The organism is Labrys neptuniae, assembly GCF_040797145.1.
Taxonomy (GTDB): domain Bacteria; phylum Pseudomonadota; class Alphaproteobacteria; order Rhizobiales; family Labraceae; genus Labrys; species Labrys neptuniae.
The window spans coordinates 55,452-111,409 of sequence record NZ_JBFNQD010000007.1 but is presented as its reverse complement, the minus strand read 5'-3'; the positions used below and the strand labels follow the sequence as shown (position 1 = coordinate 111,409).

Below are 55,958 nucleotides of genomic sequence, written 5' to 3'. Positions count from 1 at the left end.
TCGCCGGCGCCGATTGCGGCAAGTTCTATGAGGCCCCGCCCCAGGAGGACGATGCCAATGGCCGCAGCTGGCTCATCCGCAGCCAGCATTGCGTGGTCGCCTATAGCGAAGCGCGGGATGGCGCCTGTTTCTCCCGCGCTGCGCAGCCCGACGAATATGTGTTGCTCTTGCCCGATGCCGCCGTCAGCGCCGAGGTCGAGACCGCCGATGGCAAGACGCGTGTGCCAGGCTATTCGATTGCCTTCGTTCCGCCCGGCCCGAGCACGATCCGGATCGTGGGATCGGGGCCGGTCGTGCGCCTGTTCACCACCAGGGCCGGGGATCTCGTGGCCCGCTGCGCGAACGCGGCATCCTATGACACGCCGCATCCCAATGTGGCGCCCTTCCAGCCCTGGCCGGAGGCGGCGGGCGGATCGCGGCTTCATGTCTATTCGCTCGACGTGCCGGACGAACCGGGGCGGTTCGGGCGCATCTGGCGCGGCTCGACCATGATGGTCAACGTCCTGCCGGTGCAGCACGGGCCGCGCGACGTCACCAAGCTCTCGCCGCATCATCACGACGATTTCGAACAGATCTCCCTCGCGCTGGAGGGAGCCTTCACCCACCATCTGCGCTGGCCCTGGACCACGGATCTCAACGCCTGGCGCGACGACCAGCACGAATATTGCGAAGCGCCCTCGGTGATGGTGATCCCGCCGCCGGCGATCCATACCTCCCGCGGCATGCTCGCCGGGGTGAATCAGCTCGTCGACATCTTCTGCCCGCCGCGCCGGGATTTTTCGCTGAAGCCCGGCTGGGTGCTGAACGCCGCCGATTATCCGATGCCGGCCGAGGGTGCCGGGACCCCGTCCTGACGCACCGATCGCGCAGTAGAGCAGGCAGGACGAAGGAGGCAGTACCATGGACGCACTGACCATTGATACCGGATCGGCCGGGGATACCAAGCGCATCGACGCGCTGCTCAAGGGGGCGATCGATCCCCATGTCCATAGCGGGCCTTCGATCGCGCCGCGCGGGCTCGACCATCTGGAACTGGCCCGCCAGATGTCGGAGGCGGGCTTTGCGGCGGTGGTCACCAAGGACCACGACTATGCCGGCGTTGCGACGGCGGCCCTGATTTCCCAGCATCATCCGGAACTCACCACCAAGGTCTTTTCCGGCATCGTGCTCAACAATGTGGTGGGAGGCATCAATCCCTACGCCGTCGAGCATACCGCGGCGATGGGCGGCAAGATCGTCTGGATGCCGACACTGGCCGCCGAGAACCATCTCGAATGGGAAAAGACCTCCTCCTGGTCGCATCCGGCGTCGACCCAGAAGATGCGGCCGGCCCGGGCGGTCCCGGTCCTCGATGCCAACAGGCAGGTGCTCGACGACGTCAAGGAAGTCCTGGACGTCATTGCCCGCAGCGGCATGGCGCTTGCCAGCGGCCACCTCCATGTCAGCGAGACCTGGATCCTGTTCGAGGAAGCGCGGCGCCGCGGCGTCGAGCGCCTGATCTTCACCCATCCGGAGGACATCGTCGGCGCGAGCCTGGACGATGTGAAGGAGATCGCCGCCATGGGCGCCTATGTGGAGCACTCGCTCTGCATGTTCCTGGAAGGATCGAAGTTCAAGACCCGCTCGGCGGAGGATCTGCGCCAGCAGATCGAAGCGGCCGGCGTCGACCGCACCATCCTGTGTTCGGATCTCGGGCAGGTCGGCGTGTTCAGCCCGCTGGAAGGATTCCGGCGCGGCGTGCGCCTGTGCCTGGAACTCGGCTATTCCGACGAGGCGATCCGCCGGATGGTCTCGACCAACACGGCGCATGTGCTCGGGCTGGAGCAACTCGTTTCCCAGGCGGCCTGAGCCTACGCCTGACGCAAGTTTGAGTTTCGCAATGAGTTTCGGCGGCATTTTCGGGCCGCCGAGTGCAGACGCATATCCGATGCTCACGCAGCGCCGGTTCAAGGCCTATCGACATAACCGGCCCCATTGCTCGCTTCTGCCAGGACGGTCGGACGCGCAGCCTCCAACATAAGGCCGGAAGCAGGGAGGAATGCATGTTCGCCTGGTTCACCAGTCTCGATCGTACCGAGCGCAAGACGCTCTATGCCTGTTTCGGCGGCTGGGCCGTCGATGCGCTCGACACCCAGCTCTACAGTTTTCTCATCCCGACCCTGATCGCGGTATGGGGCATGACGAATGCCGAGGCCGGCTTTCTTGGAACCTCGGCCCTGATCTCCTCCGCCATCGGCGGCTGGGCGGCCGGTATCCTGAGCGACCGCATCGGGCGCGTGCGCGTCATGAAGCTCGCCATCCTCTGGTTTTCGTTTTTCACCGTGCTGAGTGGCTTCTGCAACTCCTTCGAGCAGCTGCTTGCCGCCCGCATCCTGTCGGGCATTGGCTTCGGCGGCGAATGGGCTGCCGGCTCGGTGCTGATGGGCGAGATCATCCGTTCCGAATATCGCGGCAAGGCCGTCGGCACCGTGCAGAGCGCCTATGCCATCGGCTACGCCATTGCGGCGATCCTCTCCTCCATCCTGTTCGCGACCCTGCCTGATACCCAGGCCTGGCGCTGGATGTTCTGGCTCGGGGCAGCGCCGGCCATTCTGGTCCTGCTCGCCCTGCGCGGCGTGCCCGAGCCGGCCGTCTTCCTGGCGGCCCGGGAGAAGAGAGTGAAGGCCGGGGAAGCACCCGCCAGCCCATTGATGATCTTCCACCGGCGCTATCTGCGCACCACCTGCCTGACCTCACTCCTGGCCTTCGGCGTGCAGGCGGGCGGCTTTTCCATGGTGATCTGGCTGCCGACCTTCCTGAAGACGGTGCGGGAAATCTCCACCGTGGGTGTGGGCTATCACATGTTCGTCCTCACCGTGGGCTCCTTCGTCGGCTATATCGTCGCCGCCTATCTGTGCGATGCCATCGGCCGCCGCCGCAACTTCCTGCTCTTTGCCCTGCTGAACTGGATCTTCATTCCGGCCTTCCTCTATCTGCCGGGTGGCGGGGTGGTGATGTTCGCGCTCGATTTCGTGCTGGGCTTTGCGGCTCTTGGCATCTACAGCGCTCTCGGGCCCTATTTCACCGAATTATTCCCGAACGCCATCCGGGGCAACGGCCAGGGCTTTGCCTATAATTTCGGCCGGGCCGCCGGCGCCTTCTTTCCCACGGTCATCGGCCTGATGACGGCAGGCGGCCATCTCCTGCTGCGCGACGCCATGGCCGTCACGGCCGTCAGCGCCTATTTCTTCGTGCTCCTCGCCATCGCCCTGCTGCCGGAAACGCGGGGCCGTGAACTCGCCGAGGAGGTCGAGAAGGAAAATGCCGGGCAAGGTGCGTTGCGCCTGGCGCAACCGGTTCCCGGGAACGGCTCGTAACGGGGGGCGGGCAAATCGGCTCGGGGGTATCTTGGGCGGGGCACCTTGGAATGACTCTTGATTGGGGCTACCAAGGCGCGAGGAAAATCACCGCCCATGCCCGCCGCTTCGATCGACGCCCCCATCCGCCCCGTTCCCGTCAGCCACCGCATCGTCATCGGCATCGCCGCGCCGATGACGTTGGCCCATCTGTCCACCCCGCTGCTCGGGCTGGTCGACACCGCCGTGATCGGCCAGATCGGCAGTGAGGCCCTGCTCGGGGCGGTGGCGCTCAATGCCCTCCTGTTCGATTTCCTGTTCTGGGGCTTCGGCTTCCTGCGCATGGGTACCGCCGGCCTGACGGCGCAGGCCGTCGGCGCCGACGACAGGCTGGAGCAGCGGGCGGTGTTCCTGCGAGCGCTGGTGATGGCGGGCGTGCTCGGCCTCGCCATGGTGGCACTGCAGCGCGCGATTGCGGCGGTCGCCTTCCCGCTCCTCGGCGCCTCGCCCGAGGTGACCCATGCGGCGGAGGTCTATTTCGCCATCCGCATCTGGTCCGCTCCCTTCGCCTTCGCCAATTATGCCGTGCTCGGCTGGCTGATCGGCCTGGGACGGACCACCACCGGCCTGTTGCTGCAGATCGGCATCAACGTCGTCAACATCCTGCTCTGCATCCTGTTCACGCTGGGAATGGGCTGGGGCGTCGCCGGTACCGCCTGGGCCACCACATTGGCGGAAACCACCGGCGTCGTCGCCGGCCTGGCCGTAGTGATTGCCCATTTCGGCGGGAATCTGGGCGTGCCGCGGTCCCTCGTCTTCGACAGGGCCAAATTCGTGCGCATGATCGCGATCAACCGCGACATCATGCTGCGCACTTTCGCCTTGCTGGCAGCCTTCGTCTTCTTCGGGCGCCAGGGTGCACTGGCTGGCGACGTGACGCTGGCCGCCAATGCCATCCTCAACAATTTCTTCCTGGTCGGGGGCTATTTCCTCGATGGCATCGCCACTGCGGCCGAGCAGCTCAGCGGGCGCTCGATCGGCGCCAACAATCGGCCGTCCTTCGAAAAAGCGGTGCGCTATTCGGTGATCTGGAGCCTGGGACTGGCGATCGGCATGTCCGCCGTGCTGTTTGCGGCGGGCGGGGCCTTCATCGATTTCATGACCACCAGCACCTCGGTTCGCGAGCTGGCCCGGCAGTTCCTGCCCTATGCCGCCGTCACGCCCATCGCAGGCGCGCTCGCCTTTACCTTCGACGGCGTCTATGTCGGCGCCACCTGGAATGCAGCCATGCGCAACCTGATGGCGGTGGCGCTCGCCTGCTATTTCGGGCTGTGGTGGTTGCTGCAGCCTCTCGGCAATCACGGCCTGTGGCTCGCCTTGATCGGCTTCCTGGTGGCGCGTGGCGCCGGGCAGGGACTGGCCTATTTCCGCCTGTTGCCGGGCTCCTTTTCAGGCATCCAGACCAAGGCCGCCTGAGCGGGCTGCTCCGGATTGCGGCATTGCGATACCTTCGTTGCCTGAAATTTTCGCTTGGCCTCGCCGGCAAAATTAGTTGTAATCGTCCACTATATCGAGGGCGGGGTGCTGATGTCCCGCCGGTGATTGGGAAGGACGGTCACGATGCTGGTCTCCGACGCCGAGCCGAAAACCCCGAGCGCCACCATCCTGTCGGTCGACAAGCTCACCGTCAGCCTGCCGCGCAACATGGAACGGCCCTACGCCGTCGAGAACATCTCCTTCGAGCTCAAGGCCGGCGAGATCCTCTGCATCATCGGTGAATCCGGCTCGGGCAAATCCGTCACCGCCAACACGATCATGGGGCTGTTGTCGTCATCGCTGACGGTGACGGGCGGGCGCATCCTGTTCAAGGGCATGGATCTGCTGGCGACCCGGGAAGAACGGCTGCGCGACCTGCGCGGCCGGGCCGTCTCGATCATCTTCCAGGATCCGCTTTCCGCCCTCAATCCGCTGATGACCATCGGTGACCAGATCGCCGAGGCGATGGAGGCGCATGGCGTGGGCACGCCCGCCACGCGGCAGCAAAAGGTCGTCGAACTGCTCGGCGAGGTCGGGCTGCCCAATCCGGCGACCATCCGCCATCAATATCCCTTCCGCCTCTCGGGCGGCCAGCGCCAGCGCGTGATGATCGCCATCGCTCTCGCCCTCGATCCGGACGTGCTGATCGCCGACGAGCCGACCACGGCGCTCGATGTTACCACCCAGGCCCAGATCCTCGAACTCATCCGCAAGATCCAGCGCCGCAAGGGCATGAGCGTGATGTTCATCACCCATGATTTCGGCGTGGTGGCCGAGATTGCCGACCGGGTCGTGGTGATGGAAAAGGGCCGGCTGGTGGAGCAGGGCACGGCGGCCCAGGTCCTGCGCGAGCCACAGCATCCCTATACCAGGACGCTGATCGCGGCCGTGCCACGCATGGCGGCCGATGATGCCGCGCCTGCCGCTCTGCCCCCTGTCATCCTGGAGGCGGAGAGGATCAGCAAGACCTACCAGGGCCAGGGGCGTTTCTTCGCCAAGGGCACGCCGGTACGCGCCGTCGACGATGTGAGTTTCTCGATCCGGCAGGGCTGCACGCTGGGGCTCGTGGGGGAATCGGGCTCGGGCAAGTCGTCGCTGGGCCGGGTGCTAATGAAGCTGATGGGCAGCGATGGCGGCCGCATCCTGTTCGAGGGGCGGGATATCGCGCCCTTGCGTGAGGACGAGTTCCGGCCGCTGCGCCCGCGCATCCAGATGATCTTCCAGGATCCCTACGCCTCGCTCAATCCCCGCCATACCATCGGCCGCATCCTCACCGTCGGCCCCATCGCTCAGGGCATGACCGCCGGCAAGGCCAAGGAGAAGGCGGTCGGCCTGCTCGCTCGCGTCGGCCTCGATGCCGGCGCCTATGACCGCTTTCCCCACGAATTCTCCGGCGGCCAGCGCCAGCGCATCGGCATTGCCCGCGCGCTGATGTTCGATCCCGTCCTGCTGATCGCCGATGAGGCGGTCTCTGCGCTCGATGTCTCGATCCAGGCCCAGATCCTGCAATTGCTGGCGCGCATTCAGAAAGAGATGCATCTGGCCATGATCTTCATCACCCATGATCTGCGCGTTGCCAGCCAGATCTGCGACGAGGTCGCGGTGATGTTCAAGGGCCGGATCGTCGAATCCGGGCCGCCGGCGCAGGTCTTCCGCAGACCGCAGAACGACTACACCAAGCGTCTGGTGGCGGCCATTCCGGGCAGCGAGTGGGAGCCGGCCGCATGAAGGTAAAACGGGCCAAGCCGCCGACGTTGCCCGCGCATATCGATCTCGATGTGCTCGAGGATACGCTCAGCTTCTACATCCGGGTGATCAGCCTGGCGGTGTCGCGAGACCTCGACGAATGGCTCGATGGCCTCGAAGTGGCCAAGGGCACCGGCAAGGTCACCACGCTGCTGCTGGTCGACAGCCATCCCGGCATCCGCCCCTCGGTGATCGCCCATCTGGTGATGAAGGACCGTTCCGCCATGGGGCGGCTGGTCGACCACATGATCGAGCAGGGGCTGCTCACCCGCAAAATCTCGTCCGACGACAGCCGGGCCCACGAACTTTACATCACGCCGGCCGGCGCCGAGCTGGCCGCCAAGGTGCGTGTATTGGCGACGGAGCAGTCGAAACGCTTCTTCGACTTCATCCCCGAGCATGAGCAGAGACAGGTCATGGACATCCTGAAACGGGCCTATTGCCGTTTCGTGGGCATGCCGCCTCAGAACAGTGCCGACAAGGAAGGACAGGTGGCATGAGCGAGCAGAGGGTGGCCCTGATCTCGGGCGCCAATCGGGGCATCGGCCAGGCGGTGGCGGCCGAGCTCGCCAGCCGGGGATGGCGGCTTTCGCTGGGCATGCGGCGGCCGGAGCAGCCCGCCTGGGCGGATCCGGAACGCGTGCATCTGCAGGCCTATGACGCCGCCGATCCCCAGGCGGAGGCGGACTGGACCGAGGCGACCCTGCGGCGTTTCGGGCGCATCGATGCAATCGTCGCCAATGCCGGCATCATGATCCCCAAGAACGTCATCGAGGCCGAGGACGAGGATCTCGATGCCATGCTGGCCGTGAACGTCAAGGCGCCGCGGCGCCTGGCCAAGGCGGCCTGGCAGGCCTTGTCCGAGAGCGGGAGTGGGCGGGTGATCGTCATCGCCTCGCTGTCGGGCAAGCGGGTCAAATCCTCGCGGGCCGGGCTCTATTCCATCTCGAAATATGCGGCCGTCGCCCTGGCGCACGGCATCCGTCACGAAGGCTTCGAGCGCGGCATCCGCGCCACCGCGATCTGTCCCGGCTTCGTCGCCACCGACATGGCTCTGAGCCTGACCGACCGCTCGGCCGAGAAGATGACCTCGCCGCATGATCTCGCCCGCATCATCGCCATGCTGATCGACCTGCCCAACGAAGCCAGCGTCGCCGAATTCACCATCAACTGCCAGCTCGAAGAGTCCTACTGACATGCCCGGCCCCACTGTCATTCCCGTCCAAGGCGACGCGGCGCTGCCCGCCAAGGTCGATGTCGTCGTCATCGGCGGCGGCATCATCGGCACCTCCACGGCGCTCGAACTGGCCGAGCGGGGCCTCAAGGTCGCGCTTTGCGAGAAGGGCGGCATCGGCCAGGAACAGTCGAGCCGCAATTGGGGCTGGGTACGCATCTCGCGGCGCGACCCGCGTGAAGTGCCCCTGATGGCCGAAGCGCTGAGGATCTGGAAGACGCTCGACCAGCGCGTCGAAGGCGACACCGGCTATACCCGTGCCGGCATCATGTTCACCTGTGAGAACGACAAGGAATATGCCGACCACGAGCGCTGGAACCGCAATCTCGACGGCTACCAGCTCGACTCCCGCATGATCTCGGGCACCGAATACAAGCGGATGTTTCCCGGCACCACCATGGACATCAAGGGGGCGCTGTTCACCGCCGAGGACGGCCGCGCCGAGCCGCAGCGCGCCGCTCCCCTGATCGCGGAGGCGGCCCGGCGCAAGGGCGCCGCCATCCTGACCGAATGCGCCGTGCGCGGCGTGGAGACGTCGGGCGGAGCGATCAGCGGCGTCGTCACCGAACGCGGGCCGATCGCCTGCAGTGCCGTCGTCCTGGCCGGAGGAGCCTGGTCGAGCCTGTTCTCCGGCCGCTTCGGCATTCGCCTGCCGCAGTTGAAGGTGAAGAATTCCGTCCTGCGCACCAAGCCGCTGGAAGGCGGGCCGGGACCGGCAATCTGGTCCAACGGCTTTGCCGTGCGCAAGCGCGCGGATGGCGGGTATACCATCGCGTCCGGGCATGAGAACGTCGTCGACATCGTGCCCAACAGCTTCCGCTTCTTCTTCGATTTCCTGCCGGCCCTGCGCAAGGAATGGCGTTCGCTCAATCTGAGGATGGGTGGCCGCTTCTTCGAGGAAGCCCGCGTGCCGAAGCAATGGGCGATGGACGAGGTCAGCCCCTTCGAACGCTGCCGGGTGCTCGATCCCGAGCCGGCGAAGGAATTGACCGATGTCGCCCTGGCCAATCTCACCAAGGCCTTCCCGGTCTTCGCCAAGGCAGAGATTGCGCAGCGCTGGGCCGGCTATATCGACGTCACGCCGGATGCCGTGCCGGTGATCTCGCCGGTCGAAGCCATACCCGGCTTCCACATCGCTACCGGCTTCTCCGGCCACGGCTTCGGCATCGGCCCGGCGGCCGGCAAGCTGATGGCCGATCTCGTCACCGGACGGCCGCCCTTGGTCGACCCGGCCAATTTCCGTTTCTCCCGCTTCTCGGACGGATCGAAGATCGAGCTGATCAGCGGGTTCTAAGCCTGCCGGCCCGGGAGATCTCGGGCCGGCAACCGACTGCAACAACCATAAAAATAAAGCCACTCTCCAGAGGAACTCATCATGTCGAAACAAGAGCGAAACCAGTTTCCCCATCCCAATCGCCGGCAGGCCCTCGGCCTCATGGCGGCGACCGGCGCCTCGGCGCTGCTGATGCCGGCCCTGCTCGGGCGGGAGGAGGCCCTGGCGGCCGGCAAGGACAAGCCGTCGGGCCAGATGGTCATCAGCTTCTCGCAGGAACCGACCGTCTTCAATCCCCATCTGCTCCATATCGAGGTGGACGAGGGCATCCATTACAGCGTGTTCAATCCGCTGTTCGACGTCGATCCGGACGGTAAGTTCACGCCATCCCTCGCCGTCGAGGTGCCGACCGTGGAGAATGGCGGCATTTCCGCCGACGGCCTCAATTGGAAGGTCAAGCTGCGCGATGGCGTGAAGTGGCATGACGGCAAGCCCTTCACGGCCGAGGACGTCAAGTTCACGCTGGAACTGATGGTCGACCCCAATTTCCGCAGCTGGCGGCGCACCGGCCACGAGCATGTGCGCGACATCAAGGTAGTGTCGCCCACCGAGATCACCTGGCGCATGGACAAGCCCTTCGCGCCCTATCCCTCGATCCTGGCCTCCACCTTCATCGTGCCCAAGCACATCCTCGGCGAGGCTGCCGATAAGAACACGGCGCCTTTCAACAATGCGCCCGTCGGCACCGGGCCCTTCAAGTGGAGCAAGCGCGTCGCCGGCGACTATATCGAGCTTGCCGCCAACGAGGATTATTTCGGAGAAGGCCCCTATCTGGAGCGCATCGTCTACAAATACATCCCCGACATGACGGTGATGTACACCCAGTTCAAGACCGGGGACGTCGATGTCCTGGGCCTGCAATGGATCACGGCTGACCATTACGAGGAAGCCAAGACGCTCGAGGGCAAGGTCGTGGATGTCGTGCCGAATGCGACCATCGAGTCGGTCGGATTCAATATGGAACGTCCGCAGTTCAAGGACCCGGCCGTCCGCAAGGCGCTCTATCACGCGCTGGACAAGAAGACGATCATCGAGGCGCTCTATTACGGCCTGCCTGCCCCGACCGAATCCTACATGCCGCAGCAGTCCTTCTACTACAATCCGGACCTTCCCAAGCAGGACTACGATCCCGAGAAGGCCAAGAAGGTGCTCGACGAGGCTGGCTGGGTGCCCGGCGCCGACGGAATCCGCGCCAAGGACGGTGTGCGCCTGTCCTTCAGCAATTCGACCACGGCCGGCAACCATCTGCGTGAGCAGGTGCAGCAATTCATGCAGCAATCCTTCAAGGACATCGGGGTGGAGATGACGATCTCCAACCTGCCGCCGGCCGTGATGTGGGGCGACTACTGGATGTTGTCGAAGTTCGACAGCGTTGTCGTCGGCATCAACTTCATCACCGGGCCGGATCCCGATACCTCGGACTATTTCATGTCGACTTCGAGCGGGGCGAAGGGCGGCAACGGCCAGAACACCTGGCAATATGCCAATCCCGAAGTGGACAAACTCCTGAAGGAGGCTGGCAACCTTTTCGTGCCGGAGGAGCGCCGCAAGCTCTACTTCAAGATCCAGGAGATCATGCGGACCGACCTGCCCTTCCTGCCGATCTATCAATACGCCACCGTGCGTGGGCGCAAGAAGGGTGTGGAGGGCTTCCTGCCCAACATCAACAACCGCATCGACAGCTGGAACGTCAACACCTGGCGCTGGGCCAAATAGGCCTGCTGCCCCGGGGCAATTGCTTGGAGTAGACGAGCTCCGTCCTACCCTCCTCCTCCTGGGAAGGGGAGTAGGCCGGGGTCTCAACCCGAAGCGATTGCATTGGCCCGCCACCCTGCTGACAGCCGGCCCATAAGGCCGGCCGAGTGGAGACGATCCCATGCTGCGCTATCTCGCTGGCCGGTTGTGGCAGAGCCTCATCCTGCTGCTGCTGGTCTCGGTCATCGGTTTTGCTGTGCTCAATCTGGCGCCCGGCGGCCCGCTTTCGCAATACACGCTCACGCCGGGCATGACCAAGGAGGCGCTCGATCGCATCACCGAGCAGATGGGCCTGAACCGTCCGCTGCCGATCCAGTATCTCGACTGGTTCTGGCGTCTGGTGCAAGGCGATTGGGGCCGGTCCTATCGCGACGGCCAGCCGGTGCTCGCCATCATCGGCGGGCATCTCTTCGCCACGCTGCTGCTGATGGGCTTTTCAACCCTGATTTCCATCATCCTCGGCACCTGGATCGGCGTGATGGGTGCTACGCGTCGCTATTCGCTGTTCGATACGCTGGCGACGGTGGGGGCGATGGTGGCGCTCTCCATTCCCACCTTCTGGTTCGGCCTGGTGGCGATCTACCTTTTCTCGCTGAAGCTGAAATGGCTGCCGGCGGGCAACATGTTCACGGTGGGCGACGGCAGCTTCGCCGACTATGCCATCCATCTCATCATGCCCAGCATCGTGCTGGCGCTGGTGAATGTGGCGGTCTGGAGCCGCTACATGCGCACGGCCACGCTCGACGTGATCAACCAGGATTTCGTGCGCACGGCCAAGGCCAAGGGGCTGAAGCCGCGCCGCGTGCTGGTCAAGCACGTGATCGGCAATGCCCTGCTGCCGATGATCACCCTGGCCGGCCTGCAGATACCCACCATCCTGAGCGGAGCGCTGGTGACGGAAACCGTCTTCACCTGGCCGGGCATGGGCCGGCTGTTCCTCGATAGCCTGGGCTACAGCGACTATCCGGTGATCATGGGGCTTTTGATGTTCTCGGCGATCCTGGTGCTCATCGGCAATCTGATCGCCGACCTGCTGGTCGCCTTCGTCGATCCCCGCATCCGGCTCGGTTAGGGAGAAAAGCAATGGCCTCAGCAACTCTTTCCCCCGCATCGCCTTCGCCGAAGCCGCGCTGGTGGCGCAGTCGCACGGTGCGGCGCTTCTGCCGGCATCGGCTCGCCATGGTCGGCCTGGCAATGATCATCCTCCTGACGCTTGCCTGCATCCTCGGCCCGCGCCTGCTGCCCTATGACGAGCTCTTCATCGATCTGAGGGCCCGCTTCGCGCCGCCCTTCACCGGCTACCACATCTTCGGCACCGATCCGCTCGGCCGCGACCTCGCCGCCCGCCTGTTCATGGCGGGGCGCATCTCGCTGCTGGTGGGCTTCTTCGCCATGTTGCTCAGCACGGCGCTCGGCACGGTGATCGGCGTCACCGCCGGCTATTATGGCGGCTGGGCCGGCTCAGCCCTGATGCGCTTCGTCGACGCCTTCCTGTCCTTCCCCAGCATCTTCCTCCTCCTGACGCTGGCGGCCTTCATCAAGCCGAGCCCGCTGATGATCACGGTGATCATCGCCGTCACCAGCTGGATGGAGGTCGCGCGCATCGTGGAGGCGGAAGTGCGCTCGCTGCGCGAGCGCGATTTCGTGCTGGCGGCGCGCATGGTGGGGCTGTCGAACAGCTGGATCATGTTCCGCGAATTGCTGCCCAACGTCATCGGGCCGATCATCGTGGCGGCGACGCTGACGGTGGCCCGCGCCATCCTGCTGGAGGCCTATGTGAGCTTCCTGGGCTATGGCATCCAGCCGCCGCTGCCGAGCTGGGGCAACATGCTCAACGGGGCCCAGCAATATCTCGCCAATGCCCCCTGGCTCGCCATCGTGCCGGGGGTGGCGATCACGCTCGCCGTCACCAGCTTCAACTTCATCGGCGATGGGCTGCGCGATGCCCTCGACGCCCGAAGCGACCTGAACTGAGAGGGCCTGGCCATGTCGAAATTCTCGCCCTTCGACGCGACGCTCTGGTATGCGACGGCCGCTCCCGCCCCGCAGACCGTGCCCCTGGCCGGGCGCGTGCAGGCCGATGTCTGCATCGTCGGTGCCGGCTATACCGGCCTCACCACCGCGCTTGAACTGGTGCGCAAGGGCGTCAACGTGGTGCTGCTGGAGGCCGAGCAGGCCGGTTTCGGCGGCTCCGGCCGCAATGCCGGCCATTGTACGCCGACCTTCACCCATTTCAGCCTGCCCGAATTGCGCAAGCTGCTCGGCGAACCCTGGGCCGAAAGGCTGATCGCCCGGCAGACCCAGGCCAATGCCCGCGTCAGCGCCATGATCGAGCGCTACCAGATCCAGTGCGAATGGCAGCAGAACGGCTATGTCCAGGCGGCGGCCCGCCCGGGTGCCATCGATGCCATCAAGCGCAAGGTCGAGGAATACAACGCCGTCGGCGCCCGCACCCGCTTCGTCGACAAGGCGGAGGTGGAGGCGATCACCGGCAGCCCGCGCTTCCATGGCGGCTGGTTCCACAGCGAGGCGGGCCATCTCAATCCGCTCGGCTATGCGCGCGGCCTGGCGCGAGCCGTGCAGCAGGAAGGCGCGATACTGCATACGGGCTCGAAGGTGACCAACGTCACGCGCGAAGGCCTACGCTGGGTGGCCCATACCGCTGATGGCAGCGTGGTGGCCGACAAGGTGATCTTCACCACCGGCGCCTATACGGTGGAGGGCTGGCCCAAGCTCGACCAGAGCTTCAAGATCATGCGCGTCTTCGTGGCGGCGACGCAGCCGCTCAGCGAGGAGGAGCGCCGCTCCGTCCTGCCCGAGAACACCACCATGCATGACGGCCGCGGCGACATCTACGTCTACAAATACAATGCCGAGGGCCGCATCGTCGCCTCGATGTTCCCGATGGGGCGGCGCGGGCGCGACCTTGCCTATACGCATCAGGTCATGAGCGATCGCCTGAAATGGCTGCATCCGCAGATCAGGCGGGAGATCCGCTGGGAGTATTTCTGGTTCGGCGAACTCGACATGCAGGCCAGGACCATCCCCCGTCTCTACGGCCTGGCGCCCGGCATCGTCGCCCTCACGGGACTCTCCGGGCGGGGCGTGCCCACCGGCAGCATGCTCGGCGGCATCCTCTCGGAATGGGCGCTGGACGTGCCGGAGCAGGAGCTCTCGCTCAAGGTCGAGCCGCTGCACAAGGCGCCTTTCTATATGAGCTTCGGCCCCCAGCTCACGCTGCGCTACTACCGGGCGCGCGATTGGCTGAAGACCCGCATGGACGGCGCGCCCCTGCCACCGCACGCCTGACGCGGGAAACTCCCCGATTTTCCACTGCAGAGAGCTGAAGGGCGCGACCGCTGGATCGCGCCCGCTGTCCGCTCGGGAAGAGAGGAGACTTCGATCTGGGGCGATAACGTGATCACAGTTCGCGGATTTTTCTGGATATCTGTTGACAGAATAGCCTTCAATCTGCTGATTGTGATCACAATAGCGCGGACCATCGTTCGGCGATGAACGGTGCCACAATCCATTCAGCGGAGGTTCCTCGTGTCCAGCACGCCGATCGACAATGCAGCCATCGAGGCGCGGGTGAAGGCCCTGCTGCCGGCGGAACGGCAGCTTTATGCCGAGCGTCGTCCCAAGGCGCGGGCCATGGCGGAGCGCAAGGGCAAGGGCCTCTTCGACAATGTGCCGATGCACTGGATGCTCGATTGGCCGATGCCCTTCCCGATGGTGATCGAGCAGGCGAGCGGCGTGCATCTCACCGACATCGACGGCAATGCGGTGGTCGATCTTTGCCTCGGCGATACCGGCGCCATGTTCGGCCACGGGCCCGAGCCGATCCTGGAAGTGCTGCGCAATGCCGGCCATCGCGGCCTGACGACGATGCTGCCATCCGCCGATGCCGAGATCGTCGGCGAACTGCTGGCTGCACGTTTCGGCCTGCCGCATTGGCAAATCGGCGCCACGGCGAGCGACGCCAACCGTTTCGCCATCCGTGTGGCGCGAGCCGTGACCGGGCGGCGCAAGATCCTGGTGTTCGACGGCTGCTATCACGGCGCCGTCGATGACACGCTGGTCGATCTCGTCAATGGTCGTACTTTCTCGCGGGCGAGCCTGCTCGGTCAGGTGGTCGATCTCGGCGAGACCACCATTGCCATTCCCTTCAATGACGAGGAAGCGCTGCGCAACGCCTTGGTGTCCGGTGAAGTCGCCTGCGTGCTGGCCGAACCGGTGATGACCAATTGCGGCATGATCCTGCCCGCGCCTGGTTTCCACGATACGCTGCGGCGGCTGACGCGCGAACATGGCACGCTATTGCTGATCGACGAGACCCATACGATTTCCACCGGCCTCGGCGGCTACACCATGCTGCACGGCCTGGAGCCCGACCTGATGGTGATGGGCAAGCCCATCGGCGGCGGCGTGCCGGTGAGCGTGTGGGGCATGAGCGCCGAGGTGGCCGAGGGGCTCGACCGGGCGCGGCGGGCGCGCGACAGCCATGGCCATTCCGGCATCGGCACCACTTTGTCCGGCAGTGCGCTGCAACTCGCCTGCCTGAGGGCGAGCCTGGAAAAGGTGATGACCTCAGGGACCTATGCCACCATGGCCGCGCGAACCGACATCATCGAGGCAGGCCTTATCAAGGCCATCGGGGCGCAGGGCCTGCCCTGGCATGTCACCCGCGTCGGCGCCCGGCTGGAGGTGGTCTTCAGCTCCGAGCCGGTGCGCAACGCGGCGGAAGCCCGTGAAGCCGCCTCCTCGGTCATCGAGGAGGGATTGCACCTGTCCCTGCTCAATCGCGGCTTCCTGCTCACCCCCTTCCACAACATGATCCTGGTCAGTCCGGCCTTGGCTGAGGCGCAAGCCCAGGCGCTGGTTGCCGCCTATGGCGAGATCCTCGCCCGCTTCTGCCAGGCCGGGGAGGCGGCGTGATGGCCGGCGCCCTGTCGACGCGGCCGGCGCAGGCCGCCGATATTGCCGAAGCCGAGGCCTTCCTGGCCGATCATCCCGAGATCGGCGCCTTCGATCTCGTCCTGGTCGACATCAACGGCATTGCCCGTGGCAAGATCATCAGGCGCGAGGAACTCCTGCCGCTGTTCCGCGGCGGCCGGCATCTGCCCGGCTCCATCCTCGGCCTCGACGTCACCGGCGAGGATGTCGAGGAAACCGGGCTGGTCTGGTCGGATGGCGATGCCGACCGGCGTGCCTGGCCGATCGCTGGCTCGCTGGTGCCGCTGCCCTGGACCTCGCCGCCGCGCGGCGAGGTGCGCCTGTCGCTGTACGAGCTCGACGGCGCGCCGATGGCTGCCGACCCCCGCCATGCCCTGGCCGCCCAACAGGCCTTGCTCCAGGCCGACGGCCGGCAGCCCGTTGCCGCCTTCGAGCTCGAATTCTATCTGCTCGATCGCGAGGCGACGGCAGATGGCCGCCCGCAGCCGCTCCGCATGCCGCTGACCGGCGAAAGGCTTGGCGGCATCCATGTCTACAGTGTCGATGAGCTCGATCGCCTTGAGCCCTTCGTCGATGCGGTCTATCGCGCCGCCGAAGCGCAGGCCCTGCCGGTGCAGACGCTGATCTCCGAATATGCGCCGGGCCAGTTCGAGCTGACATTGCGCCATCGCGAGGACGCGCTGCGCGCCGCCGACGATCTCGTCATGCTGAAGCGGCTGCTGCGCGCACTTGCCGTGCGCCACGGCATGAAGGCCTGCTTCATGGCCAAGCCTTTCGCCGGTCGCGCCGGCTCGGGCATGCACGCCCATGCCAGCCTGGCAGGCCGGGACGGCGCCAATCTCTTCGCCGACCGCGACGGCGAGCTCGCGCCGGCCCTGCGCCATGCCATTGCCGGCCTGCTGGAGACCATGACGGAGAGCATGCTGGTCTTCGCCCCCCATCTCAATTCGTGGCGGCGTTTCGCGGCCCAGAGCTACGCGCCGACGGCGCCGAGCTGGGGTGTCAACAACCGGGCCGTCGCCGTGCGCGTTCCCGCTGGTTCGCCGGAGGGCCGGCATCTGGAGCAGCGTGCCGCCGGCGTTGACGCCAATCCCTATCTGGTCGGCGCCGTCGTGCTGGCGGGCATCCGCCGGGGCCTTGCCGCGCAGCGCGATCCGGGCCCGCCGGCCACTGCCTATGTGAGCGCGGCCGACGATACCCTGCTGGCCGATTGGCGCAGCGCCATCGAGGCGGCAGCTGGCTCGGCCTTCCTGAAGGAGGTCCTGGGCGAGCGCCTCCACCATGTGCTGCTGGCGCTCAAGCGGGCGGAATATCGACGTTTTGCCGCCGATATCACCGCCTTGGAGCTGCAGCTTTACGGGGAGGTCGTTTGAGATGGCCAGGCGGACCATTCTGATTGCCGGTGGTGCCGGCGGCATGGGTCTGGCGACCGCGCTACGCTTTGCCCAGGACGGCGCGCGCGTGGTCCTGGCGGATCTTCCGGGCGCACGTCTCGAAGAGGCCCGGGCAAGGGTAGAGGAGGCCGGTGCCGAGGTGCTCGCTTTGCCGCTCGACATCCGCTCGGCCCAGGCCTGCCGCGAGGTGGTGGCGAAGGCGACCGAGGCCGATGGTCTCGATGTGCTCGTCAACGCCGCCGGTGTCTGGCTGGAAGGCCCCGCCACGGGAGTCGCCGAGGAGGACTGGGACCGTGTGCTCGACATCAACCTCAAGGGTGCGTTCTTCCTGATCTCGGCTGCCATTCCCCATCTCGCCATCTCTCGCGGCGTGATCGTCAACATTGCCTCCGATGCCGGGCTGGTGGGCAACAAGGGGGCGGCCGTCTATTGCGCCTCCAAGGGCGGGCTGGTGCTGCTCAGCAAGGCCCTGGCGCTGGAACTTGCGCCGCAGGGCATCCGCGTCAATGCCATCTGCCCCGGCGACGTCGCCACACCGATGATCGAATATCAGGCGGCAACTTATGGCGAGGGCGATCCCGAGGCCTATAAGCGGCGGCTGCTCGGCAATTATCCGCAGGGCGAGAGTGCCCGTTTCATCAAGGCCGAGGAGATCGCCGGTCTCATCCATTATCTCTGCCAGCCTGGCGCCGCACCGATCACCGGCGCGGCCCTCTCCATCGATTTCGGCATTACCGCAGGCTATTGAACCCGAGCTTATGCCATGAAGACCTTCTACACCGCCGACCACCATCTCCATCACAGCGGCATGGAGCTTTCCTTCGGCAAGATCGTCGAGACCTTCGAAAAACCGGAACGGGCCGAGATCATCCTGGCTCGGGTCAAGGAGGTGGGCCTCGGGCCGATACTGACCCCGCAGGATTATGAGCTCGCACCGATCAAGCGCGTCCACACGCCTGATTATGTCGATTTCCTCAAGGGCGTGTATGAGGAATGGCAGGCCGCCGGCCGCGATGGCGAGGTCTGGCCCTATAGCTGGCGCCACCGTTCCATGCCGCCCATCGACAAGGCGCCTAGTGGCCTCGACGCCCGTCTTTCCTACTATTCCTTCGACATGGCCGGCTCGATCACCGCTACTACCTGGCAGGCGGCCAAGCGCGCCGCCGACACCGCGCTCGCCGGCGCCGATGCCGTGCTCGGCGGCGAGCGCACGGCCTTCTCGCTATGCCGCCCGCCCGGCCATCATGCGGGCCGTGATTTCTTCGGTGGCTATTGCTACCTCAACAATGCCGCCATCGCCGTGCAGCGTTTTCGTGATGCCGGCCGCTCGCGCGTCGCGGTGCTCGATGTCGACTATCATCACGGCAACGGTACGCAGGAGATCTTCTACGATAGGGCTGACGTGCTGGTCGCCTCCATGCATGGCGACCCCGATTTCGAATTTCCTTTCCATCTCGGCTATGCCCGCGAACGCGGCGAGGGCGCAGGCGAGGGCTTCAACCTCAACTATCCCCTGCCTTCAGGCACGCAATGGCCGGAATGGTCCGCCGCCTTCGAGGATGCCTGCCGCAGGATCGAGGCCTTCGATGCGCAGGCCCTGGTGGTCTCGCTCGGGGTCGATACCTACAAGGAGGACCCGATTTCCCAGTTCAAGCTCGATACCCCGCATTTCAGCGAGATCGGAGCACGGATCGCGGCGCTGGACCTGCCGACCCTGTTCGTGATGGAGGGGGGCTATGCCATCGGTGCCCTTGGGGTCAACGCCGTCAATGTCCTCACCGGTTTCGAACAGGCGGGAGGGTGAGATGGCTTCCGGACCTTTCGTCCGCTCGCGCTCGGTCCTGGTGACGGGGGCTGGGGCTCCCGACGGGATCGGCTTCGCCATTGCCAGAACCCTGGGGCGTGCCGGCCTGTCGGTCGCGATCACGGCCTCGACCGACCGCATCTTTAGCCGTGCGGCGGAGCTGGAAGCCGAGGGCATCGAAGCCTGGGCAACGGTTGCCGATCTCACGCGGCCCGACGAGGTGCGCCGATTGCGGACGGCGGCCGGCGATGTCGACATCCTCGTCAACAATGCCGGCATGGGCAGCGTGCTGAAGCCGGCCGTGCAGAAGCGTTTCGTCGACCTCGACGAGGCCGAATGGAATCGCGGCATCGACGTCAGCCTGAACACCGCTTTTCTAGTGACCCGGGCTTTCCTGCCCGCCATGATCGCGAGGCGGCATGGGCGCATCGTCAATGTCGCTTCGGTCACCGGCCCCTATGTCTCCAATCCCGGTGAGGCGGCCTATTCGGCGGCAAAGGCGGGCATGGTCGGGCTGACCCACGCGCTGGCTCTGGAAGTGGCAGGGGATGGCGTCACCGTCAATGCGGTAGCGCCGGGCTGGATCGAGACGGGATCCTCAACCGAGGAGGAGCGCATCGCTGCCCGCGCTACGCCGCCGGGCCGCGCAGGAACCCCTGACGAGGTCGCCGCTGCGGTGGCTTTCCTGGCCTCCGACGGCGCAAGCTACGTTAACGGCTCCGTGCTGGTGGTGGACGGCGGCAACATCCTGCAGGAGCGCAAGGGCTGACACTCCAATCCCCTTCGAATGAAAACTGCAACAGTGGTGTTAGTTCGCGCCCAGGCCGAGCGTATGCCGCAGCAGGTACATGCCATCGAGAATGTCGGCCTCGATGGCGGTGCGCAGTGAATCCGCATCGTTCCGGCGAATCGCCTCGATCGCCATCTTGTGCTTGTCGATGATCTCGGCGCCTTCGACCACATCATAGATGGTGCGCATGAAGGGGCCGAACTGCACCCACACGCTTTCGAGCAACGGCACCAGCACGTCCGAATTGCCGGCGCGGTAGAGCTCGAAGTGGAAGTTGTAATTGGCGAGCATGTAGACGTCGGCGTTGCCGGTCTTGTAGTTCCGGTTCATCGTCTCGTCATGGGCGATCATGCGCTCCAGCCTGTCGCTATCGACAAAAGGCAAAGCGCGCCGGGCGCAGAGCGGCTCGAGGGCGAGCCGCGCGCTCATCAGCTCCTCGAAGCGGGCCACGGTCAGATGCGGCACGCAGACCCGCCTGTTCTGCTGGACCTCCAGGGCGTTCTCGGCGGCCAGGCGGCGGATCGCCTCGCGGCAAGGCATCACGCCCACGCCCAGCATGTCGCTGATGCCGCGCAGGCTCATGCTTTTGCCGGGATGGAAATTGCCGATGATCAGCTGTTCGCGCAGCGTCCTGTAGACCTGCTGATGCAGCGGGTTGGGCGTGGTGTCGGCCGGTTCGACGGCGGCGAGACTGTCAGTGCTCATCGCCGACTGTGATCACATTGGCGACCCGAGGGCAAGCACCGAAGCAGGACGGGGCGTCCTGCTATGCTCCGGCTTCGACCAGCACTGCTGCCGGATTGCGGATCAGGCCGAAACCCGGGGTGTCGGGAACGTCGAGGCGTCCGTTTCGAGGCACCGGTTCATTGGTGAAGAGGGGGCCGAAAACCGGCAGGACGTCCTGGCCGTCGGCGCTGTTGGCGACATATTCGCAATAGGGCGAATGAGGCTGCGACATCACGAAGTGATAGCTGAAGGGGCCGCTGCCATGCGGTACCACGGGAATGTCATAGGCGCTGGCATGGGCGGAGATCCGCAGCAATTCGGTCAGGCCGCCGACCCACATCACGTCGGGCTGCAGGATGTCGATATGGCGCCCCTCGATCAGCTTGCGGAAGCCGTAGCGCGAATATTCATGCTCGCCCGTCGTCCATTTCGTTGCCGGCAAAGCTCTCTTGAGTAGCGCATAGCCGTCGACATCATCGGGATGCAGCACCTCTTCCCACCAATAGATGTCGAGGTCCCTGCAGGCGGTGGCGAGCTCGATCGCATAGGGCACGTCGAGTGCCATGTAGCAATCCACCATCAGCGGATAATCGGGGCCGACGGTTTCGCGATGCGCCGCGAGGAAGGACACATTGGCGCGCAGGCCGTCGATGCCGTCGGCCGGGCCATGGGGCAGAGGCACCTTGCCGCCCCAGAAGCCGAGCCGGCGGGCCGCTTCCGGCCGCGGGCCGGTGCAGTAGAAGCGGATCTCATCCTTGGTGCGGCCGCCGATCAGCTTGTAGACCGGTTCCTCCCTCATCTTGCCGATCAGGTCCCACAGCGCCAGGTCCACCACGGAGATGGTCGCGAGCGGCAGGCCCTTGCGGCCGTAATACATCGATGCCCGGAACATCTGGTCCCAGAGGCGATTGAGGTCGCGCGGGTCGGCGCCGTCGAGGAAGCGGCGGAAATGGTGCTGGATCAGCCAGCAGGCAGGCTCGCCGCCAAAGCCCGTGGCGAGCCCGACATGGCCGCTCTCAGTCTCGATCTCCACCACGATCGAGCCCATGACGTTGACGCCCCAGCTGGTGCGCGAGGCCTTGTAGTCGGCATAGCCCGACATCGGATTGGCGATCAGCGTGTCGATCAGCCAATGGCCCTGCTTCTGGCTGAAATAATCGCCGCCGCCTTCGCTGCGGACCAGATAGGTCCTGACCTGCTTGATGCGGGGAGATGCCATGCCTCGTCCTTCCTGCGTTGGGTTGCGCCGAATAGTGACGCAAGAAACTTGTCAGTCAAGTTTACAAATTCCTGAAAGCTCACTCTCTTGTTGTCTGACAAATAATCCGATATCACCCGATTGCCCCGGAAAACACGGCGGCGCCGGCAGCACGGCCGGCATTCGGAAGGCAGGGAAGGACCGGCATGACCACGATCATTCGCTATGAGGGCCGCGGCGCCATCATCACCGGCGGAGCCTCCGGCATCGGCCTCAAGACGGCCGAGCGCATCGTGGCCGAGGGCGGTTCGGTCTCGATCTGGGACGTGGATGCCGCCCGCATCGAGACGGTGCGCCAGGCGCTGGGCCCGAAGGCCCATGGCATCGCCATCGACATCACCGACCCTATCGCCGTCGAGAAGGCGGCCCAGACTGCGGAAAGCCAGCTCGGCCGCATCGACGTGCTGGTCTGTTCCGCCGGCGTGGCCGGCAAGAACGAATTGCTGGTCAATTATCCGATCGAGGAGTGGAAGCGGGTCTACGACATCAACGTCAACGGCCTGTTCTACTGCAACCGCTTCGTTGCGCCGCTGATGCAGAAGCATGGCTATGGCCGCATCGTGAACGTCGCCTCCATCGCCGGCAAGGAAGGCAATCCCACGGCGTCGGCCTATTCCTCCTCCAAGGCGGCGGTGATCGGGCTCACCAAGTCGCTGGGCAAGGAATTGTCGAAGGAAGGCATCACCGTCAACGCCATTACGCCGGCAACGGTCGATACGCCGATCCTCCAGCAGGTCAGCCAGGCCCATATCGACTACATGCTGTCGAAGATCCCGATGGGGCGCTTCGGCACCGTGGAGGAACTGGCCGCCATCATCACCTGGCTCGCCAGCGAGGAATGCTCCTTCACCACCGGTGCCGTGTTCGACATTTCGGGCGGCCGGGCCACCTACTGATCGTGCATCAGCAACGGCGGGCCATCAGCGCCCGCACCAGCACCACGGCGAGCGCCGCCAGCCCGATGGCGGCGGCTGCGACGATGACGGTGAGGCTCGTCGTCACATAGCAGGGCGCGGAATTGGCGGGGTTCTGCTGGCAGGGCAGCCGGCTGTCGATCAACCGTGCCAGGTAATGTCCCTGCGTCTCAAGAAAGACCAGTATGGCGCAGCCGAGGGCCAGCAGCGCAAGGAAAGCGGTACTCGGACGCATGAAACGATCCTTCGGGAAGCAGTACCGGTTTCTCGCATCGATTGAGCAGTCCGGCAGTTTCGCGGGTCACAGCCAGCGGCGATTTGACAGCCACGGTTCCGGCCAAATCGGCTAAACAGGGGCGGATCGAGTCGCAGCCGACGGAGGAACAGCGGGCATGAAGGTCGTATTCAGCGAAACCCAAAGGCGCCACGATCCGACCTTCTTCCTGTCGAGCGGCACGCAGAGGCCCAATCCGGAAGTGCCGCGCCGCTGTGACATCCTGTTGCAGGCAGCCCTTGGCGCCGGCCTGACGCAGGTCGCGCCCGACGATGCCGGCCTGGTGCCTGTCGCCGCGGTGCACAAGCCCGACTACATCCACTTCCTCCGCCATATTCATGCGCGCTGGTGCGAGATCGATGGGGCCTCTGCCGAGGTGATCCCCAACATCCATCCCGATCGTCGCAACGGGGCTTATCCAGCCTCCGCCGTCGGACAGGCGGGTTATCATATGGCCGATACGGCCTGCCCGATCTCGGCCGGGACCTATGAGGCGGCCTTGGCCAGCGCCCATACGGCCTATCATGCCGCCGGCCTGGTGCTCGGCGGCGAACGCGCCGCCTATGCGCTCTGCCGTCCGCCGGGCCATCACGCCTTTGCCGATCTGGCCGGGGGCTTCTGCTTCTTCAACAACAGTGGCATCGCCGCCCAGGCCCTGCGCAGCCGTTATGACCGAATTGCCATTCTCGATGTCGACCTGCACCACGGCAACGGCACCCAGGGCATGTTCTATGGCCGCTCCGACATCTTCACGGTTTCGGTTCATGCCGATCCCATCCGCTTCTATCCCTTCTTCTGGGGGCATCCGGACGAACGCGGCGAAGGCGAGGGGCTCGGCTACAACCTCAATCTGCCCCTGCCGCGCAAGACGGGTGACGAAGGCTTCCTCGCGGCCCTCGACATCGCCCTGGACCGCATTGCCGCCTTCGCGCCGGGCGCGCTGGTGGTGGCACTCGGCCTCGACGCTTTCGAGGGCGACCCCTTCCAGGAATTGACGGTGACCACCAAGGGGTTCGCTCGCATTGCCGCCCGTATCGCCAGCCTCGGGTTGCCGATGGCGATCGTGCAGGAGGGTGGTTATGTCTGCGATGCGCTCGGCGACAATCTCGCCAGCTTCCTCGGCGGGTTGTGAGGTATTTTTCCAACCCCTATGGCTGACGACATCAAAATGCCGGGGTCGGGGCGTAGGTTCAGTGCTGGTTTGGGACGATTGAGGGAGTTGTTCCGATGACCAGCCTTGCCGTCGATGCCAGTGCCTTGCTGGCAGCCCTCTGGATGCCGGCCCTGTTCAAGGTTCTCGCCGCGGATATTGCCATCGGCGCGGTTATCCTGTCGGGCTATCTCTGGCACAGGAAGCAGGAACGCTGCAACGCCGAACTGTCCGAGCGCAAATGGGGCAGGCGCCATCTGCATGGCTGAAGCCGCCTTCGCCGCTATGGACGGTTTGCCTGAACTTGTCGCTTCAACGCTTTCTCTCAAGCGAAAGTCAGCCGGCTTTTCGGCATGACGGCTCAATGCACGATCGCACCAGCCGCATTGCCCTTCGACATCCACACCACCAAGGCATCGTTGAAGGAGGCCACGGCATCGCTGGCGATGGGGATGCGGATGATCGCCCCATCCGCGAATTCGAATTCGGCCACGGCAAATTGCCGATGTCCCGGTGAAGTGAGGCCGCGAAATTTCGTAAGAAGCGGCGTGACGACCGAGCCGTCTCCACTTCCGAGCGGGTCCGAAGGATCGCTCATCCAACCATCCAATGCCCAAGTCTAACAATTGCCTTCCCTATGACGAAAGGCTGTGACATGGGCGTGATATGAAATATATCACCTGAGAATTTTTTTAAGCCAATGACAAGCAGAGATATCATGCTGACGCAAAGGCATAAAAAATATACGAGTCGGTTGTCGCGATAGAGTCCGGCCATAGTATAGAAATGGAAACGCTTCCTGGCCAATTCTTTCCAGGAAGCGTATCAGTATGCATCTATTTTTTATTGTATCAACGTGGCGTTCCCGAGCGGAAAACTACCGATCCGCCGATCCGGACCGAATCGATCGCCAGATCATCCGTCAGCACGACCATGTCGGACCGGCTGCCCCGATCGAGGCGGCCATAATGTCGGTCCATGCCAACGGCCATGGCCGGATAAAGCGAGGCCATGCGCAGGGCTTCGCCGAGTTCGAGGCCGATCCGCTCATGCATGAAACGCACGGCCGAAATCATGTCGAGATCGGCGCCTGCGAGAGTGCCGTCATCGAGGGTCAGGCGACCGTTTTCGCGTTTGATCACGCGGCCATTGAGCGTGAACTGCCGCATATCCGTGCCGATGGTGGCCATGGCGTCGGTGACCAGGAAGATCCGGCCGGGTTGCTTCTTGGCCCGTAGCGCGATGTCGATGATGATGGGGTCGACATGGATACCGTCGGCCACCAGCCCGGCGGAGAGGCCGCCGAGTGCGATCGCCGTGCCGGCAAGTCCCGGCTCGCGATTCTTGATCTGGCTCATGGCGTTGAACAGATGCGTGGCCATGGAGGCACCGGCTTCCGCGGCTGCGACCACGTCGCCATATTCGGCGTCGCTATGGCCGATGCTGACGACCAGACCGGCCTCCGCGAGGCGGCGAATCTGGGCCGGCGTTACCGATTCCGTCGCGACCGTCGTGAGCAGGACGGGAACCTGGCCTCTGGCGGCAATCAGCCTGGCGAGATCGGTCTCCTCCATCGGGCGGATCAATTGCGGATCATGCGCGCCTTTGCGTGAAACGGCCAGGTGCGGCCCCTCGATATGCAGGCCGAGGAAACCCGGCACCTTCCGTCGTTCGGCCTCCGCGCCAGCCTCGAGGGCCTCGGCGGTGATGGCGGGCGTGTCGGTGATCAGGGTCGCCAGCAGGGCCGTGGTGCCGAACTGGGCGTGGGCCGCGCAGATGGTGGCGATGGTTTCGGCGTCGCGGCTGTCATTCAGCATCACACCGCCGCCGCCATTGACCTGGAGGTCGATGAAGCCGGGGGCGATGAAACCCGTCTCGATCGTCTCGACCGCCATGCCTGCCGGCACGGCGCTGCGCGGCACGATCGCCTCGATGTGCTCGCCATCGACGATCACGGCGGCATCCTGGTGCCAGGCCTCGCCATCGAAGATGCGCGGGGCGAGCAGGGCCGATTGCATGCTCATACCGTCTCCGTGACCTTGCGCAGATTGCGGGGCTCGTCGGGATTGAGGCCGCGACGACGGGCGAAGGCCTCGACGAAGGCGTAGAAGGAAGCGATCAGCACCAGCGGGTCGGTCAGCGGGTGGCCGGTGGCTGCGAAGGGCAGGCGGGCGGCTTGCCTGGCGCCGTCGGCGGTGATGAAGGCAGCGGCCCCCTTGGCCGCCAGCGCGTCGGCGGCACCGATGATCGAGCTTTCCGCCTTGTCGCGAGCCGCCAGGGCCAGCACCGGGAAACCGGGCCCGACCAGCGCCATCGGCCCATGCATGACCTCGGCGCCGCTATAGGCTTCCGCGTGCACCGAGCAGGTCTCCTTGAACTTCAGGGCCACCTCGTTGGCGATCGCCAGGGCCGGTCCGCGGCCGAGCACGAAGACCGAAGAAGTGCCGTCAAGGGCATCGGCGAAGGTGGTCCAATCGCAAGCGACAGCCTGCTCAAGATGACGGGGCAGGTCCTGAAGGGCTGACAGCAGCGCCTTGTCGCCGGCCCAGTGGGCGAGGACGCCGAGGCCGGCCACGGCGGAGTTCACGAAGGTCTTGGTCGCGGCAACGCTCTTCTCGGTGCCGGCGGCGATATCGATGGCGTGATCGGCCGCGAGCGCCAGGGGCGAGCCTGCCGTGTTGGTGAGGGCAACGGCGACGGCGCCGCTGCGGCGCACCGCTTCCGCCATGGCGACGATGTCGGGGCTCTTGCCGGACTGCGAGATGGAAAGGCTGGCGGCGCCGGCGAGCTTGAGTGGCGCCTGGTAGATCGAAGCGATCGAGGGGCCGAGCGAGGCGACCGGCACGCCGGTGGTCAATTCGACCGCATATTTGATAAAAGAGGCGGCATGGTCGGAGGAGCCGCGGGCCACGGTGACGAGGACGCGCGGATCGACGGCCTTCAGCTCGGTGCCCGCCCGCTCCATCTCGGTGGCGGATTGTTCGAACAGGCGCGCGACGGCCTGGGGAATTTCCAGCACCTCGCGGCGCATGTGGGTCTCTGTTGTCACAGTGCTTCTCCTTCGCTGGGCTCGGCCAGACGCAATTCCGCTACGAAATCATAGGTATCGCCCCGGTAGATCGACCGGGTGAATTCAACCACCTTGCCGCTCGGCAGATAGGAGACGCGCTCGATGTTGAGGCTGGCGGCTCCGGGAGGTACGCGCAGAAGCTGGGCATCCTCCGGCCCGAGATTGGCGGCGGAGATGCGCTGGACGGCGCGGACCGGCTTGTTGCCATGCTCGGCAAGGGCGGCGTAGAGCGAAGAGCCGACCGCTTCCGGGTTCGGCAGCAGCGAGGCCCCGATCGAGGCGCGTTCGATCGCGACGGCGGCTTCATTGGCAAAGCGCAGACGGTTCACACGCGCCACCATCTCGTTGGCGGTCAGACCGAGGATCATCGTCTCCTGCGGCGAGGGCACATAGAGGCCGCGCTCGAGCCAGACCGAGTGTACCAGCTTGCCGCGCCGCGCCATGTCCTCGGTGAAGGATGTCAGGCGCGACAGGGATTGCTCGACGCGCTCGACCCGGGGCGCGACGAAGGTGCCGGAACCGTGACGCTGGATCAGCACGCCCTGTTCGACCAGGTTCTGCAGCGCCTTGCGCACGGTGACGCGTGAAATATCGGCCTTCATGGCGATGTCGCGCTCGGAAGGGAGCGCGTCGCCTGCGGCCAGGACACCGTCCCGCACGGCTTCCTCGATCGATTTGCGCAATTGCAGATAGAGCGGCGCGTTGCTGCCCTTGGCATCGGCGAGGGAGCGGAAGATGAGGTCGACGGCGTCACTCATGGCTTGCCTTTCCAAGCCGAATTCCCGGGCCTGCTCCCTGTAGGAGGGCAAGAGTTCGGCGTGACTCAACTGCCTGGCGATCATGGCTGCATCAGTCCCTGTTTGCCATCCGACAATGACCGCTCGAGGCCGAATAATCGGGCAGCCATGGATACTGCGCCGCCCAACGCGTCCTGCAGAGGAGGCACGAGCCGCTCCCGGTGTTTCGGGGGCAGGCGAGGTCCGACCAGCGTTGCCAGGCCGCCCAATAAGCAACGGGGCGTCGCGTTGGCAAGCGCAAGGGCGTCCAGGGAAGCCTCGACCGCCGAGACGGCCCTCTCGACGATCTTGTCCGCCGCTGGATCTCCGCGCTCGAGATAGTCGAAGACCATCGGCGCGAAAGTTCCGAAATCACGGGGCTGAGCGGATTTGGTGAACTCCACGATCGCCTGCGGATCGTTGCCATGCGCTGCCAGAACGGCATCCAGGAGGGAGGTATGGGGGGCTATGCCGTCATGGGCGAGCAGTGCCTCCTCAAGCAGGTCTCGTCCGATCCTGGCGCCGCTGCCCTGGTCACCGAGCAGGAAACCCCAGCCGCCCAGGCGGCGGATCTCGCCCGACTGACGCGCCAGATAGTGGCTGCCCGTGCCCAGGATGCCGATGGCGCCGTCTCCCGCGCCGATCGCGCCTTCCAGGGCGATGAGCACGTCGGACTCGATCAAGCAGCGGCGAAAGGGCAGGCGAGCCCGCAGTTCGGCAGCATAGGTTCCGATATTGGCGCCCGCCAGGCCGAGCACGACGGGTGTGTCGGGAATATGGGCCGGATCCTGGCCGGCGGCGGCGAAGGCCTGGCCGACGGCTACCATGATGCTCTCGCAGGCCCCGTTCAAATCCGTGCGGATATTGGCCGACCCGGCCTTGGCGCGGCCGATGATCTGGCTTTGGGCTGTCGCGAGCGCCGCCCTGCAGCTCGTGCCTCCACCATCGACGCCGAGGATCATCATTGCTGTGTTCTCCCTATGCGAAGACAATACCAATAAGCTACCACTCGTCAAGAGGTGTTCTGGGCAAAAAATTTAAACTAAGTTAAAACAGATACTTATACGAAATGTGATGCTTCATCGAGAAAAGTTGTGTGAGATCACTAGACAAGTGGTATTTATTTGGTATTGTCCGGCGCATCGGAGGGGTGGGGTCGGACCTAGGCCGGCGCTGCCGAGCGGAGGCTTGCGGGCATGCAGGTTCTTCGGGTCTCCGGGCAGCAGACCAGTTGCCGGCCGGAAAGGCTGCATGAGCGGCGCATCCCGGCGGGGGCTGGGTACCGCAAGGTCGACCAGAGCCGGCCCAGGCAGTGGCCGGTACAGGGAGGAAGACGGATGAAGAAGCGACTTTTGACGGCCCTATTCCTGGGCACTACTTTTCTCGGCGTGACGGCCGCCTGGGCCGAGGATGCGACCCTCACCATCGAGAGCTGGCGCAATGACGATCTTGCCATCTGGCAGGAAAAGCTGATCCCGGCTTTCGAGAAGGCCAATCCCGGCATCAAGGTGAACTTCACCCCGTCGGCGCCGCCTGAATACAATGCCGCGCTCAACGCCAAGCTCGATGCCGGCACCGCCGGCGACGTGATTGCCTGCCGTCCTTTCGATGCCTCGCTGGAGCTCTACAAGAAGGGGCAGCTGACGGATCTGTCGACCCTGCCGGGCATGGACAATTTCACCGACACGTCCAAGTCTGCCTGGCAGACCGACGACGGCAAGACCACCTTCTGCGTGCCGGTGGCCTCGGTGATCCACGGCTTCATCTACAACAAGGACGCCTTCGACAAGCTCGGCCTCAAGCCGCCGCAGACCGAGGAAGAGTTCTTCTCCGCCCTCGACAAGATCAAGGCGGACGGCACCTATGTTCCGATGGCGATGGGTACCAAGGATCTGTGGGAAGCCGCGACCATGGGCTACCAGAACATCGGCCCGAATTATTGGAAGGGCGAGGAGGGGCGCCTGGCTCTGATCAAGGGCAGCCAGAAGCTGACCGATGCCGACTGGATCGAGCCCTTCGTCACGCTCGCCAAGTGGAAGTCCTATCTGGGCGACGGTTTCGAAGCGCAGACCTATCCCGACAGCCAGAACCTGTTCACGCTCGGCCGTGCCGCCATCTATCCGGCCGGCTCCTGGGAAATCTCCCCCTTCGGTGCCCAGGCGCAGTTCAAGATGGGCGCCTTCCCGCCGCCGGTGCGCAAGGCCGGCGATACCTGCTACATCTCCGACCACAACGACATCGGCTTCGGCCTGAACGCCAAGAGCAAGAACCCGGAAGCAGCCAAGAAGCTGCTGGCTTGGATCGCTTCGCCTGAATTCGCCACGCTCTACGCCAATGCTTTGCCGGGCTTCTTCAGCCTCGCCAAGAGCGAGGTGAAGCTCGAAAATCCGCTGGCGCAGGAATTCGTTTCCTGGCGCAACAAGTGCAAGTCGACGATCCGCTCGACCTACAAGATCCTGTCGCGCGGCACGCCCAATCTCGAGAACGAGACCTGGGTGGAATCCGCCAATGTGATCAACGGCGTCGACACGCCGCAAGCTGCTGCCGAGAAGCTCCAGAAGGGGCTCGACAGCTGGTATAAGCCGGCTAAGTAAGCTCGGCTCGGCCGCGCCTCGATGACGGCGCGGCCATCCTCCCCCTCATCGCCATCTCCGACAACAGCAACGCACATGCGAGGATTGCTGCAATGTCTCTCGAAGATTCACCAAGTAGAAAAGCGTTCCGCTGGCACATTCCGGTTTTCCTGGCGCCGGCCGTCATCATCTACACGCTCGTGATGATCCTGCCGCTGATCGGTACCCTGCAGCTTTCGCTGTTCCGGACCGTCGATGGTGTGTCGCATTTCGCGGGGCTCGACAATTTCCGCACGCTGTTCGGCGATCCGCGCTGGGCCTCCAGCTTCTGGAACGCCCTGCGCAACAATTGCTGGTTCTTCCTCATCCACATGGTGGTGCAGAACCCGATCGGCGTCGTGCTGGCGGCGCTGCTCTCCCATCCCAAGCTGCGCTTCGCCGCCTTCTACCGCACGGCGATCTTCATTCCGACCGTGCTGTCCTTCGTGATCGTCGGCTTCGTGTGGAAGCTGATCCTTTCCCCGCTCTGGGGCGTGGCGCCCTCGATGCTCGACCTGATCGGCCTCAAGAGCTGGTTCACGCCGCTGCTCGGCAAGGAAGCCTATGCGCTGACCACGCTCGGCCTCGTCTCGGTCTGGCAGTTCGTGGGCATTCCGATGATGCTGATCTATGCCGCCTTGCTGTCGATCCCCGACGAGGTGATCGAGGCGGCCGAGATGGATGGCATCACCGGCATCGCCCAGTTCTGGAAGATCAAGCTGCCGCTGATCCTGCCTTCGATCGGTATCATCTCGATCCTGACCTTCGTCGGCAACTTCAATGCCTTCGACCTGATCTATTCGGCGCAGGGCGCGCTGGCCGGGCCGAACTATGCCACCGACATTCTCGGTACCTTCCTCTACCGCACCTTCTTCGGCTTCCAGCTGCAGCTCGGCGATCCGAACATGGGCGCCACCATCGCCTCCATGATGTTCTTCATCATCCTGGCCGGCGTGTGCGTCTACCTCTTCGCCATCCAGACGCGGCTGCGGCGCTATCAGTTCTGAGGAGATCGACATGAGCAAAGCCACGCACTCTCCGGCCCGGTCGATCGCCGCCCATACGGTGCTGATCACCTACACCGTGATCGCCCTGTTTCCGGTGATCCTGATCCTGATCAACTCCTTCAAGTCGAGGGACGCGATCTTCCGCTCGCCCCTGACACCGCCGGGGCCGACGACCTTCGACGCCATCGGCTACAAGACCGTGCTCGCCCAGGGCGACTTCTTCCTCTACTTCCAGAACAGCATGATCGTCACGGTGGTCTCCCTGTTCTTCGTGCTGCTGCTCGGCGGCATGGCGGCCTTCGCGCTCGCCGAGTATCGCTTCAGGGGCAACACGCTGATGGGGCTCTACCTGGCTTTGGGCATCATGATCCCGATCAGGCTCGGCACCGTTGCCATCCTGCAGCTCATGGTCGCCACGGGCCTGGTCAACACACTGACGGCGCTCATCCTGGTCTATACGGCCCAGGGCCTGCCGCTGGCGGTCTTCATCCTGTCCGAGTTCATGAAGCAGGTCTCGGACGATCTCAAGAATGCCGGGCGCATCGATGGATTGTCGGAATACCGCATCTTCTTCCGCCTCGTCCTGCCGCTGGTACGGCCGGCCATGGCGACCGTCGCGGTCTTCACCATGATCCCGATCTGGAACGATCTATGGTTCCCGCTGATCCTGGCCCCAGGCGAGAGCACCAAGACCATCACGCTGGGTACCCAGGTCTTCATCGGGCAGTTTGTCACCAATTGGAATGCCGTGCTGGCGGCGCTGTCGCTCGCCATCCTGCCGGTGCTGGTGCTCTATGTGATCTTCTCGCGGCAGCTCATCCGCGGCATCACCTCGGGCGCTGTCAAGTAGCGGCCCGGTGCTGAGCCGGCTCAAGAGAGCCGGCTCTCCTCAAACGGCAATGCAATCTCATCACAGTCCGCCCGGAGCGGATGAAGACGCGCGCATGCGCCCCACAGGCCAATTCTAGGGGAAGTATCATGGGTTCGCTGAATATCGAGAATGTGAAGAAATCCTTCGGTTCGGTCGATATCCTCAAGGGGATCAACCTCGAAGTTGCGGACGGCGAGTTCGTCGTCTTCGTGGGGCCGTCGGGCTGCGGCAAGTCCACGCTGCTGCGCATCATCGCCGGGCTCGAGGACACCACCTCCGGCGCCGTCAGGATCGACGGTCAGCGCGTCAACGACGTACCGCCGGCCAAGCGCGGCATCGCCATGGTGTTCCAGAGCTATGCGCTCTATCCTCACCTCACCGTGCGCAACAATATGGGCCTGGGCCTCAAGCAGGCCGGCGAGGCGGCGGCCGTGATCGACAAGCGCATCAAGGCTTCCTCGGCCATGCTCGCGCTCGAACCCTATCTGGACCGCCGGCCGTCCGAACTCTCCGGTGGCCAGCGCCAGCGCGTCGCCATCGGTCGCGCCGTGGTGCGCGAGCCCAAGCTCTTCCTGTTCGACGAGCCCCTGTCCAACCTCGACGCGGCTCTACGCGTCAACACCCGCATCGAGATCGCCCAGCTCCACCAGCGCCTCAAATCGACGATGATCTATGTGACGCATGACCAAGTCGAGGCCATGACGCTGGCCGACAAGATCGTGGTGCTGAATGCCGGCCATATCGAGCAGGTCGGCGCGCCCATGCAGCTCTACAACGATCCCGACAACACTTTCGTCGCCGGCTTCATCGGCTCGCCCAAGATGAACTTCGTCGATGGCGGGCGCCTTGGCGAGAGCGTCAAGACGATCGGCGTGCGGCCCGAGCATGTCACCGTCAGCCGGGAGACCGGCGACTGGAAGGGCACTGTCGTCTATGCCGAGCATCTGGGTGCCGACACCTATCTCTATCTCGATACCGAGAAGGCGGGCTCGATCACCGTGCGGCTCTCCGGCGAGTATCAGGTCGAGCCGGGCGCCACCATCTACGCCACGCCCGATGCGACGAGGACCTTGCGCTTCGACGAGAACGGCAAGCGCCTGCGCGGCTGAGGCTCGGAACGCGGTGTGCCGGTCCCGCGCCATCAGTATGCCGATGGAGTTGAGAAGGCCGGCACACCGATCCGAAGCCATTTCCTGTTCATGTAGACAAAACATTCATTGTGGACTAGTTCGTCTATGCTTGCCATTTGACGGATGAATCCTGCAATGACCGACATCGTCGAAGACGCCCTGCCTCGCCTGATCGCAATGCGGCACGATCTGCATCGTCATCCGGAGATCTCCCGCGAGGAAGCCTGGACCTCGGTCTTCGTTGCCGAAAGGCTGACCGAAATGGGAATTCCCGTCCATACCGGCGTCGGCGGTTATGGCATGGTCGGCGTCGTCGAAGGGAGCGGGGAGGGCCCCGGCGTGGCCCTGCGTGCCGACATGGATGCCCTCGCCATGGATGAGCACAACAGCTTCGACCATCGCTCGCAGATCCCCGGCGCCATGCACGCCTGCGGCCATGACGGCCACATGACTATGCTTCTGGGGGCGGCGTCCTATCTCTCGCTGACCCGCCGTTTTCGCGGCACGGTCTATCTGGTGTTCCAGCCGGCGGAGGAGCGCTATGGCGGCGCCCAGCTCATGCTGGATGCCGGCCTGCTCGAGCGCTTCCCCGCCCGCAATATTTTCGGCCTGCACAATTGGCCGGATGTGCCGGCCGGCGAGGTGATCGTCCATGATGGCCCGGTGATGGCCGGGGCGGGGGAATTCACCCTGAAGTTCAAGGCGCCCGGCGGTCACGCCGCCATGCCGCACATGACCGGCGATCCCGTGCTGGCCGGCAGCCATTTCGTCACCGGCATCCAGCAGGCGGTGGGCCGGGCCGTCAATCCGCTCGAGGCGGCCGTCGTCACCGTCGGCTCGTTCCAGGGCGGCTTTGCCCAGAACGTGATTTCGCGTGAGGCCACTTTGGCCGGCACTTTCCGCGGCCTGCGCTCCGACATTCTGGCCCTGCTGAAGGCGCGGGTGGAGGAGATCGCCCAATCCGCCGCCAGGATCGCCTCGACAGAGGTCGAGATCGGTTTCGACGACCTGCCGAGCCCGCCCGTGGTCAACACGCCGGCCGAGGCCGAGATCATGCGCCGGGCTGCCCGCACATTGCCCGGCAGCCCCGCCTTGCATATCGGCGTGCCGACCATGGCGGGTGACGATTTCGGCGCCTTTCTCGAGCATCTGCCCGGTGCCTATGCCTGGATCGGCAATGGCCCATCGGACCGCAATGGCCGGCTTCACCAGCCCGACTACGATTTCAACGATGCCATCATCGGCACTGGCGTTCGCCTTCTTTCGGCCACGGCCGAACAGGCATTGTTGTAGACATAAAATCTCTTGTAGACTTTTTTGTTCTTGAGGCCTAAACGTTGCGGCCAGGATGGCGATGGCATGGCGAGCTTTATCGAGAAGCCGCGCCAACCGCGCCGCGATAGGGGATGACGCTTGGATCGGATGCCTATGGACAGCCTTCATCGCTATCGCCCGATCTGTGACGCCATCGCGGCACTGTTCCAGCCCTATGTCGAGGTGGTCCTGCATGAGCTCGCCACCGACAAGGCCGTCTACATCGCCGGCAATTTCTCCAAGCGCGTGCTGGGCGAGCCCTCGCTGCTGCACGAGGTCGATTTCGATAGCCAGAACCCGGTGATCGGTCCCTATGAGAAGGTCAACTGGGATGGCCGGGCCCTCAAGTCGATCACCGTCGTGCTGCGCGACGAGGCAGGCGCTCCGCTGGGCGTGATGTGCATCAACGTCAACGTCTCCGACTTCCACGCCGTGATGCAGACCTTGTCGGCGCTGGTGCGCGTGCCCGAGCCGCATTACCGGCCGGATGCACTGTTCAAGGAAGACTGGCACGAAAGGATCAACGAGTTCATCCGGCAATGGACGCAGGGGCGCAACGTCACGATTTCCTCGATGACCCATGCCGACCGCAAGGATCTGGTCACCGCCCTTGCCGACAGCGGCGCCTTCAGCGGCAAGAACGCCGCCGCCTACATCTCGCGCGTGCTCGGCATGGGGCGCGCGACGGTCTACAAATATTTGAGAAACGAGAAATGATTAGCCTTTCGCTGGCCCAGCTCCAGGAGCTGGTTTCGATCGACGTTGCCGCCATCTCAGCTATCACCGATGCCTATGTCGCCGTCGCGGATGGCCGGGCCAATGTGCCGCCGGTCGGCTATCTCGGGCTGCCGGCGCAGAATGCCGATTGCCACATCAAATATGGCTATATCGCCGGCGACCCGATCTTCGTGGTCAAGATCGCTTCCGGTTTCTACGACAATCCCAAGCGCGGCCTGCCGTCGAGCAGCGGCATGATGATCGCGATTTCGGCCGTCACCGGCGCCACCGTCGCCATCCTCAACGATGAAGGCTGGCTCACCAATCTGCGCACCGGCATCGGCGGCGCCGTTGCCACCTTCGCCCTCTGCCGCCCCGACAGCGAAGTCTTCGCCGTGCTTGGTACGGGTACGCAGGCGCGCTTCCAGATCCGCGCCGCCGCGGCGCTGGCCAAGCGTCCCGTGCAGTTCCTGGTCTGGGGCCGTTCGGTGCAGAAGGCGCGCGAACTCGCCGACGAATTCGCCGGGTCGCCCATCGACGTCTCGGTTGCGGCCGATCTGGAAGAGGCCTGTCGCTCGGCCGACGTGATCATCGCTACCACGCCCTCGACCGCGCCCTATGTCGCGAGTGAATGGATCACGCCCGGCACCCACATCACCGCTGTTGGAGCAGACGCCTCCGGCAAGCAGGAGCTGGATCCGGCCTTGATTGCAAGGGCGGATCTGCTGGTCGCCGATCTCGCCAGCCAGAGCCTCGACCATGGCGAATTCGCCGCCGCCTTCCAGGCCGGCCTGTTCCGGCAGGAGGACTGCCTCGAACTCGGCGCCATCCTGAACGGATCGAAGCCGGGGCGCGGTTCCAGCGACGCGATCACCATTGCCGACCTCACCGGTCTGGCCACCCAGGACATCGCCATCACCAGGACAGCCCTGCAGCGAGTGCCCGATCTGGTGATGTGAGTCCGTTTTTCGTCGTCTGAGCGGGCAGCCCGCCATGCCCGCGCCGTTCATGTTTCTTGAGAGGGGACTGCCGTGAAGAGAGTATTGTTGGTTTCGCTCGCCGCGCTGCTGGGCGTTTCGGCTGCCAGGGCCGAAAGCCTGCGCATCGCCTCCAGTGCGGATTTTCCGCCCTGGGAGTCCGTCGATGCCGCCAATGAGATCGTCGGCTTCGATCGTGACATCGGCAACGAGGTCTGCAAGCGCATCGGTGCCGATTGCAGCTGGACCAACCAGGCTTTCGACGGCCTGCTGCCCGGCCTGCAGGTCGGCAAATACGATCTGATCATGTCGGGCCTGTCGATCAACGACGAGCGCGAGAAGCAGGTCGATTTCTCGGCACCCTATGCCGATGCGCCCAACAACATCGTCGTCGCCGCCGGGAGTCCCGTCGCCCAGGCCAAAGACACCAAGGCTCTCGAAGAGGGGCTGGCCGGCAAGGTGATCGGTGCGCAGACGGGTTCGACCCATGAGGCGGTGATCCGGGCCCATTTCAAGGATGCCGACGTCCGTCTCTATGACCGGGCCGAGCAGGTCGCCGACGATATCGTCGCCGGCCGTCTCGATGCCGGCCTGATGGAACGTTCCGCCTGGGAAGGCATGATGGCGTCCCGCAAGGACAGCGGCATCACCATCGCCGGCCCGCTGATCACCAGTGCCGACTATGCCGAGTTCGGCCGGGGCCAGGCCATCGCCCTGAAGAAGGGCAAGGATGATCTGAAAAAGCGCATCGACGAGGCCGTCAACGCCATGCTCGCCGACGGCACGGTCGCCAAGCTTTCGGAGAAGTGGTTCAAATACGACGTCTCCTTCAAGAAGAAATGAGTGTAAGCGCCGCCGCCGCCGCGTAGCGCCTTGAGCCGATGGGATGCTTGCCCCTCTCCCTAAAGGGGAGGGGGAGCGCCACTCCAGCGGGCTCCCGAAGCGAGATCCCTCCGATGTCCGTGGTTTCAACCTATCTTCCGCAACTCCTTCAGGGGCTTCTCGTCACCCTGCAGGTGGCCGTCGGCAGCTTCGTGGTGGGGTTCGTTCTTGCCGTGGCCGCCGTCTTCGCCTGGAGCTCCGGTCCCAGGCCCCTGCGCTGGCTGGTGGCCTCCTATGTAGCCGTCATTCGCGGCCTGCCGGAACTGCTGGTGATCTTCCTGGTGTTCTATGGCGGGACGGTGCTGCTCACCGGCCTGATGGGCGCCTATGTCGAGGTCAGCGCGCTGGCGGCAGGCATCGCGGCGCTGTCCTTCGTGTCGGGCGCCTATCTGACCGAGATCCTGCGCGGTGCCTTGCAGACCATTCCTCCGGGGCAATGGGAGGCGGCGCGCAGCCTCGGCCTCAAGCAGGGCCAATTGTTCCGCAAGATCATCCTGCCGCAGATGTTCTCCCACGCGCTTCCCGGCCTTGGCAATCAATGGCTGGTCATCCTGAAGGAAAGCGCGCTGGTCTCCATCGTCGGGCTGGAGGAATTGATGCGCAAAGGCGTGGTGGCGGCCGGCGCCACTCACCAGCCGATGACCTTCTATCTCATCGTCGCGGCCCTTTTCGTCCTGATCACCACCGTCTCGACCGCCGTGCTGAGCTTCGGCAACAGCCGCCTGACCTGGATGCGATAGGAGGCGACATGTCCCTGGAAATGCTGCTTCGCGCCATTCCCGTCGTCCTGACCGGACTCAAGCTGACGCTGCTGATCACCCTGGCTGCCTTTGCGGTCGGGCAGCTGGTGGCGCTGCCGGTCGCCCTGGGCCGGGTCTCGAAGTTCCGGCTGCTGCGCGGGGCGACCTGGCTCTACACCTTCCTGCTGCGCGGCAGCCCGCTCCTGGTGCAGCTCTTCATCCTCTATTACGGCCTCGCGCAGTTCCCTGCCGTGCGCAGCAGCGTGTTCTGGCCGATCCTGCGCGATCCGGTCTATTGCGCCATCCTGGCGATCGGCATCAATTCCTCGGCCTATGTCGCCGAGGTGATCGCCGGCGGCATTCGCAAGATACCGGCCGGGCAGTTCGAGGCCTGCATCTCGCTCGGCCTGTCGCGCCGGCGTACCTTCATCGATGTCGTATTGCCGCAGACCTATCGGGCGATCTTTCCCTCGATCGGCAACGAGATCATCCTCGTGCTGAAGGCGAGCTCGCTGGCGAGCGCGGTGACCGTGATGGAGATGACGGGCGCGGCGCGGGCCTTTACCGCCAAGACCTATGCGCCCTTCGAAGTGTTCATCGTCGCCGGCCTCGTCTATCTCCTGGTGGGCTTCGTCTTCAGCCTCATCTTCCGGGTGAGCGAGAGTGCGTTGTTCCGCTCGACCGGCCTCGGTTCCAGCAAGGCAGCGGCGGCTGGCCGCCGGCCTGCGGAGGTGGCGTCGTGATCCAGGCCGACAATCTCACCAAATCCTATGGCCCCCATGCCGTGCTCAAGGGCGTCAGCCTGTCGATGAAGGCGAGCGAGCGGGTGGTGCTGTGCGGCCCGTCGGGCTCGGGCAAATCCACCTTCATTCGCTGCCTCAACGGCCTGGAGACGCGCAGCGGCGGTGATATCCGCATCGCCGGCCATGCCTTGGCGCGGGACTGCTCCAACGTGCTCGATCTCGCCGGCGAGGTCGGCATGGTGTTCCAGCAGTTCAACCTGTTCCCGCACAAGACGGCGCTCGAGAATTTGATGCTGGCACCCCGCCGTGTGCATAGGCTCGGCCGCAGGGAGGCGGCGGAACTCGCCATGGCGATGCTGGAGCGCATGCGGCTCGCCGACAAGGCCGCTTCCTATCCCGGCCAGCTCTCTGGCGGCCAGCAGCAGCGCGTGGCCATCGCCCGGGCGCTGTGCATGTCGCCGAAGGTGATGCTGTTCGATGAGCCGACCTCCGCCCTCGATCCCGAAATGGTGAAAGAAGTGCTCGATGTGATGATCGACCTTTCGCGCGAGGGGCTGACCATGGTCATTGTCACCCATGAGATGGGCTTCGCCAGGAATGTGGCCGACCGCGTGGTCTTCCTCGATGGCGGCCGGATCGTGGAAAGTGCAGGGCCTCAGGCTTTTTTTGAAAATCCGCAACACGCCCGCACCCGGGATTTCCTGCGCCAGATCGCGCGGCATTGACCCGGCCTGGCGAGGCCTCGGCCAAGGAGAATAGTGTCATGAATCCAGACGTTCTGGCCTCGGCCGCCCGCTCGGTGCAGGCGCGCCAACGCATCAAGGCCCATATCTACGAGACGCCGCTGCTGCCGTCCCGGCAGATCGGCGCCGAAGCAGGCGGCCGTCTCTTCTTCAAGGCAGAGAATTTCCAGCTGACCGGCTCCTTCAAGATCCGGGGTGCCAGCGCCAAGATCTCGGCGATGGCGCCGGGCCGACATCTGGTCACCGCCTCGTCCGGCAATCACGGCATCGGTTCTTCCCAGGCCGCCCGTTCCTTCGGGCGGGACCTGACCGTGGTGTTGCCTGAGACGGTAGCCGCCGCCAAGCTCGCCCGCATCCGCTCCTATGGTGTGGAGACGCGGTTGCATGGTGCGGAGACCTGGTATGCGGAGCAGCACGCGCTCGAGCTCGCCCGCGACAAGGGGTATGAATATATCTCGGCCTATGACGATCCCCACGTCGTCGCCGGGCAGGGCACCATCGGGCTGGAACTCCTGGAACAGCACCCGGACATCGACAATGTCTTCATTGCCATGGGGGGCGGGGGCCTGATCAGCGGTATCGGCAGTGTGCTGAAGAGCTTCCTGCCCCGTGCGCGCGTCTATGGCGTCGCGGCCCGCAACTCCTGCGCGCTTGCCCTGTCGATGGCAGCGGGCAAGGTGGTCGAGACCGAGCATCTGGAGACACTGGCGGATGGCGTCGCCGGCGGGCTTGCCGAGGAGACGATCACGCTTGAGCTGGCGCGGGCCGTGGTGGACGAGACGATCATCTGCTCGGAAGAAGAGATTGCCGCCGCCCTCCGCGACCTCGCCTTCAAGGAGAACATGCTGGTGGAAGGCTCTGCCGGCCTGGCCCTGGCGGGGTTCGCCAAGGTCGCGGACGCCTGCCGCGACCAGGTCAACGTGGTGCTGCTGTGCGGGGCCAATTACGACCGGGACAAGCTGGTCAAGGCCGTATTCAGCTGAAGAAACGGCCCAATCCGTGGATCGAACTGGGCCGTTGATCGATTAGACGAAGGAACCCGCGCTGTGGGCGGCTGCGTGGGCCTGATTCTGCGTGACGGCCGTGCTGTCGCCCGCAGGCTCAGCCGATACCGACGTGAGCGTGATGGCGGTGACGGCGCTAAGAAATAGAAAAATAGACGTAATGATGATCTTCATTTCTGGAATCTCTCGAAAATATAGGGAGGCAATGCTTCCGAGGAGGAAGCTCCATGCTCCACGAGCGCGATGAAATTTCACGCAAGCTAAAAATTAAATATGATTTCGTTATTGAATAAGAATTGCACCGATCTCAACGCTGATCAGCGCATGCTCAAAACATGCGCAATGCGGACAGAAAGATCCGTGTTTCGCTGGCTATTGGAGCCCTTGAAATCGGCGAGAACCCCCTTCCCCCGAAAGCCTCCTGATTCTCCATCGATGTTACTTACCGGTAACACCCAGGGGTGAAATAGTCAAGGCCGCAGGGACATGATGCGGATATTTCAAAGCCGAATGGAGGATAGGCCAGCGCAGACGGACGCCTTGATTGCGAGCAAAATCCTCAATGGCTCTCGACTCCTCCGAAGTGAAGATAGCCGATGGCCAGGCCGAAATGCCTCGGCATTTTCGAGGATCACCCGGGACTTCGGTCGTTCGAATGCCGACAGACTGCAGATCCGGCGCAAGCCCGGCGGCGCCAAGGCGTTTCCTCCGTCATATTTCCGCGAGAGCCAGACGGGGTGGCGTTCAACCCATCTGGCCTCGAGCGTCAGACGCGAGAACCGCTTAGCATTCGCGCGAGCGCAATGAGGATGCAGGCGCCGATAAAGCCCGCGATGAGGTAGCCCAGCCACCCGCCGAAGCCCACGCCTATCAACCCCAGCAGAAAGCTGGCGAGGGCCGCACCGACGATGCCAAGAATGATGTTCATGAGAACGCCGGTGTTGCTCTTCATGAACATCTCAGCCAGCCAACCGGCCAAGCCGCCGATAATGATCGCAGCGATCCAGCCAACTTCAGGACGATCCATTCCTTCACCTCCGCTTCTATCGGATTGTCTGGGATTTACGCCTTGTCGATGACCGACTCGACCGCGTCCTTGACCTTGCCTTTGGCCTCCTGGACCTCTCCTTTGGCTTTTTGAATCGCGCCTTCGGCTTCCATCTCCTGATTACCCACGGCCTTGCCGACGCCTTCCTTCACCGAACCCGCCACTTTGTTGGCGATACCCTTCACCTTGTCCGTTGTGCTGTTCACTCGGTTACTCCCTTGAATGCAGACCCCCAGCTCACAAACGCTGGTGTCCTTTCGAGGTTCCGTAGTGATTTTGGCTTATGGATTAATCCGCCGCAGTACGTGAGCGGTGGCAGCGAAATTGCCGCAATCGAGAGATAACAAAATCGAAACCATTCGATTCCTACCGTAATTAATCGTCAATTACAGAAGGAATTGACTGGATGGGTATGCGCCTCATAAGCGGAATTTTCGCCTTTTCCATGATAATCATCTTCATGGCTATGGTCTCTGGACATGCAGAAACCCTGGGTACAGCATCCTTTTACGGTAGGGAGCTGAAAGGGCACCGTACCGCCAACGGCGAACGCTTCAATCCAGCCGGGCTGACGGCTGCCCATCGGACCCTGCCTTTCGGAACGACGCTGCGCGTTACCAACCTTAGGAACCACAAGAGCGTTGTCGTCCGCGTCACCGATCGAGGCCCCCATAAGCGTGGCCGCATGATCGACCTCTCCTATGGAGCGGCCAAGGCCGTCGGCATGCTCGGCATGGGCACGACGAGAGTTTCAGTCGCTAGGATTGCGGCGTCTTCCCAGGTCTCGGATAAGGGCAACTCGCCGCCAAGGCTCCCGCCTCGTCGACGATAGCCAACGGCTGCATGGACAGCAGCATCTTCACCTCCTTGGCCTGGAGGGGTACCTTTGCGTCCGGGACTTTGTGCGACCGGCTTGCCCCAAGCGCGCAATGGCTACTTGACCATTGTTGCCAGGAGGATTTTGGAGCGGGCGATGGGAATCGAACCCACGACATTCAGCTTGGGAAGCTGACGTTCTACCTCTGAACTACACCCGCGCAGCGATTGCTGCGATCTTGTAGCCTGTTTCTCAGGGATGGATCAAGGCCGCCCCTGCTCTTTTCATTGAATGTGACAAGGCCCGGCTCAAGGCCGGGCCTGACGATCTCGCAACTATCGGCTCATTGCGCCGGGTCGCGGCGCCAGCCGCTCTCAGCTGTAGACCTTGAAGCGATCATTGTCGTTCATGAAGCTCTTCTCGGGGAAGGGCTGCTCGTTGGAGCCGAAGGGCATCTGGGCGCGCAGCTTCCAGGACTTGGGCACATGCCATTCCTTCTGCACGGCCTCGTCGACCAGCGGGGCATAGTGCTGCAGGCTGGCGCCGATGCCGTGCTCGGCCAGGGCCGTCCACACGGCGAACTGCGCCATGCCGCCGGACTGCTCGGAGAAGGCCGGGAAGGCGTCGGCATAGAGCGGGAACTGCTCCTGCAGGCTCTTCACCACGTCCTGGTCCTCGAAGAACAGCACGGTGCCGGCGCCGGCGGCGAAGGAATCCATCTTGGCCTCGGTCGAGGCGAAGCTGTCGGCGGGCACGATCTTGCGCAGGATTTCCTTGGTCAGGTGCCAGAACTTGTCGCTCTGCTTGCCGAACAGGATCACGGCGCGCGAACTCTGCGAATTGAAGGAGGAAGGCACATGCTTGATCACGTCCTGGATCAGCAGTGAAATCTCTTCCTCGCTCTTGGGCAGCGTTTTGCCCAGGGCATATTGCGTGCGGCGGGTCTTGACGTGGTCGATAAAGGTCTTGGACATGAGAAGAATTTCTCTCTCAATGAAAATTTGCCAAAGCGGAAGAGGCGCCTGAATGCAGCCTCGACTGCAGATCTGCATGCCCTGAAATGGACATGCCGAAAACTTGCATAATCTCGATCGTTAGGTTCGATGAAATTGACATGTCGCTCGCGGTGACTGTCAGCCTCCGCTGTCAACGCCGGTCTCGGCCACGGCTTCCAGGCGGGCGGCGATCTCGCGACGCAGGGTCCGCCGCAGTTCCGCTGCCCGATAGCGTCGTTCCTCGGTCGGCCCTTTCACTTCCAGAACCGGTACGGCCGAGGGGCGGCCCTCATCGTCCACTGCCACCATGGTGAAATAGCAGGAATTGGTGTGGCGACGGGTGCCGGAGCGGATGTTCTCCGCTTCAACCCGGATGCCGACCTCCATCGATGTCCGCCCGGCATGGTTGATCGAGGCAAGGAAGGTAACGAGTTCGCCCACCTGGATCGGCTCCTTGAACATCACCTGGTCGACGGACAGCGTCACCGCATACTGGCCCGAGAAGCGCGAGGCGCAGGAGAAGGCGACACGGTCGAGCAGGTTGAGCAGTGCGCCGCCATGCACCTTGCCGCTGAAATTGGCCATGTCGGGTGTCATCAGCACGGTCATTTCGAGGCGGCGGCGATCCATGGCGTTTTCCCAGGCTAGGTTGCTCGCCGCCGAGTGTAATGGAGAAATCTGCAGGACCTCAAACGCACGCGGGATTTCCCGACATGGGGCCCAGGCATAGGCAATGGCTGGAAGCTTTTTTCGATCAGGTCCTGCTCACCGGCTGGGAACGCAAGCGGCCGGCGATGGAGGGATCCGCGCGGCGGCAGAGTTGCGGCGACAGGTCCTTGAGGATGAGCTCAAGATCGGCGACCGCCATGCTGCCGATCTCGAACAGGGCATCCCTGGTGCCACCGGTGCGATGGGCCGAGAATACCATGTTCGGCGTGGTCCGCATCGGATCGTCGGCCGGAACCGGCTCGACCGGGAAGACGTCGGTGGCCACACGGATATGGCCGCTGCACGCGGCCGCGATCATGGCCGGGAAATCGACGACCGCCGCCCGGCTCATCAAAAGGAAGGCCGAGCCCTTCTGCATGCGGGCAAATTGTGGGGCGCCGATGAAATGGGCGTTTTCCGTGGTGGGGGCGGCGAAAACCACGACAAAGCGGCTGCGTTCCAGCAACTCATCCAAATCGGTTTGCCGGCAATCCAGCCGCTCGATCGTTTCCGCCGGCAGCCAGGGATCGTAGACCCTGACCTCGTTGCGGAACGGGCGGATGAGTTCGCGGAATTTGCGGCCGAGATCCCCGAAGCCGATGATGCCGACCGGGGCGCCCTCGAAGCGGATGGTGTCGAGATTGGCTTCCAGGCCATAGGTCTCGGTGCCGGCCCGGAAGGCGCGGTCGGCGGCACTGATGCCGCGGGCGAGGTCGAGGGCGAGGCCGAGCGTGGCTTCCGCCACCGGGGCTGCGAAAGCGGAGGCCGGTGTCAGCACCCAGATGCCGCGCGCCTGGCAGGCCGCATAATCGATATTGGGCAGGAAATTGGTCTCGACATTGATGATGGCTTTGAGCCGCGGGGCCCGCTCGAGCCTTTCGGCGGACATTGCCGTCTGCCCGATGATGGCCACGGCATGGGGCAGCAGCGCCTCGATCTCGTCGTCGTTCATCGGCCTGGCCTCGCTGATGACCAGGCGTCCGAGGCGTTCGAGGCGGGCTCGCACCGATGGTGCCATGATCTGTTCGAGCGTACGCGGTAGGGGGTCGACGAGAATGACGGGCGTGGCCATGGCAGGTCCTGTGCACGGAAACCCGCAAAGCATGAAGGGTCGCGACGGAGTCTGCAATGGTCAGACCATAAGGGTTTGACGGCAGAGCCCGTGAATGCGTAAATCGGAATATGTACAGCGCCACCACGCGGCATATCAAAGTGACGGTCCGCCCCCGTTTCCTTGCCGAGGAATCGCGGCCGGCGGACGGGCGTTATTTTTGGGCCTATACCGTCGAGATCGCCAATATGGGCCCGGAAACGGTACAGCTGCGGTCGAGGGCCTGGGAAATCACCGACGAGAATGGTCGCCGCGAGGAAGTCAGGGGCGCCGGCGTTGTCGGCGAACAGCCCGTACTGGAGCCCGGCGAGCGCTTCGAATACACTTCCGGCTGCCCGCTGGGAACGCCGTCCGGCCTGATGGTGGGCACCTATTTCATGGTGGCCGACAGCGGCGAGAATTTCGAGGTCGCCATTCCGGCCTTCTCTCTCGACAGTCCCTACGCCAAGCGCAGCGTCAACTGAGGCTCGGGCGGCCTTAGGCCGGTATTCATCCTCCGATTTTGACCTAGTACGCCGAAAAGCGAAGTCTTTCTGTTGAAAGCAACAAGGAAGTGCTTTATATATTCGGCATGACCGGAAAGCCTGATGCCACCATGGTTTTCGTCCTGGCGCCGACCGCCGAAGATCGCGGCGCGCTGCAGGCGACCCTCGTCGCCTACCGCCAGGCGATGGCCATTCTCGACGGGACCAAGGGAGCCAATCTCGTCGCCCTTCACGAGGAGGCCTATGAGGAGATCCGCCTGAAGACGGGGCTGCCTTCGCGCATGGCGACCCTGGCCCTGCGCGATCACAGCCGGCGGCAGCCGGGCGAGGCGATCGACGACATTCCGCTCGATTCCAAGCTGTTCGCCGTGAAGGGGCCAGACAGTGTCAGCATCGCCACCATCGATGGCCGGGTGGTCATGCCCTATTCGGTGAGCGGCTATCACGGTGGCTGGGACGATTTCGCCGAAGCCCGCCTCGTCTTCGAAGGCCCGTCGCTGCGTATCGACGTCGGCGTGCAGGCCAGCATCCACCCTCAAAAGGAGACCCCGATGTCCAATGAAGGTATTCTCGCCCGGCTCGGGCGGGTCATCGCCGGTGTCGTCAACAATGCGGTCGATACGGCGGAAGCAGCCAATCCCACCGCCGTCGCCCAGCAGGCCGTGCGCGAGATCGGCAAGATCGCCGAAGAGGCGCGCGCCGCGCTCGGCGTCGCCGTCGCCGCCGGGCACCGCCTCAAGGCCAAGGCCGATGATCTCGATGCCGAGATCCGCGACCTCGACGGCAAGATCAGGGTCGGCCTCAAGAAAGGGCGCGAGGATCTCGCCCGCGCCGCGACCGGCGTCCAGATCGATCTGGAAGCGCAGCGCGAAGCGCTCTCCAAGGCGATCGCCGAGAATGCGGGGGAGATCGCGGAGGCCGAAACCACGCTGCGCAGCATTGCCTCGGCCCGGGCCGACGCCCAGAAGCGGCTGGAGGATGCCAAGCGGGCGGAGCGCGCCGCACCTGCCGCCGTGACGCCCTCGCAGCGCAATGATCAGCGGCTCGCCGACGCGCTGGCGGCGGTGGAACGCGTGACCGGCGTGCCGGTCAAGCCCACCACCGGCGCCGCCGAAGTCGAAGAACTCGGCCAGTTGCAGCGCCAGGATGCGATCGAGGCGCGGCTCAGAGCCTTCAGGGATGGCCAGCGATGATGGGCAGCCTCGTCCAGCCGGGTACGGCACCTTTCTGGGTGGCATTGCTGACGGTGGTCGGCCTCGGTGTGGTCGAACTCGTCTCGATGCTGCTGGGCGCCTCCGTCTCGGCACTGCTCGACGACGGTCTTGGTTTTCATGCGTCGGGCGATCATGCGCCCGGCGACCATGATAGTGGCCTGCTCGGCGCCTGGGCTTCCTGGCTCAATGCCGGCGGCGTGCCCCTGCTGGTGCTGATCGTCATCCTGCTGTCCGCTTTCGCCGTGTTCGGCTTCGCCATTCAGGCGGTGGCCTCCAGCCTCGCCGGGCCATTGCCGGCCGTGATCTCGGTGCCCGGCGCACTGGCGGCCGCGATCCCCGCCACGCGCTGGCTGGGCCGGGGCGTGGGCAAGATCATCCCGCGCGAGGAAACCAGCGTGCTCAGCCAGGACGAGTTCATCGGCCTGACCGGCACGGTGACCATCGGGCCGCTCGACCAGGGCAATCCCGGCAGCGTGCGGGTCAAGGACCGCTACGACAATTTCCACGCCCTGCGTGCGAAAGCCGCGCCGGGGCATGTCATCGAGACGGGCGCGCTGGCGCTGATCGTGGATGGGGCCGACGGCCTCTTCCAGGCCATTCCCGCACCGCAGGCACTCGACAGCGACAGCAACAGGAGCTGAACCATCATGGACTTCTTCTCAGTGGGGCTCATTGCCGGAGTCATCGTGACGGCGATGGTCGTCATCGGCATCATCATGACGACGCTCTACACCAGGTCCACGCGCGACAAGGCCTATGTGCGGACCGGGCTGGGCGGCAAGAAAGTGGTGCTCGATGGCGGCTCGGTCATCCTGCCCATCTTCCATTCCTATTCCTGGGTGTCGCTGAGCACGCTCAGGCTCGAGGTCAAGCGCTCCGAATATGAATCGCTGATCACCAAGGACCGCATGCGTGCCGACATCACCGCCGAGTTCTATGTCCGGGTGAAGCCCGATGCCGAGAACATCGCGCTGGCCGCCCAGACCCTGGGCGATCGCACCAACGACGCGGATGCTCTCAAGACCCTGGTGGAAGCCAAGTTTGTCGACGGCCTGCGTTCGGTGGCGGCGACGATGTCGCTGCGCGACCTGCAGGAGCAGCGCGCCGAATTCGTCAAATCGGTGCAGGCGGCCGTGGCGCACGATTTGCAGTCCAACGGCCTGGAGCTGGAATCGGTCTCGCTCACCCGTCTCGACCAGACCGACATCAAGCATTTCAACCCGAACAACACGTTCGACGCCGAGGGCTTGACTGCGCTCACCAAGATCACCGAGGAGCGCAAGCGCGAGCGCAACCAGATCGTGCGCGACAACGAGGTCGAGATCGCCACCAAGGACCGCGAGGCCGCCCTCAGGCGCCTCACCATCGAGCGCGAGCAGCGCGATGCCGAGCTGACCCAGGAGCGCGACATCGCCAACAAGACGGCGGAAACCCGCGCCGAAACCGCCAAGGCCGAGCAATTGGCACGCCTGAGCCAGGAAACGGCCCGGCTCGATACCGACCGGGGCATTGCCGAGCGCGACGCCGAGGCGCGCCAGGCTCGCGAGGCGGCGCGTATCGGTGCCGAGCAGGGCATTGCCGAACGTGAGGCCGTCGCCCGCAAGATCACCGAAACGGCTCGCATCGACGCGGCGATCACCGTCGCCCGCAAGATCGAGGAGGAGCAGGCTGCCCGTGCCAAGGCCGATGAGGCGAAGGCAGCCGCCATCACCGCCGAGGAGCAGGTGACCACGGCCCGCGAGGTCGAGATCGCCGAGCGCGCCAAGCGCATCGCCGTGATCGATGCCCGCAAGGCCGCCGAGCAGGAGGCGACCGCCATCACCGTCAAGGCCGAGGCCGAGCGCCAGGCCGCCGAGAATCTCGCCGCCGCTACCAAGATCCAGGCCGATGCCGAGGCACAGGCCGCCAAGATCCGTGCCACCGGCGTGGTCGAACTGGGCGAGGCGGAAGCGCGGGCCGAGCGGGCCAAGAACGAAGCACGCAACGCATTGGCGGAAAGCGTCATCGGCTTCGAGCTCGCCAAGGCGCGTGTGGCGATCGTGCCGCAGGCGCTCGAACAGGCGATGAAGCCGATCGAGAAGATCTCGGACATCCGGATCTTCAGCGCGGGCGGGCTGGCCGGTGCCGTTGGCAATGGAGGAAACGGCGAGGCGGGCCATCCGATCGGCGATCTCTCCAGCCAGCTTCTCAGCTTCACGGCCCAGAAGCCCATTCTCGACGAAATCCTGGCCCAGGCCGGTTTCCGGGGCGCCGATCCGACGCAAGCGTTGCTGGCTGCATCGCTTGGTGGCGGGCACAAGGCGCCGGCTGCAAGCCGCAGCGAAGAGCCTGCGCGTCATACGCAGTCGGACGACACCAAGCACCACGATTGAGACTTGAACGTCGCGGAGCAATTTGCGGTATGGAAGCCAGCGCAAATTGCTCCGCCATTCTTCGGAGACGGGAAAAGCAACCGCTGCCGTGCCGCCTGGCCTGTCGGGATGTGGCTTCCAGCAATGCTCGCTCTTTCCAACCGGCCTGTCTTCACCTATGCAAGGTCGATTCCCGCCCCCAAACAGCCCACAGCCATGCACGGTAACGCTGCCCGATATATCGAAGTGAGGGTCTGGCCGCGTCTTCCTGTCGAGGAAATACGGCTGGAGAGGGAATGCCGTTGGCGGCGCCGGGAAGACGGCATGGCTTCCCCGCCGGACAAGTCCGGACATGGCATTGATCGAATGCCGTGATGCTGAAGTCTCCGCACGCCCTGTTGGACGAGGCTGTCCGGGCACATAAGGCCGGCCGGCTGGCCGAAGCCCAGTCCCTCTATCGCAAGGCCGTAGCCTTGCAGCCGACTAACAGCCCAGTGCTGCGGCTTTATGGTGTCTGCCTGCAGCAGCAGGGGCAGTTGAACCAGGCGATCGCGCAATTCCGTCGTGCCATTGCCGCCCAGCCGAGCAATGCCGAAGCCTGGCGCAATCTCGGCGTTGCCCTGCAGGACAAGGGCGACATGGCCGGCGCGGTCGAGGCTTACCAGAAGGCCATCGGCTGGCAACCGGGCTATGGGGAAGCCTTTCGCAATCTCGGCAATGCGCTCGCCGTTCAGAAACGCTGGAACGAGGCGGTCGTGGCGTATCGTGAAGCCCTCCGTCTCAAGCCGGATTATGCGGAAGCCCATACCAATCTCGGTGCGGCGCTGCTGGAAAAGGACGATATCGAGGGAGCCATAGAGGCGCATCAGCGTGCCATTGCCCTCATGCCCCGGTTCGTGCCAGCGCATAACAATCTCGGCTTGGCCCTGTTGCGCAAGGGAGCCTTCGAAACGGCTGTGCGGGTCCTCCGGCGGGCCGTTGCCCTGCAGGCGGATTATGCGGAGGGCCATAGCAACCTCGGTGCGGCCTATGACGCTCTTGGCCACAAGGAAGAAGCTCGTCATGCATTGCGGCATGCCTGCGAGCTGGCGCCCGCCAACGCACATTGCCTGCTCAACCTCGGCCTTCACCTGCAGCAGCATGGCATTCATGACGAAGCGCTGGCGGTCCACGGGCGCATCGCCGCACTGAAGCCTCGCAGCGTCGATCCCTATTTCAACATCGCCGGCATTCACGCCGCCAGGGGCGACCACGATGCTGCGCTCGTGGCCTTTCGCGGGGCCGTCAAGGCACAGCCCGCCGACGCCAATGCGCATCTCGCCCTGGGTTTCTATCTCCTTGGCCTCGGCGATTATCGCGAAGGGTTCAGTGAATATGAGTGGCGCCGCCGTACCGACGGCTATCGCACATTCGTCGGCGATCGGCCGGAATGGCGCGGCGAGGACATCGCTGGCAAGACCATTTTTCTCTATCATGAGCAGGGCCTCGGCGATGCCTTGCAGTTCTGCCGCTTTGCCCGGCTCCTCCGCAGGCGGGGCGCCGAGGTTCGCCTGGAGGTGCACCCGCCGCTGCGTGCGATCATCGCCGAGGCATTCCCCGAATTGTCGGTATTCGCCGCACCGGAAGAAGCGGGCTTCTTCGATGTCTACGCGCCCCTCATGAGCATTCCACATCGTCTTGGCCTGCCGCGCGAAGACATCGAGGGCCTCCCTTATCTGGCGGCCAGGCCCGATCGTGTCGAGACATGGGCTGGGCACCTGCCGGAGGGGTTCAATATCGGTGTGGTCTGGCAGGGCAATCCGCAAGGCGCCATCGACCGCGGGCGTTCGATTCCACTGATCGAGTTTGCGCCGCTGGCTCGGGTGAAGGGGGTCAATCTCATCAGCCTTCAGAAGAATTTTGGTCTCGATCAGCTCGATCAGCTGCCTGATGACATGGTGGTGCGGCGAATGCCGGCTTCCTTCGACGGCGGCAGCGATGCCTTTCTCGATACGGCAGGCCTGATGCAGAGCCTCGACCTGGTCGTGACCTCCGATACCTCCGTGGCGCATCTGGCCGGCGCCCTGGGACGTCCGGTCTGGCTCATGCTCAAATATGCGCCGGATTGGCGCTGGGGGTATGTGGGAAAGACGTCGCCCTGGTACGATTCGATGCGCCTGTTTCGGCAGGCGCGCCCGGGTGACTGGAGTTCACCATTCGCCCAGGCCGCCGAAAGCCTCGCCGCGTTGACCAGAGGAGCGTCATGACTGCCCCCACCCAGGCCCTGATTCCGGTGTCTTATGGAGAATTGCTGGATAAGATCTCCATCCTGGAGATCAAACAGGAGCGCATTGCCGACGCCGTGCGCAGGGCGCGCGTGAGCGACGAGCTTGGCTTGCTGCGGGTCGTCTGGCGGGATAGCGGACGCGAAGCCCCGGAGGTGCTGGCTGTCTATCGCGCCCTCAAGGACGTCAACCTTCGTCTGTGGGAGATCGAAGACGAAATCCGGGACCATGAGTCACGCAGGGATTTCGGATCCGGTTTCATCGAATTGGCTAGAGCGGTTTACAAGACCAATGATCGTCGATCGGCTCTGAAAGACCGGATCAATACACTGACGCAATCGTCCCTTTCCGAGCAGAAGCTCTATTCATCATATTGATTGCTTTTGCGTCTGACATTTGCGGTATATCGGTATTTCCTCAGCGTCGCTTGGCGTCCTGCGATTTTAATGGTCTCGCGATGATTATCTTTAAACGCGTTGCAATTTTTCGAATATTCTCCGAAGTGTCGTGTTTTTGTTGCAGGTGTGTTGCTTAATTATCACGCGCATTCCCGAACCTGCGGAGGAATAAGTTATTTCATCATGACCGTCTTGCGAATTGCCTGACGAATTCAATAGCCTTGATCCCACAATATTGGGATCTGTCACTCAAATGAATTATCTTGTTCGTGGTCTTCTCGGTTCCTCTTTCCTCGTCGCTGCCGGCCTGGCAATGAGCGGCCCGGCATCGGCGCAGCCGGTATCATCAAACCGTTCCGATGCCGTCGCGCCCGTCTTCAGCTGGCAGGGCTTCTACGCCGGCGTGATCGGCGGCTATGGCCATATGCATGCCGAGGGCAGTGCCGCCCATCCCGCCGGTCCCGATATCACGACGACCACCTTCTTCACCTCGGGGTCTGGAACCTTTACTTTCACCGATACCGTGCCGGGCGCGCCGGCGGATGCCGCGAATTTCAGCATGAACGACGAGAGCTGGTTCCTGGGCGCCGAGGCGGGCTACGATCATGATCTCGGTCCCGTCGTGGTCGGCGGTGTGGTCGACTTGGCGGGGTCGGGCATGTCTGGTCGTACGGTCGCGGGTGACAGCGCGATCAAGGTCGGGCTGGATTGGTTCGGTACCGCGCGCGTGCGCATCGGGCTGCCGATCGATCGGTTCCTGGTCTATGGCACCGGCGGCCTGGCGATCGGCGGGATCAAGACGGACCTGAGCACACCGCTCGGGGCGACGTCCGATCGCTTCACCAAGGTCGGCTGGGCGGCTGGTGCCGGCGTCTCCTATGCCGTGACGGAAAAGGTCGTGCTCGATCTCAGCTATCTGCATCTCGGGTTCGGCTCGCACAGCGTATCGGGTGCGGCCGGAAGGGCCAAGGTCAAGCTCTCCAACGATCTGATCCGCTTCGGGGTGAGCTACAAGTTCGATTGAGCGCGCGCCGGAGCCGGTCTCCGGCGGTCGCCGCCTCCGCGATGCTGTCCCATCAACGCTGCCATTGACAGCATCGCCCTCGCGCCTAATATATTTTTCGTCGAAACAGCCGCCCTCAAGCAGCAACCTTGGGGCGGCGTTTTGATTTTTTGGCCCAAGCGTTCTGCGATTTGGCGGCTTCGCCATCAATCGCAAGATGCGTCGGAACCAAGAGTTGGAACAAAGTGCTGTTTCGCCGAAGCGCGCTTTGCTCTTGTCATCATGATGTTCCAGGACTGTCTCAAACCTCTAGAATTGCCAACCTGAAAGCCACACCCGTGAACGCCTCCGTCAAACCTCAGCCGTCCCATGATTCCGCCCCATCGGCCATCCTGCCGACTTATGCCCGAGCGGACGTGGCTTTCGAGCGAGGCGAGGGCGTCTGGATGATCGGCTCGGACGGCGAGCGCTATCTCGATTTTGGCGCGGGTATCGCCGTCAATTCGCTCGGCCATGCCCATCCGCATCTGGTTTCGGCGCTGACCGAGCAGGCCCAGAAGATCTGGCATACCTCCAACCTGTTCCAGATGCCGGGCGGCGAGAAGCTGGCCCGCCGGCTGGCGGATGCCACCTTCGCGGACAAGGTCTTCTTCACCAATTCGGGGGCCGAGGCGCTCGAATGCGCCATCAAGATGGCCCGCAAATACCAGTCGGCCAACGGCCATCCCGAGCGCTTCCGCATCATCACCTTCGAAGGGGCCTTCCACGGCCGTACGCTGGCGACCATAGCGGCCGGTGGCCAGGCCAAATATCTCGAAGGCTTCGGCCCCAAGGTCGATGGTTTCGACCAGATCGCCTTTGGCGACCACGAGGTGCTGGACCGGGCGATCACGCCGGAGACGGCCGCTATCCTGGTGGAGCCGATCCAGGGGGAGGGCGGCATCCGCACCCTCCCGCAGGCCTGCCTGAAGGGCATGCGCCAGCTCTGCGACGCCAAGGGCCTGCTGCTGATCTTCGACGAGGTGCAGACCGGCGTCGGACGCACCGGCAAGCTGTTTGCGCATGAATGGGCGGGCGTGACGCCCGACATCATGGCGGTGGCCAAGGGCATCGGCGGCGGCTTCCCGATGGGCGCCTGCCTCGCCACCGACGAGGCGGCCAAGGGCATGACTGCGGGCGTGCATGGCACCACCTTCGGCGGCAACCCGCTCGCCATGGCAGTGGGCAATGCAGTGCTCGACGTCGTGCTCGAGGAAGGATTCCTGGAGCATGTCGCCAAGGCCGGCCTGCTGCTGCGCCAGCGTCTGGCCGAATTGAAGGACCGCTTCCCCGATATCATCGAGGAGATCCGGGGCGACGGTCTGATGCTGGGTTTGCGTACGCGCGTGGCGCCGGGCGAGTTCGTCGGTGCCCTCCGGGCACAGAAGCTGGTGGCCATTCCGGCCGGCGACAATGTCACGCGGTTGCTGCCGCCGCTGATCATCTCGGATGAGGAGCTTCTCGAAGGCGTGCGCCGAATCGAGGCTGCCTGTGTCGCCCTCTCGCACAAGCTCAAGGCTGCCGGACATTGACGATGTTGAAGCATTTTCTCGATCTTTCCGATCTTCCCACCCAGGACCTGCGGGCCGTTCTCGATCTCGCCGCTTCGATCAAGGCCAAGCGCGTGAAGGGCAAGGTGGCCGGCGAACGCCCGCTCACCGGCAAGGTGCTGGCCATGGTGTTCGAGCAGCCCTCGACGCGGACCCGCGTTTCCTTCGATGTCGGCATGCGTGAGCTTGGGGGCGAGACCCTGATGCTGACCGGCGCCGAGATGCAGCTCGGCCGCGGCGAGACCATCGCCGACACCGCGCGCGTGCTCTCGCGCTATGTCGACGCGGTTATGATCCGCATGCTCGACCATGCGGCGGTACGCGAGCTGGCGGCCAACGCCTCGATCCCCGTGATCAACGGCCTCACCAAGCTCTCCCATCCCTGCCAGATCATGGCGGATATCCTGACCTATGAGGAGCATCGCGGCCCGATCAAGGGCAAGACGGTAACCTGGACGGGCGACGCCAACAATGTGCTGACTTCCTGGATCGAGGCAGCGCAGCGCTTCGACTTCACCATGCGTGTCGCCGCGCCCCAGGATCTTTCGGTGCGCAAGGAGGTCGCCGACTGGGCCCGTGCCAACAAGGCCCGGCTGGAAATCGGCACCGACCCGCGCGAGATGGTCGAGGGAGCCGACTGCGTCGTTACCGATTGCTGGATTTCGATGGGTGATTCCGAAGGCTATCGCCACAATCTGCTGCGGCCCTACCAGGTCAATGCCAAGCTGATGGCGCTTGCCAAGCCCGACGCCCTGTTCATGCACTGCCTGCCTGCCCATCGCGGCGAGGAGGTGACGGACGAGGTGATCGACGGGCCGCAATCGGTGGTGTTCGACGAGGCCGAGAACCGCCTGCATGCCCAGAAGGGCGTGCTCGCCTGGTGCTTGGGGCAGGCTGCGGCATGAGCGAGCCCCATCTGATGGAAGACGATCACATCCTGCCCTTCCAGGCCGAGGGCCTGGACGTGCGGGGCCGTGTCGTCAGGCTCGGCCCTGCCATCGATACCATTCTGCGCCGCCACGATTATCCCGCGCCGGTGTCGCGCGCGCTCGGCGAGGCGACGGCCTTGGCGCTGCTGCTCGGCACTACGCTGAAATTCGACGGCCGCTTCATTCTGCAGACCCGCACGGACGGGCCGGTGCGGATGCTGGTGGTCGATTTCCAGGCGCCGGACCGGGTGCGGG

At 64.2% G+C, this 55,958-nt stretch carries 57 protein-coding genes and 1 tRNA gene (2 of these 58 cut by a window edge); 43 read left to right on the top strand and 15 right to left on the bottom strand.

What is annotated here, in order from left to right; genetic code table 11:
• From ABXS05_RS20285 to ABXS05_RS20205, 17 genes are all read left to right on the top strand, one after another.
• Positions 1-854, top strand: partial view of a cupin domain-containing protein gene (locus ABXS05_RS20285; protein WP_367625194.1) — the 3' portion only. It extends 67 nt beyond the left edge of the window; the window shows 854 of its 921 coding nt (coding positions 68-921); its start codon lies off the left edge, out of view; the stop codon is at positions 852-854.
• 46 nt (positions 855-900) lie between these two features.
• Positions 901-1,848: a DUF6282 family protein gene (locus tag ABXS05_RS20280; protein ID WP_367625193.1), complete on the top strand. Its 948-nt coding sequence runs from the start codon at positions 901-903 to the stop codon at positions 1,846-1,848.
• Positions 1,849-2,042: 194 nt separating this feature from the next.
• A complete protein-coding gene (locus tag ABXS05_RS20275) occupies positions 2,043-3,356 on the top strand; it encodes an MFS transporter (RefSeq protein WP_367625192.1) in 1,314 nt (437 codons plus the stop codon).
• 96 nt (positions 3,357-3,452) lie between these two features.
• Positions 3,453-4,811 (top strand): MATE family efflux transporter, encoded by a 1,359-nt coding sequence (locus tag ABXS05_RS20270; RefSeq protein ID WP_367625191.1) that lies wholly within the window; start codon positions 3,453-3,455, stop codon positions 4,809-4,811.
• 144 nt (positions 4,812-4,955) lie between these two features.
• Positions 4,956-6,599 (top strand): ABC transporter ATP-binding protein, encoded by a 1,644-nt coding sequence (locus tag ABXS05_RS20265; RefSeq protein WP_367625190.1) that lies wholly within the window; start codon positions 4,956-4,958, stop codon positions 6,597-6,599.
• Complete coding sequence (locus ABXS05_RS20260) at positions 6,596-7,117, top strand: MarR family winged helix-turn-helix transcriptional regulator (RefSeq protein ID WP_149253889.1); 522 nt, start codon at positions 6,596-6,598, stop codon at positions 7,115-7,117. The genes ABXS05_RS20265 and ABXS05_RS20260 overlap by 4 nt, the downstream gene beginning before the upstream one ends.
• A complete protein-coding gene (locus ABXS05_RS20255) occupies positions 7,114-7,812 on the top strand; it encodes an SDR family NAD(P)-dependent oxidoreductase (protein WP_367625189.1) in 699 nt (232 codons plus the stop codon). The genes ABXS05_RS20260 and ABXS05_RS20255 overlap by 4 nt, the downstream gene beginning before the upstream one ends.
• A 1-nt stretch (position 7,813) precedes the next feature.
• Entirely contained in the window at positions 7,814-9,145 is a 1,332-nt protein-coding gene (locus ABXS05_RS20250) for an NAD(P)/FAD-dependent oxidoreductase (RefSeq protein WP_311942817.1), read from the top strand.
• 81 nt (positions 9,146-9,226) lie between these two features.
• Complete coding sequence (locus ABXS05_RS20245; RefSeq protein WP_367625188.1) at positions 9,227-10,900, top strand: peptide ABC transporter substrate-binding protein; 1,674 nt, start codon at positions 9,227-9,229, stop codon at positions 10,898-10,900.
• A gap of 160 nt (positions 10,901-11,060) precedes the next feature.
• Positions 11,061-12,011 carry an ABC transporter permease gene (locus ABXS05_RS20240; protein WP_367625187.1) on the top strand — a complete coding sequence of 317 codons (951 nt, stop codon included), beginning with the start codon at positions 11,061-11,063 and terminating at the stop codon, positions 12,009-12,011.
• A gap of 11 nt (positions 12,012-12,022) precedes the next feature.
• The gene (locus ABXS05_RS20235; protein ID WP_311942810.1) at positions 12,023-12,913 is read left to right on the top strand and encodes an ABC transporter permease; all 891 of its coding nucleotides are present in this window, start codon (positions 12,023-12,025) and stop codon (positions 12,911-12,913) included.
• Positions 12,914-12,925: 12 nt separating this feature from the next.
• Positions 12,926-14,248 carry an NAD(P)/FAD-dependent oxidoreductase gene (locus ABXS05_RS20230; RefSeq protein WP_367625186.1) on the top strand — a complete coding sequence of 441 codons (1,323 nt, stop codon included), beginning with the start codon at positions 12,926-12,928 and terminating at the stop codon, positions 14,246-14,248.
• A 240-nt stretch (positions 14,249-14,488) separates the two neighbouring features.
• Positions 14,489-15,877: a transaminase gene (locus tag ABXS05_RS20225; protein WP_367625185.1), complete on the top strand. Its 1,389-nt coding sequence runs from the start codon at positions 14,489-14,491 to the stop codon at positions 15,875-15,877.
• Positions 15,877-17,268, top strand: a complete 1,392-nt coding sequence (locus ABXS05_RS20220; protein WP_367625184.1) for a glutamine synthetase family protein — start codon at positions 15,877-15,879, stop codon at positions 17,266-17,268. Before ABXS05_RS20225 ends, ABXS05_RS20220 begins: the two co-directional genes overlap by 1 nt.
• A 1-nt stretch (position 17,269) precedes the next feature.
• Positions 17,270-18,037, top strand: coding sequence for an SDR family NAD(P)-dependent oxidoreductase (locus ABXS05_RS20215; protein ID WP_311942799.1), 768 nt, complete (start codon positions 17,270-17,272; stop codon positions 18,035-18,037).
• A 15-nt stretch (positions 18,038-18,052) separates the two neighbouring features.
• Positions 18,053-19,093: a histone deacetylase family protein gene (locus ABXS05_RS20210; RefSeq protein ID WP_367625183.1), complete on the top strand. Its 1,041-nt coding sequence runs from the start codon at positions 18,053-18,055 to the stop codon at positions 19,091-19,093.
• Between the two features lies 1 nt (position 19,094).
• Positions 19,095-19,862 carry an SDR family NAD(P)-dependent oxidoreductase gene (locus tag ABXS05_RS20205; protein ID WP_367625182.1) on the top strand — a complete coding sequence of 256 codons (768 nt, stop codon included), beginning with the start codon at positions 19,095-19,097 and terminating at the stop codon, positions 19,860-19,862.
• A gap of 39 nt (positions 19,863-19,901) precedes the next feature.
• On the opposite strand, the gene ABXS05_RS20200 is transcribed toward ABXS05_RS20205, so the two are convergent.
• A complete protein-coding gene (locus tag ABXS05_RS20200; protein ID WP_311942790.1) occupies positions 19,902-20,588 on the bottom strand; it encodes a GntR family transcriptional regulator in 687 nt (228 codons plus the stop codon).
• Positions 20,589-20,649: 61 nt separating this feature from the next.
• Positions 20,650-21,828 carry an L-rhamnonate dehydratase gene (gene rhmD, locus ABXS05_RS20195; RefSeq protein ID WP_367625181.1) on the bottom strand — a complete coding sequence of 393 codons (1,179 nt, stop codon included), beginning with the start codon at positions 21,826-21,828 and terminating at the stop codon, positions 20,650-20,652.
• Between the two features lie 185 nt (positions 21,829-22,013).
• Here rhmD and ABXS05_RS20190 point away from each other — a divergent pair, with 185 nt between their 5' ends.
• Positions 22,014-22,763 (top strand): SDR family NAD(P)-dependent oxidoreductase, encoded by a 750-nt coding sequence (locus ABXS05_RS20190; RefSeq protein ID WP_149253902.1) that lies wholly within the window; start codon positions 22,014-22,016, stop codon positions 22,761-22,763.
• A gap of 7 nt (positions 22,764-22,770) precedes the next feature.
• On the opposite strand, the gene ABXS05_RS20185 is transcribed toward ABXS05_RS20190, so the two are convergent.
• Complete coding sequence (locus ABXS05_RS20185; RefSeq protein WP_367625180.1) at positions 22,771-23,016, bottom strand: hypothetical protein; 246 nt, start codon at positions 23,014-23,016, stop codon at positions 22,771-22,773.
• Positions 23,017-23,173: 157 nt separating this feature from the next.
• Here ABXS05_RS20185 and ABXS05_RS20180 point away from each other — a divergent pair, with 157 nt between their 5' ends.
• Both ABXS05_RS20180 and ABXS05_RS20175 read left to right on the top strand, forming a co-directional pair.
• Positions 23,174-24,187: a histone deacetylase family protein gene (locus ABXS05_RS20180; protein WP_311942782.1), complete on the top strand. Its 1,014-nt coding sequence runs from the start codon at positions 23,174-23,176 to the stop codon at positions 24,185-24,187.
• Positions 24,188-24,282: 95 nt separating this feature from the next.
• The gene (locus ABXS05_RS20175) at positions 24,283-24,474 is read left to right on the top strand and encodes a hypothetical protein (RefSeq protein WP_068288216.1); all 192 of its coding nucleotides are present in this window, start codon (positions 24,283-24,285) and stop codon (positions 24,472-24,474) included.
• Positions 24,475-24,566: 92 nt separating this feature from the next.
• Here the strand turns inward: ABXS05_RS20175 and ABXS05_RS20170 are convergent, their stop codons facing one another.
• The 5 genes from ABXS05_RS20170 to ABXS05_RS20150 form a co-directional block, all read right to left on the bottom strand.
• Positions 24,567-24,803 (bottom strand): hypothetical protein, encoded by a 237-nt coding sequence (locus ABXS05_RS20170; protein WP_311942777.1) that lies wholly within the window; start codon positions 24,801-24,803, stop codon positions 24,567-24,569.
• A 253-nt stretch (positions 24,804-25,056) separates the two neighbouring features.
• The gene (gene nagA / locus ABXS05_RS20165; protein ID WP_367625179.1) at positions 25,057-26,229 is read right to left on the bottom strand and encodes an N-acetylglucosamine-6-phosphate deacetylase; all 1,173 of its coding nucleotides are present in this window, start codon (positions 26,227-26,229) and stop codon (positions 25,057-25,059) included.
• Complete coding sequence (locus ABXS05_RS20160; RefSeq protein ID WP_367625325.1) at positions 26,226-27,236, bottom strand: SIS domain-containing protein; 1,011 nt, start codon at positions 27,234-27,236, stop codon at positions 26,226-26,228. The genes nagA and ABXS05_RS20160 overlap by 4 nt, the downstream gene beginning before the upstream one ends.
• Positions 27,237-27,250: 14 nt before the next feature.
• A complete protein-coding gene (locus ABXS05_RS20155; protein WP_068288356.1) occupies positions 27,251-28,033 on the bottom strand; it encodes a GntR family transcriptional regulator in 783 nt (260 codons plus the stop codon).
• 80 nt (positions 28,034-28,113) lie between these two features.
• Positions 28,114-29,016, bottom strand: a complete 903-nt coding sequence (locus ABXS05_RS20150) for a glucosamine kinase nucleotide-binding domain-containing protein (RefSeq protein ID WP_367625178.1) — start codon at positions 29,014-29,016, stop codon at positions 28,114-28,116.
• Positions 29,017-29,388: 372 nt separating this feature from the next.
• On the opposite strand from ABXS05_RS20150, the gene ABXS05_RS20145 reads away from it, so the two are divergent.
• The 12 genes from ABXS05_RS20145 to ABXS05_RS20090 all read left to right on the top strand — a co-directional run bounded on the left by ABXS05_RS20145 (position 29,389) and on the right by ABXS05_RS20090 (position 40,770).
• Entirely contained in the window at positions 29,389-30,645 is a 1,257-nt protein-coding gene (locus tag ABXS05_RS20145; protein ID WP_367625177.1) for an ABC transporter substrate-binding protein, read from the top strand.
• A 92-nt stretch (positions 30,646-30,737) separates the two neighbouring features.
• Complete coding sequence (locus tag ABXS05_RS20140) at positions 30,738-31,670, top strand: carbohydrate ABC transporter permease (protein ID WP_367625176.1); 933 nt, start codon at positions 30,738-30,740, stop codon at positions 31,668-31,670.
• A gap of 10 nt (positions 31,671-31,680) precedes the next feature.
• Positions 31,681-32,520: a carbohydrate ABC transporter permease gene (locus ABXS05_RS20135; protein ID WP_367625175.1), complete on the top strand. Its 840-nt coding sequence runs from the start codon at positions 31,681-31,683 to the stop codon at positions 32,518-32,520.
• Between the two features lie 128 nt (positions 32,521-32,648).
• Positions 32,649-33,650, top strand: a complete 1,002-nt coding sequence (locus ABXS05_RS20130; RefSeq protein ID WP_367625174.1) for an ABC transporter ATP-binding protein — start codon at positions 32,649-32,651, stop codon at positions 33,648-33,650.
• A 156-nt stretch (positions 33,651-33,806) separates the two neighbouring features.
• A complete protein-coding gene (locus tag ABXS05_RS20125) occupies positions 33,807-34,964 on the top strand; it encodes a M20 metallopeptidase family protein (RefSeq protein ID WP_367625173.1) in 1,158 nt (385 codons plus the stop codon).
• Positions 34,965-35,099: 135 nt separating this feature from the next.
• Positions 35,100-35,702, top strand: coding sequence for a helix-turn-helix transcriptional regulator (locus ABXS05_RS20120; RefSeq protein ID WP_246683681.1), 603 nt, complete (start codon positions 35,100-35,102; stop codon positions 35,700-35,702).
• Positions 35,699-36,661: an ornithine cyclodeaminase family protein gene (locus ABXS05_RS20115; RefSeq protein ID WP_367625172.1), complete on the top strand. Its 963-nt coding sequence runs from the start codon at positions 35,699-35,701 to the stop codon at positions 36,659-36,661. The genes ABXS05_RS20120 and ABXS05_RS20115 overlap by 4 nt, the downstream gene beginning before the upstream one ends.
• A gap of 72 nt (positions 36,662-36,733) precedes the next feature.
• A complete protein-coding gene (locus ABXS05_RS20110) occupies positions 36,734-37,522 on the top strand; it encodes a transporter substrate-binding domain-containing protein (RefSeq protein ID WP_149253916.1) in 789 nt (262 codons plus the stop codon).
• A gap of 113 nt (positions 37,523-37,635) precedes the next feature.
• Positions 37,636-38,301 (top strand): ABC transporter permease, encoded by a 666-nt coding sequence (locus ABXS05_RS20105; protein ID WP_367625171.1) that lies wholly within the window; start codon positions 37,636-37,638, stop codon positions 38,299-38,301.
• Positions 38,302-38,309: 8 nt separating this feature from the next.
• Positions 38,310-39,044 (top strand): ABC transporter permease, encoded by a 735-nt coding sequence (locus tag ABXS05_RS20100; RefSeq protein ID WP_367625170.1) that lies wholly within the window; start codon positions 38,310-38,312, stop codon positions 39,042-39,044.
• On the top strand, positions 39,041-39,769 hold the full coding sequence (locus ABXS05_RS20095) for an amino acid ABC transporter ATP-binding protein (protein ID WP_367625169.1): 729 nt from the start codon (positions 39,041-39,043) through the stop codon (positions 39,767-39,769). The genes ABXS05_RS20100 and ABXS05_RS20095 overlap by 4 nt, the downstream gene beginning before the upstream one ends.
• Before the next feature lie 38 nt (positions 39,770-39,807).
• Positions 39,808-40,770, top strand: a complete 963-nt coding sequence (locus ABXS05_RS20090) for a threonine ammonia-lyase (RefSeq protein WP_367625168.1) — start codon at positions 39,808-39,810, stop codon at positions 40,768-40,770.
• 42 nt (positions 40,771-40,812) lie between these two features.
• Here the strand turns inward: ABXS05_RS20090 and ABXS05_RS20085 are convergent, their stop codons facing one another.
• From ABXS05_RS20085 to ABXS05_RS20075, 3 genes are all read right to left on the bottom strand, one after another.
• On the bottom strand, positions 40,813-40,965 hold the full coding sequence (locus tag ABXS05_RS20085; protein WP_156771516.1) for a hypothetical protein: 153 nt from the start codon (positions 40,963-40,965) through the stop codon (positions 40,813-40,815).
• 592 nt (positions 40,966-41,557) lie between these two features.
• The gene (locus tag ABXS05_RS20080; RefSeq protein WP_105864168.1) at positions 41,558-41,818 is read right to left on the bottom strand and encodes a GlsB/YeaQ/YmgE family stress response membrane protein; all 261 of its coding nucleotides are present in this window, start codon (positions 41,816-41,818) and stop codon (positions 41,558-41,560) included.
• Positions 41,819-41,853: 35 nt separating this feature from the next.
• Complete coding sequence (locus ABXS05_RS20075) at positions 41,854-42,045, bottom strand: CsbD family protein (protein ID WP_367625167.1); 192 nt, start codon at positions 42,043-42,045, stop codon at positions 41,854-41,856.
• 200 nt (positions 42,046-42,245) lie between these two features.
• On the opposite strand from ABXS05_RS20075, the gene ABXS05_RS20070 reads away from it, so the two are divergent.
• A complete protein-coding gene (locus ABXS05_RS20070; protein ID WP_437178681.1) occupies positions 42,246-42,671 on the top strand; it encodes a septal ring lytic transglycosylase RlpA family protein in 426 nt (141 codons plus the stop codon).
• Positions 42,672-42,801: 130 nt separating this feature from the next.
• Here ABXS05_RS20070 and ABXS05_RS20065 read toward each other — a convergent pair.
• The 4 genes from ABXS05_RS20065 to ABXS05_RS20050 form a co-directional block, all read right to left on the bottom strand.
• Positions 42,802-42,876: transfer RNA gene (locus ABXS05_RS20065), tRNA-Gly, on the bottom strand.
• Between the two features lie 154 nt (positions 42,877-43,030).
• The gene (locus ABXS05_RS20060; protein WP_311942724.1) at positions 43,031-43,630 is read right to left on the bottom strand and encodes a nitroreductase family protein; all 600 of its coding nucleotides are present in this window, start codon (positions 43,628-43,630) and stop codon (positions 43,031-43,033) included.
• Between the two features lie 159 nt (positions 43,631-43,789).
• Positions 43,790-44,281: an acyl-CoA thioesterase gene (locus ABXS05_RS20055; RefSeq protein ID WP_311942721.1), complete on the bottom strand. Its 492-nt coding sequence runs from the start codon at positions 44,279-44,281 to the stop codon at positions 43,790-43,792.
• Between the two features lie 124 nt (positions 44,282-44,405).
• On the bottom strand, positions 44,406-45,431 hold the full coding sequence (locus tag ABXS05_RS20050; protein ID WP_367625166.1) for a hydroxyacid dehydrogenase: 1,026 nt from the start codon (positions 45,429-45,431) through the stop codon (positions 44,406-44,408).
• A gap of 110 nt (positions 45,432-45,541) precedes the next feature.
• Between ABXS05_RS20050 and apaG the strand changes: the two genes are divergently transcribed.
• The 10 genes from apaG to ABXS05_RS20000 form a co-directional block, all read left to right on the top strand.
• Entirely contained in the window at positions 45,542-45,934 is a 393-nt protein-coding gene (gene apaG, locus ABXS05_RS20045) for a Co2+/Mg2+ efflux facilitator ApaG/CorD (RefSeq protein ID WP_311942718.1), read from the top strand.
• Positions 45,935-46,041: 107 nt separating this feature from the next.
• A complete protein-coding gene (locus tag ABXS05_RS20040) occupies positions 46,042-47,148 on the top strand; it encodes a PspA/IM30 family protein (protein ID WP_367625165.1) in 1,107 nt (368 codons plus the stop codon).
• Complete coding sequence (locus tag ABXS05_RS20035) at positions 47,145-47,810, top strand: OB-fold-containig protein (protein ID WP_367625164.1); 666 nt, start codon at positions 47,145-47,147, stop codon at positions 47,808-47,810. Before ABXS05_RS20040 ends, ABXS05_RS20035 begins: the two co-directional genes overlap by 4 nt.
• A 6-nt stretch (positions 47,811-47,816) precedes the next feature.
• On the top strand, positions 47,817-49,541 hold the full coding sequence (locus tag ABXS05_RS20030; RefSeq protein WP_311942710.1) for a flotillin family protein: 1,725 nt from the start codon (positions 47,817-47,819) through the stop codon (positions 49,539-49,541).
• A 353-nt stretch (positions 49,542-49,894) separates the two neighbouring features.
• Positions 49,895-51,766 carry a tetratricopeptide repeat protein gene (locus ABXS05_RS20025; RefSeq protein ID WP_367625163.1) on the top strand — a complete coding sequence of 624 codons (1,872 nt, stop codon included), beginning with the start codon at positions 49,895-49,897 and terminating at the stop codon, positions 51,764-51,766.
• On the top strand, positions 51,763-52,161 hold the full coding sequence (locus ABXS05_RS20020; RefSeq protein ID WP_311942706.1) for a DUF6165 family protein: 399 nt from the start codon (positions 51,763-51,765) through the stop codon (positions 52,159-52,161). Before ABXS05_RS20025 ends, ABXS05_RS20020 begins: the two co-directional genes overlap by 4 nt.
• A 274-nt stretch (positions 52,162-52,435) precedes the next feature.
• Positions 52,436-53,206: an outer membrane protein gene (locus ABXS05_RS20015; protein WP_311942703.1), complete on the top strand. Its 771-nt coding sequence runs from the start codon at positions 52,436-52,438 to the stop codon at positions 53,204-53,206.
• 317 nt (positions 53,207-53,523) lie between these two features.
• Positions 53,524-54,756, top strand: coding sequence for an aspartate aminotransferase family protein (locus tag ABXS05_RS20010; RefSeq protein ID WP_367625162.1), 1,233 nt, complete (start codon positions 53,524-53,526; stop codon positions 54,754-54,756).
• A 2-nt stretch (positions 54,757-54,758) separates the two neighbouring features.
• On the top strand, positions 54,759-55,679 hold the full coding sequence (argF, locus tag ABXS05_RS20005; protein ID WP_367625161.1) for an ornithine carbamoyltransferase: 921 nt from the start codon (positions 54,759-54,761) through the stop codon (positions 55,677-55,679).
• On the top strand, positions 55,676-55,958 hold the beginning of the coding sequence (locus tag ABXS05_RS20000; protein WP_367625160.1) for an Hsp33 family molecular chaperone. 707 nt of this gene lie beyond the right edge of the window; only the first 283 of its 990 coding nucleotides appear in the window; it begins with the start codon at positions 55,676-55,678; its stop codon lies off the right edge, out of view. Before argF ends, ABXS05_RS20000 begins: the two co-directional genes overlap by 4 nt.

Bases quoted from the DNA above. Each gene is read 5' to 3' on its own strand.
- ABXS05_RS20280 (WP_367625193.1), top strand. From the start codon at position 901: ATGGACGCACTGACCATTGATACCGGATCGGCCGGGGATACCAAGCGC.
- ABXS05_RS20275 (WP_367625192.1), top strand. From the start codon at position 2,043: ATGTTCGCCTGGTTCACCAGTCTCGATCGTACCGAGCGCAAGACGCTC.
- ABXS05_RS20270 (WP_367625191.1), top strand. From the start codon at position 3,453: ATGCCCGCCGCTTCGATCGACGCCCCCATCCGCCCCGTTCCCGTCAGC.
- ABXS05_RS20265 (WP_367625190.1), top strand. From the start codon at position 4,956: ATGCTGGTCTCCGACGCCGAGCCGAAAACCCCGAGCGCCACCATCCTG.
- ABXS05_RS20260 (WP_149253889.1), top strand. From the start codon at position 6,596: ATGAAGGTAAAACGGGCCAAGCCGCCGACGTTGCCCGCGCATATCGAT.
- ABXS05_RS20255 (WP_367625189.1), top strand. From the start codon at position 7,114: ATGAGCGAGCAGAGGGTGGCCCTGATCTCGGGCGCCAATCGGGGCATC.
- ABXS05_RS20250 (WP_311942817.1), top strand. From the start codon at position 7,814: ATGCCCGGCCCCACTGTCATTCCCGTCCAAGGCGACGCGGCGCTGCCC.
- ABXS05_RS20245 (WP_367625188.1), top strand. From the start codon at position 9,227: ATGTCGAAACAAGAGCGAAACCAGTTTCCCCATCCCAATCGCCGGCAG.
- ABXS05_RS20240 (WP_367625187.1), top strand. From the start codon at position 11,061: ATGCTGCGCTATCTCGCTGGCCGGTTGTGGCAGAGCCTCATCCTGCTG.
- ABXS05_RS20235 (WP_311942810.1), top strand. From the start codon at position 12,023: ATGGCCTCAGCAACTCTTTCCCCCGCATCGCCTTCGCCGAAGCCGCGC.
- ABXS05_RS20230 (WP_367625186.1), top strand. From the start codon at position 12,926: ATGTCGAAATTCTCGCCCTTCGACGCGACGCTCTGGTATGCGACGGCC.
- ABXS05_RS20220 (WP_367625184.1), top strand. From the start codon at position 15,877: ATGGCCGGCGCCCTGTCGACGCGGCCGGCGCAGGCCGCCGATATTGCC.
- ABXS05_RS20215 (WP_311942799.1), top strand. From the start codon at position 17,270: ATGGCCAGGCGGACCATTCTGATTGCCGGTGGTGCCGGCGGCATGGGT.
- ABXS05_RS20210 (WP_367625183.1), top strand. From the start codon at position 18,053: ATGAAGACCTTCTACACCGCCGACCACCATCTCCATCACAGCGGCATG.
- ABXS05_RS20205 (WP_367625182.1), top strand. From the start codon at position 19,095: ATGGCTTCCGGACCTTTCGTCCGCTCGCGCTCGGTCCTGGTGACGGGG.
- ABXS05_RS20200 (WP_311942790.1), bottom strand. From the start codon at position 20,588: ATGAGCACTGACAGTCTCGCCGCCGTCGAACCGGCCGACACCACGCCC.
- rhmD (WP_367625181.1), bottom strand. From the start codon at position 21,828: ATGGCATCTCCCCGCATCAAGCAGGTCAGGACCTATCTGGTCCGCAGC.
- ABXS05_RS20190 (WP_149253902.1), top strand. From the start codon at position 22,014: ATGACCACGATCATTCGCTATGAGGGCCGCGGCGCCATCATCACCGGC.
- ABXS05_RS20185 (WP_367625180.1), bottom strand. From the start codon at position 23,016: ATGCGTCCGAGTACCGCTTTCCTTGCGCTGCTGGCCCTCGGCTGCGCC.
- ABXS05_RS20180 (WP_311942782.1), top strand. From the start codon at position 23,174: ATGAAGGTCGTATTCAGCGAAACCCAAAGGCGCCACGATCCGACCTTC.
- ABXS05_RS20175 (WP_068288216.1), top strand. From the start codon at position 24,283: ATGACCAGCCTTGCCGTCGATGCCAGTGCCTTGCTGGCAGCCCTCTGG.
- ABXS05_RS20170 (WP_311942777.1), bottom strand. From the start codon at position 24,803: ATGAGCGATCCTTCGGACCCGCTCGGAAGTGGAGACGGCTCGGTCGTC.
- nagA (WP_367625179.1), bottom strand. From the start codon at position 26,229: ATGAGCATGCAATCGGCCCTGCTCGCCCCGCGCATCTTCGATGGCGAG.
- ABXS05_RS20160 (WP_367625325.1), bottom strand. From the start codon at position 27,236: ATGCGCCGCGAGGTGCTGGAAATTCCCCAGGCCGTCGCGCGCCTGTTC.
- ABXS05_RS20155 (WP_068288356.1), bottom strand. From the start codon at position 28,033: ATGAGTGACGCCGTCGACCTCATCTTCCGCTCCCTCGCCGATGCCAAG.
- ABXS05_RS20150 (WP_367625178.1), bottom strand. From the start codon at position 29,016: ATGATGATCCTCGGCGTCGATGGTGGAGGCACGAGCTGCAGGGCGGCG.
- ABXS05_RS20145 (WP_367625177.1), top strand. From the start codon at position 29,389: ATGAAGAAGCGACTTTTGACGGCCCTATTCCTGGGCACTACTTTTCTC.
- ABXS05_RS20140 (WP_367625176.1), top strand. From the start codon at position 30,738: ATGTCTCTCGAAGATTCACCAAGTAGAAAAGCGTTCCGCTGGCACATT.
- ABXS05_RS20135 (WP_367625175.1), top strand. From the start codon at position 31,681: ATGAGCAAAGCCACGCACTCTCCGGCCCGGTCGATCGCCGCCCATACG.
- ABXS05_RS20130 (WP_367625174.1), top strand. From the start codon at position 32,649: ATGGGTTCGCTGAATATCGAGAATGTGAAGAAATCCTTCGGTTCGGTC.
- ABXS05_RS20125 (WP_367625173.1), top strand. From the start codon at position 33,807: ATGACCGACATCGTCGAAGACGCCCTGCCTCGCCTGATCGCAATGCGG.
- ABXS05_RS20120 (WP_246683681.1), top strand. From the start codon at position 35,100: ATGGACAGCCTTCATCGCTATCGCCCGATCTGTGACGCCATCGCGGCA.
- ABXS05_RS20115 (WP_367625172.1), top strand. From the start codon at position 35,699: ATGATTAGCCTTTCGCTGGCCCAGCTCCAGGAGCTGGTTTCGATCGAC.
- ABXS05_RS20105 (WP_367625171.1), top strand. From the start codon at position 37,636: ATGTCCGTGGTTTCAACCTATCTTCCGCAACTCCTTCAGGGGCTTCTC.
- ABXS05_RS20100 (WP_367625170.1), top strand. From the start codon at position 38,310: ATGTCCCTGGAAATGCTGCTTCGCGCCATTCCCGTCGTCCTGACCGGA.
- ABXS05_RS20090 (WP_367625168.1), top strand. From the start codon at position 39,808: ATGAATCCAGACGTTCTGGCCTCGGCCGCCCGCTCGGTGCAGGCGCGC.
- ABXS05_RS20085 (WP_156771516.1), bottom strand. From the start codon at position 40,965: ATGAAGATCATCATTACGTCTATTTTTCTATTTCTTAGCGCCGTCACC.
- ABXS05_RS20080 (WP_105864168.1), bottom strand. From the start codon at position 41,818: ATGGATCGTCCTGAAGTTGGCTGGATCGCTGCGATCATTATCGGCGGC.
- ABXS05_RS20070 (WP_437178681.1), top strand. From the start codon at position 42,246: ATGGGTATGCGCCTCATAAGCGGAATTTTCGCCTTTTCCATGATAATC.
- ABXS05_RS20060 (WP_311942724.1), bottom strand. From the start codon at position 43,630: ATGTCCAAGACCTTTATCGACCACGTCAAGACCCGCCGCACGCAATAT.
- ABXS05_RS20055 (WP_311942721.1), bottom strand. From the start codon at position 44,281: ATGGATCGCCGCCGCCTCGAAATGACCGTGCTGATGACACCCGACATG.
- ABXS05_RS20050 (WP_367625166.1), bottom strand. From the start codon at position 45,431: ATGGCCACGCCCGTCATTCTCGTCGACCCCCTACCGCGTACGCTCGAA.
- apaG (WP_311942718.1), top strand. From the start codon at position 45,542: ATGTACAGCGCCACCACGCGGCATATCAAAGTGACGGTCCGCCCCCGT.
- ABXS05_RS20040 (WP_367625165.1), top strand. From the start codon at position 46,042: ATGACCGGAAAGCCTGATGCCACCATGGTTTTCGTCCTGGCGCCGACC.
- ABXS05_RS20035 (WP_367625164.1), top strand. From the start codon at position 47,145: ATGATGGGCAGCCTCGTCCAGCCGGGTACGGCACCTTTCTGGGTGGCA.
- ABXS05_RS20030 (WP_311942710.1), top strand. From the start codon at position 47,817: ATGGACTTCTTCTCAGTGGGGCTCATTGCCGGAGTCATCGTGACGGCG.
- ABXS05_RS20025 (WP_367625163.1), top strand. From the start codon at position 49,895: ATGCTGAAGTCTCCGCACGCCCTGTTGGACGAGGCTGTCCGGGCACAT.
- ABXS05_RS20020 (WP_311942706.1), top strand. From the start codon at position 51,763: ATGACTGCCCCCACCCAGGCCCTGATTCCGGTGTCTTATGGAGAATTG.
- ABXS05_RS20015 (WP_311942703.1), top strand. From the start codon at position 52,436: ATGAATTATCTTGTTCGTGGTCTTCTCGGTTCCTCTTTCCTCGTCGCT.
- argF (WP_367625161.1), top strand. From the start codon at position 54,759: ATGTTGAAGCATTTTCTCGATCTTTCCGATCTTCCCACCCAGGACCTG.